Source organism: Proteus sp. PR00224 (assembly GCF_016238105.1).
In the GTDB taxonomy this organism is placed as follows: Bacteria; Pseudomonadota; Gammaproteobacteria; order Enterobacterales; family Enterobacteriaceae; genus Proteus.
In genome coordinates, this window is the sequence record NZ_JAEHQU010000003.1 from 519,042 (window position 1) to 576,712 (window position 57,671).

Here is a 57,671-nt window from a genome sequence, read left to right on the forward strand (position 1 = left end):
ACACCAATAGAAATACGATTTACACCAGCACGTTGGAATCCAGCAAAGCGTTCCGCTTCTACGGTTCCTGGGTTAGCTTCCATGGTGATTTCTGCATTGGAGCTAACAGCAATACGCTCTTTCACTCCATAGAGTAAATCAGCCATTGATTCAGCACTTAATAAGCTAGGTGTACCGCCACCAATAAATATTGTCTGGACTTCACGGGAGCCAACGTGAATAAGATCGGCATCTAAGTCATTGAGTAAATGTTGCACATATTCCTGATGTGGTACTTCTCCCTTTAAGGTGTGTGAGTTGAAATCACAATAAGGGCATTTTTGTACACACCAAGGAATATGAATATACAAACTTAATGGGGGCAACTTAAGCATTCTTAAGGGCATCCAACATTAATTTAAGTGCTTTACCACGATGCGAATGCTGATTTTTTTGCTCTTTAGTTAATTGCGCCGCCGTACAATTTAATTCAGGAACAAAGAAAATAGGATCATAGCCAAATCCACCTTCACCGTGCATTTCTGTGCTTAATACACCATGCCATATACCGTGGAAAATCAGCGGAGTTGGATCGTTCTCATGGCGCATATAAACCAATACACAGTTAAATTGCGCTTGGCGTTTTTCAGCAGGTACATCTTTCATTGCATCAAGCAATTTATCCAGATTTTGCTGATCGTTTGCATCAACACCCGCATAGCGTGCTGAGTAAATACCCGGAGCACCGCCTAAAGCATCTACCGAAATACCTGAGTCATCAGCAATGGCTGGAAGACCTGTCACTTTTGCCGCATGACGTGCTTTGATCAGCGCGTTTTCAACAAAGGTTAAGCCCGTTTCTTCCACTGAATCAACACCTAGCTCTGTTTGGGCAACAATATCTAAACCAAAATCAGAAAGCAAAGAGGCTAGCTCTTTGACCTTCCCTGGATTTCCTGTTGCAAGAACGACTTTTTGCATGAGTATTATCCTTAGTAAAGCGTTACGCTAAGTAGCCATTGTAAAACGTCTACACGTAGATAATTCAAGGCATAAAGTACCAGAATAACAATCATTGCAGAGAAATCTAAGCCACCCATTGCCGGAATTACACGACGAATTGGTGCCATTAAAGGTTCTGTTAATTGAAATAAAAGGTGATCAATTGGATTACGACCTTGGCTTACCCAGCTAAGGATTGCGCGGATAATAATCAACCAGAAAATCATCTTACCTGCTGCTGTGAGTAGTTCAATAAAGGCAAAAGGGAACATTAAAGCGAAAGGAATTGATGTTCCTGATAAGTAAGATGGAATAATAATACCAAGCAGAATGAGTATATAGGCTAATAAGACTGACGCGGTATCAATAGGGCCAATAGAAGGAATAACACTTCTTAATGGACGAACAATTGGCTGTGTGATCTTGACGATAAATTGTGAAAAAGGATTATAAAAATCAGCTCTAACACATTGCATCCAAACACGTAATAGAAGTACGGATGTATAGAGTTGAAGAAGAGTCAGAATGACGAAATTTAAAAAATTCATTAGTTGGCCCTGATGAAATTAAAATTGTTTTTCCATTTCTTGCGCACGTTTAATCGCAGCTTGCATGGCAGAAGCGACGTTTTCAGGTAATTTTCCTTCATAAAACTGCATAAGTGCAGCCGCTGTCGTTCCACCTTTTGATGTTACTTGCTCTCGTAAAGTTGAGAAAGGCAACATATGTTGTTTCTCAGCTAAGGCGGTAGAACCACTTGCGGCTTGTTGCACAATAGCTCTTGCTACTTCAGGAGAAAAACCCAAACGTTCAGCTTCTTGTTGCATTGATTCCATAAACAAGAAGAAATAAGCGGGTGCACTACCAGCAACGGCGATAATATCATTGATGGCAGATTCTTGCTCTACCCAAACAGTTGTTCCGACACTTTTCATTAATTCGTCGGCAAACTGTTTATCTTGAGATGAAAGTGAATTGTGCGCAAACATACCACTTAAGCCTTTACCTACCAGTGCTGGAGTATTTGGCATAATGCGAACAAGCTGTAATTGAGTCGCAAAATAGTCGTTATAACGTGTGGCAGGGATGCCAGCAGCGATAGTAAGGACTAACTTTTTGCTCATATCGATATTTTGTAAGGGCTTACAAACTTCTTCCATCATTTGTGGTTTTACTGCCAGCACAATAACATCCGCTTTTTGAACGGCATCAATATTGTCATTAGTACTATGAATGCCAAACTCTTTTTCTAAAGGTTCACGGCGAACGGCAGAAGGTGAGCTGACGGTTATCTTATGTGCTGGATATCCACCTTGAACCAATCCTACAATAATGGCCTGAGCCATATTTCCAGCGCCAATAAAAGCGATGTTACGATGTTCCATATAAACCTCTATTTCTACTTAGCCGCGTAATCTCTTGCGCCAAAAATTGCTGTACCAATACGAACGAGTGTTGAACCGCAAGCAATAGCTGCTTCCATATCACTCGTCATTCCCATAGATAACGTATCTATATTGGGATATTGAGATTGTAATTGCTTAAATGCGAGATGCATTTTTTCTAGCACTTCAACTTGTTTGTCATACTTGCTTTCAGGTGCTGGAATAGCCATTAATCCACGTAATTTAATGCCTGAAAGAATAGAAATTTGTGCTGCTAACCCATCAAGCTCACTCAGATTAATACCTGATTTACTATTTTCATCACTGATATTTATTTGAATAAGTACATTCAATGGTGGCAATGAGTCAGGACGTTGGTCACTTAATCTTTGAGCGATTTTTAATCTATCAATGGTATGGCACCAATCGAAATTCTCAGCAACAAGGCGTGTTTTATTTGACTGTAAAGGGCCGATAAAGTGCCAAACTAAGGTGTGGTTATTAGCAAAATAATGGATTTTATCAACACCTTCTTGGACATAGTTCTCACCAAATTCAGTTTGTCCACATGCTATTGCTTTTTCGATGTCACTCACAGGTTTGGTTTTACTCACTGCAAGTAGTGTTATTTCTTCTGAAGAACGGCCGCATTTCTGCGCTGCTGTGTCAATGTGAGACCTGACATTGACGAGATTCTGTTTAATAGTATTCATGGCAACTCAGGAGATAATAAGATGAAAATGGAAAATTTAATTGCATATAGTGTAAAGCATAACGCTTCGGATCTGCACCTTTGTTGTGGTGATGTACCTCGATTGCGGATCAATGGAATACTTTATCAACAAAATCAATGTAAACCTATCACTTCCGATAGTCTACTCACGTGGCTCAAGCCTTTTTTAAGTGATGCTCAAAAGCAAACTTTTGAGCATGAAGGGCAGGTTGATACGGCACTTACGCTGTCTTGTGGGCAACGACTTCGTATTAATTTATTTCGCCAACAAAAAGGTGTCTCAGCAGTATTAAGAATAATTGAAACACAAATTCCTTCTTTAGATAAACTTCGAGTACCCAAGTCGGTTTCAACATTATTAGATAATTATTCTCATGGACTTATTTTAGTGACTGGCGCAACAGGAAGTGGAAAATCATCGACATTAGCCGCAATGATCAACCATTTAAATCAATATCAACGTCAGCATATTTTGACATTAGAGGATCCTATTGAATTTATACATGGCAATAAGCAAAGCATTGTACAGCAAAGGGAAATAGGGCGAGATGTTCAACATACTGCAAATGCAATAAAGAGTGCTCTACGCCAAGATCCAGATGTCATTATGTTGGGTGAGTTAAGAGATGCACAAAGTATTCAGTTGGCATTAACGGCAGCAGAAACAGGGCATTTGGTGCTGGCAACATTGCATACTCAAGGAGCAGTACAAACGCTTGAGCGCGTCACTAATGTCTTTACAGGTAATGAGCGACAATGGATTTCATCGCAATTAGCGTGCAGTTTAAGGGCGATAATTTCACAAGAGTTAGTGCCTTCAACTGAAGGTGGGCGTGTGGCGTTATTTGAAATAATGCAGGTTACGCAGGGTATTTCACATCTTATAAGAGAAGGAAAATACCACCAAGTGACAACATTAATGCAAACAGGTAGTGAATACGGAATGCAAACCTTCATGTTAAGTCGGCAGCAACGCCAACATGAAGGTTTAATTCAAGCTGAATGATAACTTATAAGTAAAAATAGGTTGGGATCACGAAGTGGAACCTATTTTTTAGGATCGCTGTTCAAACCAGCTTTCAAGAATAATAACGGCAGATGCTGCATCTACACTGCCTTTATCTAAGGAGCGGTAACCACCACGTTCAAAAAGATGAGCGCGAGCTTCTACGGTGCTAAGGCGTTCATCATGCAACGCAATTTGTACACCAAATCGACCATGAAGGCGATTAGCAAACTTTTTAGCTTGAGTTGTGACTAACTGTTCGGTGCCATCCATATTAAGAGGTAAGCCGACAACCACTAAATCAGGTTGCCACTCTTTTATGATTTTTTCGATTTGAGTCCAATCGGGAATACCATCTTTTGCTTTAAATGAGGCTAAAGGTCTAGCGGTTCCTGTAATTTCTTGACCAATAGCGGCACCAATGCTTTTAGTGCCGAAATCAAAGCCCATTACCGTTCTGTTTGACATTATGCGTGACCCGCTATTGGTGAAATGGTGTGGATATTAATCCCAATTAATTCAGCGGCTTTATGCCAACGTTCAGCAATAGGGGTATCAAAAATAATTTGAGGTGAGGCTTCAACTGTTAGCCAGCTATTTTCTAAAATCTCTTTCTCTAATTGGCCTTGTTCCCAACTGGAATAACCTAGAGAGACTAATGTTTTTTCTGGTTGCCTTGCTGTACCTAGGGTTTCTAATACATCTTTGGAAGTTGTGATCATTGTGCTGTCACTAATTTTGATGCTAGAACTAAAACCTGAAACTGGAGTATGCAAGATAAAACCATGTTCTTCTGCAACTGGGCCTCCTGACATCACAGGTTTTTGTAAGCTAATTGCTTCGTCTCTATCAGTCGAAAAAATTTCCAATTGATCTAATACACCTTCCACAGAGATATCTTCGATAGGTTTATTAATAATTAAGCCCATCGCACCGTTTTCATTATGTTCGCAAACATAGACGACCGAGCGTTCAAATAACGGATCGCTTAATGAAGGCATAGCAATAAGAAAATGGTTAAGTAAATTCATAATAGTAGTACTGTTCCCTGATCATTTTTATTAAAAAAACCTAGCCCTTTTATACATTGTATTTCTTAATGTATACCGCTTATTGATTAATATGTGGGGGCTAGGTTCATACTTTTAAACCCGTTAATCTCTGTGTCTAAAAGTTAGTTTTTCTTGTTTAAGCGCACTTCAATAGCATCCATTAACATGCCTGTAATAGAAATATCAGGATAAGCTGCTTCAATTTCACGGGCACAGGTTGGGCTTGTAACGTTAATCTCAGTCAAACGATCGCCAATAACATCTAGTCCGACAAAAATAAGACCTTTTTGTTTAAGAATAGGTGCAACTTGACGCGCAATTGCCCAATCACTTTCTGTTAATGGACGAGCTTCTCCACGACCACCAGCAGCTAAGTTACCTCGTGTTTCGCCTTTTGCAGGAATTCGAGCTAAGCAATAAGGCACTGGTTCGCCATCAACAACAAGGATACGTTTGTCGCCGTTAACGATTTCAGGTAGGAAATTTTGTGCCATACAGAAACGATGACCATGTTCTGTCAATGTTTCAATAATAACACCTACGTTTGGATCATCTTTTTTCAAGCGGAAGATTGATGCACCACCCATACCATCTAGTGGCTTGAAAATAACATCACCGTGTTTTTCATGGAAAGCTCGTAAATGCTTAGCTTCACGAGTGACTAATGTGTCGGGTGTTAATGTCGGGAACCATGCAGTAAAGAGTTTTTCATTACAGTCACGTAAGCTTTGTGGCTTATTAACTATCAGTGTTCCCATATCTTCAGCACGTTCTAAAATATAGGTTGCGTAGATAAATTCGGTATCAAAAGGCGGATCTTTACGCATTAAAATAGTATCTAATTCACCTAAAGCAATATCCTGCTCTTGGCCAAATTCAAACCATTTTTCTGGGTTCTCTTCTACGCTGAGTAAACGAGTGTGAGCGCGTGCTTCACCTTGGTGTAGGTAAAGATCGTTCATCTCCATATAATGAATTTCCCAGCCACGGCGTTGCGCTTCTAATAGCATGGCAAAGCTGGTGTCTTTTTTGATTTTGATGGATGAAATTGGGTCCATCACAATACCTAATTTAATCATTACTTCTCCTTTATCCCAGATCGCCGAACCGAACCTGCAAAGCGGTGATTGCGGTGAGTGCTGTTGTTTCAGTTCTTAATACACGAGGACCTAATAAAATATCAGTAAAATGGTGCTCTGCTGTCATGGCGATTTCTTCAGGAGAAAGTCCACCCTCAGGGCCAATCAATAAGCGCACTTTTTTAACCGGTAAGGGTAAGGTATTAATACTTTGGTTAGCCCTAGGATGTAAATTGAGTTTTAAACTACCATCATCTTGAGCACACCATTCTTCTAATGACATCACTGGCATTAATTGTGGAATGCTATTTCTGCCACATTGCTCACATGCCGAGATAATAATTTTTTGCCATTGCTGATGCTTTTTCTCTAAACGGCTAGGGTCAAGTTTAACACCACAGCGTTCTGAGATCAGTGGAGTGATCGTATTAACACCTAACTCAACTGATTTTTGAATAGTAAACTCCATTTTCTCGCCTCGTGAAAGCACTTGCCCTAAATGGAGGTCGAGAGGGGATTCTTTATCATCAACAATGCCATCATTAATTTGCACAGTGACTGACTTCTTTGTGCTTTCGATAATTTCAGCATCAAATACTTGATTTGAACCATCAAATAGTGCCAGTTTTTGCCCAGTAGACATTCTTAATACACGCCCAACATGATTAGATGCTTCTTCATCTAATGCTGTTTGAGTACCTGCTGTGAGTGGTTCTGGATGATAAATGCGAGGAATACGCATAACGTGAAACCCTTACGTAAAAGATGGTTAACCGTGATAAATAAAATATGTGATATGCATCATACGCATGACATTATGGCATGCAAGTTATCACTTTGCTTTTATCGTTAGTATAGCGCGGATCTTATTGCGTGTTTTGTCGCAAAATTTCATGTTTTCATTGTTATTATAAAGAAAATTCTCGGTATTAAATGGAGACTCTTATACAGTCGTTTAACAGGGATAACGAGGTATCTAAGGAGTAGATATTTATGCCATTAAGCCGTTGTTGTTTTATAAAAACACCTTTACTCTCTTTTTTGAATGAGTTTCTTGTTTTTATTAAGTTTTGTCTGCCTTTTTTACTATTATTTTTGTTACCTAAAACCCGTCGTAAACAACTTGCTATAAGTTATATTATTATTTGTTTATATTGGTTTTTTTCAATTTATTCGCTTTCTTTATTGATAATACTTTCTGTATTAAGCTTTTATTTATTAATGCTCTCTTTCTTTGATGCTGACTATTTTATTTTGCCTAATACATTGACTTATTGGCTAATATTTTTAGGGCTATCGTGCAATTACACAACCTTTGGGATAGTACCTTTTGATCATGCTTTTTATGGTTTTTTAGGTGGTGCAGGGCTTTTTTATGGCATCTATTTATGGGGATATTTGATCTATCAAAAATGTGTTTTAGGTTTTGGTGATGTGAAACTATTTAGTGCGATAGGTGCATGGTGTGGATTTGAAAAATTACCTTATATTTTATTACTCGGCTCTTTGTTGGGATTAAGTGTGTATTGCGGAGTATTGCTCACAACGAAAGAGTTTTTAAAAAAAGTAGCATTTGGCTCTTGTCTTTCATTTTCAACATTAATGATATTAGGTTTTTATTTTTCGTCTTATAACTCCTTTAATTAGTTGATTTCAATCTGTTCTGGTTAGGCATTTATAACAAAAAATATAATAGTAAAAATCGAAATAAAGAAGGCAGTGTGCGGAAATTAATCAGCACACTGAAAAGAAGATTATAGATTTTCTTTTATAAATTGCTGCCAACGTTTTGTATCACCTAAATATTTTTCAATCGATATCAGGCGATAACCTTGGTTATCTTCAATAAATAAAGTCGGAAAACCACGACCATTAACTTGGTGCATTAATTGTTGTGTTTGGTTTAAATGTTGCTGAACTTGGTTATTGCTGATGTCAGATAATAAGGATGCAAATTGTTCAACATCAAAGCCAAGTTTTTTCACAATAAATAGCAGTGTGTCTTTGTCACTGATATTTAAACCATCAAGATAATAGGCCTCTTGTAATGCTTTTAGTAAATAAACATCACGGTTTCCCATTTTTTCGGCAACAAGAATAGCTGAAATAGGTAGCAGTGAATTTAATACCATCTCCGTATTACCAAGGCAATCACGATACGCATGACTAAAAACTTGGCCAGATAATTGACTAATACGGTCATCAATTGGCGTGACATGCTCTTTCCATGATTGACCACCCGTTACTACTCTTGCGGGTGTAAACAATCCACCACCATGTAGCTTAATGGAATGTGGAAATGCATTGCTTACTGCTTCAATCAAAGGGGCAATGCCGTAGCACCAACCACAAAGAGGATCATAAATATAGTGCAATATTTTAGTACCTTGGGTATTACCTGTATTGCTTGCTACTGAGGCCACTGCATCTCTCCTTTTAGTACTTTTGCACTAAGCTCTAGGCTTGATTTATCTGCTAAATTCTGATGATTTTTTTCCATTGCTGCAATAAATTCATCTGAATTTTTTGTCTTTTCAAGATTTTTCTCAGCTTCAATTAGGTAATTCATTGTGAAGTCAACAGCTTGTAGGTCATATGTTGCTTTTGGTAAATAGTGACCAGGAATAACGGTTTTTGGGGATAGTGATTTTATTTGCTGCAATGCACTAACCCAATGTTGGCGTTCTGCCACAGTTTGGGTATCAGCCAACCAAACATGAATATTTTCAGAAACTAAAACACCACCCATTACTGCATTAAGTTTTGGAACATAAAGATATGTTCTATCTGGAGATTGTCCGTCTAAGCCTTTGACTGAAATGGTTTCACCTTCTAAAGAAAAACTATCACCTTTTAGTACTTCAGGAATGATAATTTTCTGAGGGGCATTTTCTTTAAGCACAGGCCCCCAGTAGGCAAGTTTTCCTGCTTGTGTTTCATTAATGGCTTTAATTGTGGGGGCGGTTGCAATCACTTTGGCATTTGGAAATGCATTAGTAATGACATCTAACCCAAAATAAAAATCAGGATCAGAATGGCTGATATAGATATAAGTCAGGTTTTTTCCAGAGGCTTTTATTTTATCAACCAGCGCTTGTGCATCATTTTTTTGAAATTGTGCATCAATTAATACGGCATCTTTATCGCCATAAATAATTTCAGAAGAGACAGGAAAAACACTCGCTTCTCCTGGGTTATAAATATCTAATGTTAAATCAGTTGCTAGCGCTGATGTTGCGAAGAATGCGGTAGTTGCAAGTGTTAAAGGAAGTAATTTTTTCATCTTTTGTTTTCTCCATAATGTTGTTGCTGACTATAATATGTTGCATAAAACAAGAGAAAAACCCTATTTTAGGCAATTGATTGTTGCGTAAATCGAGTAAATGAAATGGATAAAATAAAAGCATCAGAAGTGTTTGTAACCATTGTGAAGCAGGGAAGCATGATAAAAGCTGCTGATTATCTAGGTATGTCTAGAGCGATGGTGACGCGATATTTAAATGAAATGGAAGAGTGGGCAGGGGTGCGTTTATTGCATAGAACGACACGCAAACAAAGCCTAACATCAGTAGGTGAAATGGTATATGAACAGAGTTTACAGCTATTAGAAATGGCTGAACGTATTCCTGCCAATATTCCGAAAGAACGTCATCAAATCAGCGGGCTTGTTCGTATTACCAGTTCACAATCATTAGCAAATAGCATTTTGTCAGTGGCGATATGCGAGTTTATGCAACGTTATCCTTTAATTGCGGTTGATTTACAAATTACCAATCAAACCGTGAATTTGGTAGAAGAACGAATTGATATTGCATTGCGTATTACGAATCACCTTGAGCCTAATTTAATCGCACGCTCATTAGCGACATGTCTTTCAGTGGTGTGTGCTCATAAAGATTACTTAGCAAAAAAAGGTATACCTCAAACGCCAGATGAGCTTGCGCAGCATCAATGTTTAACTTACCGATTTTTTGGTCGTAGCTTGTGGGAATTTAATTTAGGTGATGAACGTTATTCAGTCCCTGTTGGCGGTAATTTAAGTGCAAATGAATCAGTTGTTTTATTGCAAGCTACGTTAAAAGGAGTCGGCATATCGCTACAACCTTATTATTCAGCCAAACCTTATCTTGAAAGCGGTGAATTAGAACAAGTTTTGGCTAACTATCAAGCTTTGCCGATGGGGATTTATGCAGTTTTAGCGAGTCGGCAAAATATGCCCGCAGCTGTCAGAGTATTGTTGGATTTCTTAGTTGAGTGGTTTTCATCATCACCTTACTGGCTTGCTTTATCGGGTAAAAGCTTGGGTTAATTGCTTAGGGTAATCTGATAATGTCTCTTTCATCACATCAATAAAATAGGAAACAAGTTGTGATGACGGGCGATGTGTTGGAGTAATTAAGCTGATGGTAAAGGGGATAGAAAAGCTTAAAGGACGAAGACAAATAGACTTATCTAAGTAATCAAGTGCGGTAATCGGGTTAACAATTGAAATGCCGATATTTTCACTCACCATTGCACAAATAGAGGCGGCGCTTTGTGTTTCCATCACTAGCTGTCGTGTAATTCCATCTTTAATAAAAACGGTATCAATCAATTGTCGGTAGCTATCATTGGCAGACAAGCTAATAAAACGCTGGCTTTGAAAATCAGCAGGATTTAACAATGGCTTTTTACACAATGGGTGTGATTTTGGCAAAACTGCAACTTCATTGAGTGTGAGTAGCGTTTCTTGTCGCGTTCCTGCTGGCGTTTGAGTGTGTTCAGTTAATCCTAAATCATAATGTTGAGCCGATAACCACTCCTCTAATAATGGGGATTCTTGCGGAACAATGGTTAAGTTAACATCAGGATATGTATCTAGAAATTGTCGGCAAATTGAAGGTAATAATGACTGAGCAAATGCGGGCAAGCAGGTGATATTCAATTCTGCTTGGTTAAAATGGCGAATATTTTCAGCTGCGTTAATTATTCTATCTAAGCCATAATAAGAACGCTGTACTTCCTCAAAAAAGCGTAACCCTTCAGTTGTGGGTTGTAAACGGCCTTTTATTCTATCAAATAATTTAAATGCTAATAGATGCTCAAGACGAGATAACTCTCTACTGACAGTGGGTTGTGATGTTTTCAGTAACTCTGCGGCTTCAGTTAGATTCTGAGTGGTCATCACTGCATGAAAAATTTCAATATGCCGCCAATTAAAAGGAGCTTTCATTGTCTATTCCTATATCACGGATGAATAGAGTGTAGCTTATTTGATATTTTTATTCCCTTGTAAGTTAATAAATAATGAATTTATTCCCCCGTGATTTTTATGAGTAGATAACATGACAACATCAATAACTATGGCTCAATACCAATTAGCACAAACTTATGGAACGCCATTATGGATTTATCAAGGCGATACGATTTCTCAGCGTATTGCTCAGCTTAAATCTTTTGATGTGGTTCGTTTTGCTCAAAAAGCCTGCTCCAATATTCATATATTACGTTTAATGAAAGCACAGGGTGTTAAAGTTGACTCTGTTTCATTAGGAGAGATTGAACGTGCTTTAGTTGCGGGTTATCAAGGAGGTAGAGAAAAAAGTGAGATTGTCTTTACGGCTGATTTACTTGATGAAAAAACCATTGAGCGTGTTGTTGAATTAGATATTCCTGTTAATGCTGGCTCCATTGATATGCTTCGTCAATTAGGTAAACGCAATCAAGGGCATGCGGTTTGGATAAGAATTAATCCTGGATTTGGTCATGGACATAGCCAAAAAACCAATACAGGCGGAGAAAACAGTAAGCATGGTATTTGGTATGAAGATGTGCCTGAAGCGTTAGCCGTGATCCAACAATACAATTTAACGCTAGTTGGTTTTCATATGCATATTGGCTCTGGTGTTGATTATCAACACCTTTCTAGTGTCTGTGATGCAATGGTAGAGCAAGTGCTTACCTCTCAAGTTGATATTCAGGCTATTTCGGCAGGAGGTGGATTGTCAACGCCTTATCAAGAGGGTGATGCGACAGTCGATTTGGATCATTATTTTTCTTTATGGGATAAGGCTCGTCAGCGTATTGCACAACACTTAGGACATTCTGTTGAGTTAGAAATCGAGCCAGGACGTTTTTTAGTGGCTGAGTCAGGGGTATTGATTTCACAAGTGAGAGCCGTTAAATCAATGGGAAGTCGTCATTATGTGCTGGTGGATGCTGGATTTAGTGATTTAATGCGCCCTGCAATGTATGGCAGTTATCATCAAATTTCAGTTTTAGATAGCCATGGTCAAATAAAACCAATGACAGAATTACAAGAGACGATTGTGGCTGGTCCTTTGTGTGAATCTGGAGATGTTTTTACTCAGCAGGAGGGAGGCACTGTTGTTCCTCGTTTATTACCTCAAGCACAGGTAGGTGATTATTTAGTTATTCATGATACTGGAGCTTATGGTGCTTCAATGTCATCAAATTATAATAGCCGACCACTTATTCCTGAAGTGTTGATAACAGAGGGCGTTCCCCAATTAATTCGTCGTCGTCAAACAATAGAAGAGTTATTAGCGTTGGAATTAGATCTCTAATTCATTTTTTTATTAAATATGCTTTCATTGAAAAATAAAAAACACCTCATGACAATTTTAGTGATGAGGTGTTTGTGTTTTATAGGGAAACATCTTCCCCTATATATTTTTAAGCGGCTTTATCTGTTTTGAGATTGTCAGCTTTCTGCTTTTTTGCAGGTACCGCCAATGCATCAAAGTCAAACTCATCAACATTGATACTCCGTAAGCGACTCTGTTCTGCTTTACGTAAGATATCGGCTTCTTCTTGAGTTACTCGTTTATCAGCCAGTGCTTTATCCGCTAATTTATCTAATTGAGTAAAGCTAAATTTCTTCTCATAGAGGCGGCAAATGCGGTCGAAAATAGGCTCAGCAGCTAAGATATCCAGTAGTGCTTCTTCCATTAAACCATGTGGATTATGCTCGCTCGGTGTTAAGTACTGACCTCTACCAATGCGATCACGAGTCTCAGACGGTTGTTGGATAAGTTGTGCTACTTTGCTATCTAATTTATCTGATGGTAATTTTTGAGCTTTACCTAGTGGGAAAATAATTGCACGCATGGTGCCTGCGATAACACGGCTTGGAAAATTGCGTAGCAGTTCATCAATTGCATTTTCAGCTTGGTATAAGCACTCTTTTACGCTCCAATGTACGAGAGGTAAATCCGCGGTATGGCGACCTTCATCTTCATAACGCTTAAGCGCGGCAGAAGCGAGAAAAATATGACTTAATATGTCACCTAAACGTGCTGAAATACGCTCACGACGTTTTAAGCTTCCACCTAAAACTCCCATTGAAACATCAGACAATAGCGCCATATTGGCACTTAGGCGGTTAATTTGTTGATAATAACGACGGGTTTCATCATTAGTAGGAGAATTACTTAATCGACCATTAGTGATACCCAACCACAAACTACGTAAAGTATTACTTGCCACATGACCAATATGACCAAATAAAGCGCGGTCAAAATCATGTAGGTTATTGTCTCGTGCTGCTGCAATTTCATCTAATACATAAGGATGACAACGGATAGCACCTTGACCATAAATGATCATGCTACGAGTTAAAATATTGGCACCTTCAACAGTGATGGCAATTGGAGAGCCTTGATAAGAACGTGCGACAAAGTTTGATGGTCCAAGGCAGATCCCTTTACCACCCACGATATCCATTGCATCGATAACGCCACGTTGCGCTCGGTGAGTACAGTGATATTTGACGATAGCTGATAATACGGCGGGTTTTTCTCCTAGCATAATACCCGTAGTAATTAAGGTCGCTGCAGAATCTAAAAGATAGGCGTTACCAGCCAGACGTGCTAATGGCTCTTCAATACCTTCCATTTTGCCAATTGGAATTTTGAACTGACGACGGATACGAGAATAAGCACCAGCTGCCATTGCCACACTTTTTAATCCACCAGTAGAATTTGAAGGCAGAGTAATCCCTCGACCTACAGAGAGACATTCCACCAGCATTCTCCAACCTTGACCTGCCATTTTTGGCCCACCGATGATGTAATCGATAGGAACAAAAACATCTTTACCACGAGTTGGCCCATTCATAAATGGTACGTTCAATGGGAAATGACGATGACCGATTTCAACACCTTTGACATTAGTTGGAATTAACGCGCAGGTAATGCCTGGGTTCTCGTCATTACTTAATAGATGGTCAGGATCGCGTAATTTAAATGCTAATCCTAATACGGTCGCGATAGGAGCAAGAGTGATATAGCGTTTATTCCATGTTAAACGAAGGCCAAGCACTTGCTCTCCTTGCCATTCACCCATACAGACAACACCACTATCAGGAATAGCTCCTGCATCGGAACCCGCTTCAGGGCTTGTTAAGGCGAAACAAGGAATCTCATCCCCTTTGGCTAAGCCTGGTAAATAGCGTTTTTTCTGTTCATCAGTACCGTAGTGTTGCAGTAGCTCACCAGGACCTAAAGAGTTAGGTACACCAACGGTGATGGCTAAAATACCAGACACTCCTGACAGCTTTTGCAATACGCGTGATTGAGCGTAGGCTGAAAACTCTAACCCGCCGTACTCTTTTTTAATGATCATCGCAAAGAAGCGATTATCTTTAAGGTATTGCCAGATTTCAGGAGGTAAATCAGCTAATTCATGAGTGATTTCAAAGTCATTTGTCATGCGACAAACTTCTTCGACTGGGCCATCAAGGAAAGCTTGCTCTTCAGCTGTTAGCTGTGGTTTAGGGTAATTATGAAGTTGTTTCCAGTCGGGAGCACCACGGAACAACTCACCTTCCCACCATGTTGTACCTGCATCAATAGCTTCTTGTTCTGTTTTAGACATAGAAGGCATGACTTTTTGAAATGCTTTAAGTGCAGGTACTGAGATATAGGCTCTACGAATAGAAGGAATAGTAAAGGGTAATAAAACCAATGCAACGGGAAGGAGTAACCAGTAACTCCAAATATTGGCGACACCCATGACTAATGTATAAGCAATAAGCGCGAGGCTACTTACCGCGATACTGAATTTGCGATAACTAAGTAAGCCAATAAGAACGATAAAAAGTACGATACTGAGTAGTGTCATAATAAACTCCTGTATTTAGCAAGAGATCAGAGGTCAGACCTGTTGTTTGTTATTTAGATCTAATCTAGTCACTAACTTTTATCAATATATTTACATTCTAATTACAATATAGCTCACAAATTATTCGTAAATGAGAGAAGTTAGCATTTGTCTATAATAGGCATCTTCTTTCATGACATTTAATCCGTTACACTGAGAAACAGAAAATTTCGATTACCCTTTCTGGAGTAAAAATCCTATGTACCAAGATCTTATCCGTGGTGAATTAACAGAAGCAGCAGATACGCTATCTCGCTTTCTTCAAGATGACGCAAATATTGAAGCTATCCAAAAAGCTGCGGTGTTATTAGCAGATTCTTTTAAAGCAGGCGGTAAAGTATTATCTTGCGGTAATGGTGGCTCTCATTGTGATGCAATGCATTTTGCAGAAGAGCTAACTGGACGCTATCGTGAAAATCGCCCTGGTTATCCTGCCATTGCTATTTCAGATGTAAGCCATATCTCATGTGTAAGTAATGATTTTGGCTATGAATATATCTTTTCTCGCTATGTTGAAGCTGTGGGTAAAGAAGGTGACGTTCTGCTGGGTATTTCAACCTCAGGCAATTCAGGCAATATCATCAAAGCAATTAGTGCTGCGCGTGAGAAAGGCATGAAAGTCATTACGCTAACGGGTAAAGATGGCGGAAAAATGGACGGTACAGCAGATATTGAAATTCGTGTGCCTCATTTCGGTTACGCTGATCGTATTCAAGAAATTCATATTAAAGTTATCCATATTCTGATCCAATTAATTGAAAAAGAAATGGAAAAATAATTTGTTGATATTGCTATAAATTAGCAAGAAACATCGGCAAGAAGGAGTGAGCGATGTGTGAGTTGTTAGGTATGAGTGCAAATGTACCGACAGATATTAATTTCAGTCTAAGTGGATTAATTCCAAGAGGTGGTAAGACAGGACCTCATAAAGATGGTTGGGGAATTACTTTCTACGAAGGGTTGGGATGTCGTACATTTAAAGATCCTCAAGCTAGTGCAATTTCACCAGTCGCTCGCTTTGTTCAAGAATACCCGATTAAATCAGAGGCTGTGATCGCTCATATTCGTCAAGCGAATCGAGGTAATGTCTCTTTAGAAAATACCCATCCTTTTACTCGTGAATTATGGGGAAAAAACTGGACTTATGCACATAATGGTCAACTAAAAGGTTATCAATCTCTTGATACGGGGCGTTTTAGAGCCATAGGGCAGACGGATAGTGAAAAAGCTTTTTGCTGGATCTTAAATCAGCTCGAAAATCGTTATAAAAGAACCCCTGTGAATTGGCCTGCTGTATTTCGTTTTATCGCTGTTTTAGCCTCTCAATTAAAGCAAAAAGGGGTTTTTAATATGCTGTTGTCAGATGGTCGATTTGTAATGGCATATTGTTCAACTAATTTACATTGGATCACGCGTAAAGCACCTTTCGGCAAAGCCAAATTACTTGATCAAGATGTAGAAATCGATTTCCAGCAACACACACAATCAGATGATGTGGTTTCTGTTATTTCAACATTACCATTGACTGGAAATGAATCTTGGCAGCGTATTCCCGCTGGTGAGTTTGTCTTATTTGATCGTGGTGTGCGTATCCTGTAACCATTTGCTTTCACTATTTTGCGATAAGTTAAGGACAGGGTTTACACTATTAGGTGAAGTCAAAGTGCTATTAACGAAATAACGTCCATTTTGAACGGTAACAGATGGGATTTGTTTGTGTTCTTCAACATATTGGTAGGCTGGCATAAGCTGTTGCCAGAAATCCATATCTTTTGAATACTGATGTTTCTTCATATTTTCAGTGGTCATTTTAAATGGAAAAATATGAATATTAATCGTAGATTGACCACCTTGTAGCGCCAATTCAGCATACTGATAAATTTCATCCATTACAGAATCTGTCATTGCATAGCAACCAACCGATTTACAAGCCCCGTGGATCATTAAAAAATCGCCAGTGTATCCTTTTGATTTATCATATTGATTAGGAAATCCTAGGTTGATAGCTCGGTAAAATCGACTGTTCGGATTTAATTGTGAGAAATTAACCTGATAAAAACCCTCGGGGCTTTTTAAATCACCTTGAAACTTTTTAGGTCCAAGGCCTCCAGAATAGCTACAAATGGGGTAAGTACGTACTTTTTCTAATTGCCCATCTAATTTTTCCGTATAAAGTTCAAGTAAGCTTTCTTCTTTGAAAATCTGAATATAGATAGGCTGACCTGTACTTTTTTTAACAGGTTTCATTAGAAAACTTGAATTATTTTCAGCGTTAACAAATAAAGAAATTAACATTAATGTTAAAAAACTGATTAGTTGTTTTGCGTGACTGGTCATGGTTTTATCAGAAAAATAGCTTAAAATTTGTTGATAAAGTAGATCGTAGATTGCTATGAAGCAATAAATTTGTAAATTAAAATCTGATATGGTTTCTTTTCTTTTACAAAATATTCTGTATGAAATTTAAGCGCTCGTCGAAAAAGATGATATTTTAATTCGGTTTATACGAGTTATTAACGTTTCAGTCAAAATAATATTCCCATTTGCTTGAGCTAAATCACTCGAATAGTCAGACAGGTTTAGGCTGAGATGATAAAATTCAGTTCGGCAGAATAAGAGAAATAGTTAACAATTATCGGAGATAAATAACTTAGGGTTCAAAAACACCTTAAGATGTTTTTATTACAGAGTCGCTACATTTTCGGGGTGAATTTGTAGCTTAGGGTTTAACTGATAAACTTGTGCAAATCTTATGATTAAAATTAAAAAAGGACTCGACCTCCCAATTGCAGGAGCACCTGCCCAAGTGATAGAAGACGGACCCGCGATTCGACGCGTAGCATTGCTAGGTGAAGAATATGTCGGTATGCGTCCTTCTATGATGGTTTCGGAAGGTGAGCATGTAAAAAAAGGGCAAATTCTTTTTGAAGATAAAAAGAATGCCGGTGTCATTTTCACCAGCCCAGCTTGTGGTAAAGTCGTTGCAATTAACCGCGGCGAACGTCGTGTGTTCCAATCTATCGTTATCGAAATTGATGGCGACGAAGAAATCACCTTTAACCGTTATGATAGCTCAACGCTCTCAGACCTGACCCGTGAACAAGTTGAAACTAACCTCGTTAATTCGGGAATGTGGACTACATTAAGGACTCGTCCTTATAGCCGTACTCCGCGTTTAGGCACAACACCTGTCGCCATTTTTGTCTCTGCAATGGATACAAATCCGCTTGCAGCAGATCCTATGGTTATTATTGAGCAAAATGAGAAGGCATTTAATGATGGTCTTGTTGTTTTAACTCGTTTAACCGAAGGCAAAGTCTATGTTTGTCATGGTGAAAAATCACCTACAAAATTAAATGATGGACAAATTAGCTATAACCAATTTGCAGGCCCACATCCAGCAGGATTAGTTGGTACGCATATCCATTTCTTAGAACCTGTGAGTGCTAAGAAAATGGTTTGGCATTTAAATTACCAAGATGTCATTGCTATTGGTTATTTGTTTACAACAGGTTCTTTATATACAGAGCGTGTTGTTGCATTAGCTGGCCCTCAAGTAAAAGCACCTCGTTTAGTGCGTACTCGTTTAGGGGCTGATCTCTATGAGTTAACTAAAGATCAATTAGTTGATGGTGAAAACCGCATTATTTCTGGCTCTGTATTATGGGGATGGAAATCTGATGAGGCTCATCACCATTTAGGTCGTTTCCATAACCAAGTTTCTGTATTACGCGAAGGCCGTGATAAAGAGTTATTTGGTTGGGGTATGCCGGGTAGCGATAAATTTTCTATCACTCGTACAACTATCGGTCACTTCTTAAAAAATAAACGCTTTGCATTTACAACCACAATGAATGGTGGCGAACGTTCAATGGTACCAATTGGTAACTATGAGCGTGTGATGCCGTTAGACATTATGGCAACGCATTTATTACGTGATTTAGTTGTAGGTGATACTGACAGTTCTCAAGCATTAGGTTGTTTGGAATTGGATGAAGAAGATTTGGGATTATGTACTTATGTTTGCCCAAGCAAATATGAGTATGGCCCAGCACTGCGCCAAGTATTGACCAAAATTGAGCAGGAAGGGTAACTCATGGGTTTGAAAAATTTATTTGAAAAAGTAGAGCACCATTTTGAGCCCGGTGGCAAATTAGCAAAATGGTACGTACTTTATGAAGCCGTTACCACGGTATTTTATACGCCAGGTACTGTCACGCGTAATGGTGGGCATGTTCGTGACACTATTGACCTAAAACGCATGATGATCTTAGTTTGGTTGGCTGTTTTCCCAGCAATGTTTTGGGGAATGTATAACGTCGGTCATCAAGCGATCCCAGCACTTAATCAGTTATATAGCGGTGCTGAATTACAGCAAATTATTGCTTCAGATTGGCACTATCGCCTCGCTGAATTTCTCGGCGCATCATTAACAACAGATGCTGGATGGGCAAGTAAGATGCTACTTGGTGCAACTTACTTTTTACCTATTTATCTTGTTGTTTTTGCGGTTGGTGGATTTTGGGAAGTTCTTTTTGCCTTTATTCGTGGTCATGAAATTAACGAAGGCTTCTTTGTTACATCAATCTTATTTGCCTTGATCGTACCGCCAACATTACCACTTTGGCAGGCTGCATTAGGTATTACGTTTGGTGTTGTTATCGCGAAAGAAATCTTTGGTGGTACAGGGCGTAACTTCTTAAACCCTGCATTAGCAGGTCGCGCATTCCTGTTCTTTGCCTATCCTGCTCAAATCTCAGGTGATCTGGTTTGGACTGCGGCTGATGGCTTCTCTGGTGCGACACCATTATCGCAATGGTCTGTATCGGGTGAAAGTGCATTATTAAATACCGTCACTCAACAACCAATCTCTTGGATGGATGCTTTCCTTGGATATATTCCAGGGTCGATCGGTGAAGTTTCAACACTGATGATTTTAATCGGCGGAGCTGTCATTCTTTTTGCTCGCATTGCTTCATGGCGTATTGTTGCTGGGGTAATGGTGGGCATGATTGCAATGTCATACCTGTTTAATTTTATCGGTTCAGATACTAATCCTCTCTTCTCAATGCCTTGGCACTGGCACTTAGTATTAGGTGGTTTTGCTTTCGGTATGATGTTTATGGCAACAGATCCAGTATCCGCATCGTTTACCGATAAAGGTAAATGGGCTTACGGTATTTTGATTGGCGTAATGGCTGTGCTTATTCGTGTCGTCAATCCGGCTTACCCAGAAGGTATGATGCTGGCAATCTTATTCGCAAACTTATTTGCACCACTGTTTGATTACGTGGTTGTTCAGGCGAATATTAAGCGGAGACAAGCTCGTGGCTAAAGAGAAAAACAAAGATAGCGTCGCAAGAACGTTCCTCGTTGTATTTATTCTATGTCTGGTGTGTTCCGTGGTAGTAGCAGGAGCCGCTGTTGGACTGAAGTCTAAACAAGAAGAACAAAAACTTCTTGATAAACAACGTAATATTCTTGATGTTGCGGGTCTGCTCGTACCTAAAATGAGTGCGACAGATGTACTGAAGGTGTATGACACTCGTATTAAAGCAAAAATTGTTAATTTCCAGACAGGTGAACTGACTGATAGTAAAGGCAGTTTTGATTTAAGTGCGGCTTTACGCAGTGATGACACTTCAATTGCATTATCGCCACAAGAAGATATCGCCAAAATTCGCCGTCGTGCTAATACAGCAGAAGTCTACTTTGTGCTTGATGAACAAGGCAAAACCACAGAAGTTGTTCTACCTGTTTATGGTTCTGGCTTATGGTCTGTGATGTATGCTTTCGTTGCGGTTGATATTGATGGTGTGACTTCTAAAGGCATTACCTATTATGCTCATGGTGAAACACCAGGCTTAGGTGGTGAAGTAGACAATCCACAATGGAAAGCACAATGGAAGGGTAAGCGCTTAATTAACGAACAAGGTACTCCTGCAATTAAGATAGTACGTAGTGGTACAACTGATAGCCCTTATGGTATTGATGGACTTTCTGGCGCGACACTGACCTCAAATGGTATCCAGCATATGTTCGATTTCTGGTTAGGTGAAAAAGGTTTCGGCCCATTCCTGAAAAAAGTTCGTGAAGGAGAGATCAATGGCTGATACAAAAGAAATTAAACGAGTTTTACTTGGGCCATTGTTAGATAACAACCCGATTGCCTTACAGGTATTAGGTGTGTGTTCTGCATTGGCTGTAACAACAAAACTTGAAACCGCATTAGTGATGACAATTGCGGTAACTTTGGTTACTGCATTTTCAAGCTTCTTTATTTCACTCATTCGTAATTACATACCAAGTAGTGTTCGTATTATTGTTCAAATGGCGATTATTGCTTCATTAGTTATCGTTGTTGACCAAATACTACAAGCTTATGCGTATGAAATTTCTAAGCAACTTTCTGTTTTCGTTGGTCTTATCATTACTAACTGTATTGTAATGGGACGTGCTGAAGCTTATGCGATGAAAGCACCTCCTGTTGAAAGCTTTATGGATGGTATTGGTAACGGCTTAGGATACGGCGTTATCTTGATCCTTGTTGGTTTTTTACGTGAACTTTTTGGTTCTGGTAAATTATTCGGCATTACAGTGATGGAGTCTGTCCAAAATGGTGGCTGGTATCAGCCAAACGGTTTATTCCTGTTAGCACCAAGTGCGTTCTTTATTATTGGCTTGCTAATTTGGGGATTACGTACATTAAAACCTGCACAGGTTGAAGAGGACTAATCGCCATGGAACATTATATAAGCCTGTTTGTTCGTGCTGTTTTTATTGAGAATATGGCGCTCGCATTCTTCTTAGGGATGTGTACATTCCTCGCCGTTTCTAAAAACGTAAAAACAGCTTTTGGATTAGGTATCGCTGTTACCGTTGTTCTAGGTCTTTCTGTACCGTTGAATAACTTGGTTTACAACTATGTGTTACGTGATAATGCATTAATGGAAGGTGTTGATTTAAGTTTCTTAAACTTTATCACTTTCATTGGTGTGATTGCGGCACTGGTACAAATCCTAGAAATGATTTTAGACCGTTATTTCCCTGCGCTGTATAACGCACTAGGGATCTTCTTGCCACTTATTACCGTTAACTGTGCCATTTTCGGTGGCGTGTCATTTATGGCACAACGTGACTATAACTTCAGTGAATCTATTGTTTATGGTTTCGGCTCTGGGATTGGTTGGATGTTAGCCATCGTATTACTGGCTTCTATCCGTGAGAAAATGAAGTACGCGGATGTACCGGCAGGTATGAAAGGGTTAGGCGTTACTTTTGTCACCACAGGGTTGATGGCATTAGGTTTCATGTCCTTCTCTGGTGTTCAGCTATAAAGGGTGAGAAGAACTCATGGATATAATTATTCTAGGTGTCGTGATGTTTACCCTGATTGTATTGGTATTAACAGCGTTGATTTTGTTCGCAAAATCAAAACTGGTCAATACAGGGGATATTTCAGTTGAGGTCAATGGAGACCCAGACAAAAGTTTTGATGCACCAGCAGGTGATAAATTACTTAACGTACTATCAAACGAAGGTATTTTTATTTCATCAGCTTGCGGTGGCGGTGGCTCTTGTGGTCAGTGCCGCGTTAAAGTGCTGGAAGGTGGCGGTGATATTTTACCGACAGAACTTTCACATATTAATAAGCGTGAAGCTAAAGAAGGTTGTCGTTTAGCGTGTCAGGTAAACGTAAAAAACAACCTGAAATTAGAATTACCGGAAGAAATCTTTGGTGTTAAAAAGTGGGAATGTGAAGTTATCTCAAATGATAATAAAGCCACTTTTATTAAAGAATTAGTGTTAAAAATCCCTGAAGGTGAGGTTGTACCTTTCCGTGCAGGTGGATTTATTCAAATCGAATGTCCTCCTCATACGGTACGTTATGAAGATTTTGATGTACCAGAAGAGTATCGTGAAGATTGGGATAAATTTAATTTGTTCCGCTATGTTTCTGATGTTAAAGAAACCACTGTACGTGCTTATTCAATGGCGAACTATCCAGAAGAGCATGGCATCATCATGTTAAACGTGCGTATTGCAACACCTCCGCCACGTAATCCTGATGTGCCACCAGGAATTATGTCATCATATATTTGGTCATTAAAACCAGGTGATAAGGTGACGATTTCAGGGCCATTTGGTGAATTCTTTGCTAAGAAAACTGATGCTGAAATGATCTTTATTGGTGGTGGTGCAGGTATGGCACCAATGCGCTCACACATTTTTGATCAATTAAAACGCTTACATTCTAAACGTAAAATCAGCTTCTGGTATGGTGCGCGTTCTGTTCGTGAAATGTTCTACACAGAAGATTTCGACATGCTCGCGAGAGAGAACGAAAACTTCACATGGAATGTCGCGCTTTCAGATGCATTGCCTGAAGATAATTGGACTGGCTATACTGGATTTATTCACAATGTGTTGTTTGAAAACTACCTCAAAAATCATCCAGCACCAGAAGACTGTGAATTCTATATGTGTGGACCGCCAGTGATGAATGCAGCAGTTATTAAAATGCTCAAAGACTTAGGCGTTGAAGATGAAAACATTATGCTGGATGACTTTGGGGGTTGATCCTAACTTCCGATAAAGCATAAATGAATGAAATGACAAGCGCCCACTTATGTGGGCGCTCATGATCAGAAGAGAGAGTTATGTTAAAAAGAAAGATGATAAATTGGATAGTGATGCTGTCTGCATTAGTTCTATTATCTGCATGTGGTGAAAAGCAGCAGGTATTAGAAGGTGAAACCATGGGAACTTATTACTCGATTAAATATGTTCCTGACAGTAATTCACCTCCACAAAACGTCTTACAAACAGAGATTGATCGTATCCTTGAAGAAGTTAACGATCAAATGTCAACATATCGTCCTCATTCTGAACTCAGTCGTTTCAATCAAAGCCGTGAAATTAATACCCCATTTCCTGTTTCACCCGCGACAGCTAAAGTAGTCAGTGAAGCTATCCGTATTAATAAAATAACAGATGGTGCTTTAGATGTGACCGTTGGACCGTTAGTTAATTTATGGGGATTTGGCCCAGAAGGCCGATTTACGCATCAACCTTCTGAAGATGAATTAGAAAAACGTAAACAGTGGATTGGAATTGATTACCTTGCTGTTGAAGGTAATACATTAATTAAGAAGATCCCTGAGCTTTATGTCGATCTATCTTCGATTGCTAAAGGCTATGGCGTTGATGCTGTGGCTGAATATTTAATTTCACAGAATATTACTAACTATATGGTTGATATTGGTGGTGAAGTAAGAACCCAAGGCGTGAATGGTAATGACAAGCTTTGGCGTATAGCGATTGAAAAACCAGCAAATGACGGCACAAAACAGAGTGTTCAGTTAATTATTGAACCAGGTGATAACTCAATAGCCACTTCTGGTGATTATCGTAACTATTTTGAAGAGAATGGTGTCCGTTTTTCTCATACTATTGACCCAACCACAGGTCATCCTATTAAACATAACCTTGTTTCTATTACTGTGATTGTGCCAACTTGCATGAGCGCAGATGGTCTTTCGACAGGATTGAATGTTTTAGGGCCTGAAAAAGGGTTAGCAGTAGCAAACGAGCTAAATATTCCTGTCTTTATGATAGTGAAAACTGAAAATGGGTTTGAAGAGCGTTATAGTAAAGCATTCGCCCCGTTCTTGAAAAAGTAGAATTTAAGGAGAGAAGGTTATGTTAAAAATATTTCTATTTGCCTTCATCTTATTCTTGATTGCTTTCTTTGGTATGGCGTTAGGCTATATTGTAAAACGTAAAAGCCTTCAAGGTAGCTGTGGCGGTTTAGGTGCTATGGGCATAGAAAAAGAGTGTGATTGCCCCGAACCTTGTGATGCACGTAAAAAACGTATGGCAAAAGATGCAGCAAGAGAAGAATTGCTTAATAAAAATAGAATTCTTTAAGTAAGATATAAAAATAAAAAAAGAGTGGTGTATATATTTACATCACTCTTTTTTATTTTCTTCTTTCTGAAGAAGCGAAGCTAAAAGCTAGGGGCTTACTCTTTTCTAAATGCTTTCATCTTTGCGGGTGAATCGACCATAACTGCATCAGCACCTAATTCTGTGGCTTGAATAAAATCTTTCTCTGTATTGATCCCAAAAAGAACAATATGAGCATTGCCACCAGCACGAAAACAAGACATAGCGTCTTTATCCCAACTTAGAACCGATGCTGAGCGTGCTTCACCTAATGTGTATTTCTCAACAACTTCTACTTTGCGGTGAAGCTCAAGCCCATACCAACGAGTAATATCTAAATTTTCAGGTAGTAGGCAAATATGGCTCATTGTGATATTGGCTAAAATATCACGAGTAATATCACGACTTTCAAAACGTTGTACATTAGTTGATAAGGCGTCAAGAAATGCAGTATTTGTAGAATAAACGCGAGTTCTATCCAGTGCGTTATGATTATGAAGTACGGTGGTTAATGCTTCAGCTTGGATTGCAGGATCAGCATCTGGTGATTTTAAATCAAGATAAAACTGTGTTGTAGGGAATTGAGTTAATATCTCATCCAATGTCGGAATGGTGACACCTTTATTTCGATAAGGAAATTGTTGTGCTTCACCAAATTTATAGCCAGCATCCCATTGTTTAAGTTGCTGTGCCGTAAAGTCAGAAACACTACCTTGCCCATTTGTTAAGCTTTTTAAATCACTAGGACGATAAAGGACAGGAATATTATCTTTCGATAATTGAATAGTGATCCAAATTGCATCAGCTTGATTAGAGAGGGCTGTTTTTATAGCAATTTCAGTATTTTCAGGGGCATCAGCTGTGCCACCACGATGTGCGATAATTTTAGGAGATGCCATAAGAATTACAGAATAAAAAAAGAGAGAAATAGCGATAAATAATTTGATCATGAAAAATTATTTCCTTGTTTTATATATAGTTACAAAACAATATTTAAAATTAATGTAATTAATCAGCGAGCTAAAACAATCTATCACCACTTTGTGACAATTCTATAAATAAACAGACTAATTCAGATTTTTATGAGAAATACACCTCAATAGAGGGAGATGAGAAGGAATAAAAATTGTAGTTAATATTTATTTACTGTATATTTAAACAGTAAATGAGGCGAGGTGATTGTATGCGTAAAATTATTCATGTTGATATGGATTGTTTTTATGCTGCGATTGAAATGCGAGATAATCCAGCACTAAAAGAGATCCCAATTGCGGTTGGAGGCAATGCTTCTAGCCGAGGTGTGATCTGCACGGCGAATTATCCTGCTCGTCGTTTTGGCGTCCGTAGTGCTATGTCAACGGCGACAGCGTTGAAGTTATGTCCTCACTTAAAAGTTTTACCCGGCAGAATGCCTCTCTATAAAGAGACATCAGCAAAGATCCGCCAAATTTTTTCTCGTTATACCCACCTTATTGAACCTCTTTCACTCGATGAAGCTTATCTTGATGTATCTGACAGTAAGCATTGTCATGGTTCTGCAACGTTGATCGCTCAAGAAATTCGCCAACAAATTTTTGATGAGTTAAATCTTACTGCATCCGCAGGCATTGCACCGATTAAATTTCTCGCCAAAATTGCCTCTGATATCAACAAACCAAATGGGCAATTTGTTATTACACCAGAGCAAGTCGATGATTTTATTTTAAAATTACCGCTTAACAAAATACCAGGTGTAGGTAAGGTGACATTTGCTCGCTTGCAAGAAATGGGCTTAGAAACGTGTGCTGATATTCGCCGTACTGATGTCATTTCTTTAGTAAAAGTATTTGGGAAATTTGGTCAAAATTTATGGGAACGCAGTCATGGCATCGATGAGCGTGAAATTAACCCTGATAGACTTAGAAAATCAGTCGGAGTTGAACGTACTTTTGCTTCAGATATTAATTCTTGGGATGATTGCTTGGCATTACTTGACGGATTATATAGCGAATTAGAACGGCGACTAACAAAAGTGAAACCCGATTTAAGGATAGCAAGGCAAGGCGTTAAACTAAAATTTGATGATTTTCAATTAACGACACAAGAGCATACTCATCCTATTTTAGAAAAAGCCGATTTAATAAATATTGCCTACCAAGCATGGCATGAGCGCCGAAATGGCAGAGGTGTGCGATTAATCGGATTTCATGTCACCTTACAAGATCCGCAAATAGAACGACAACTTCTTTTAGCACTGTAAGAATTAAAAAAACCATAGCCGATCAACAGACAGGCTATGGCTAACGTAGTTAATTTATGTAGTTAATCTATATAGTCTTACCAGCGATAATTCATTGTTGCTGTCATTGTTCTGCCGATCCCATAAAAACATGCAGTATCACCAGCACAAGATGCAACATAGTGTTTATTCGCAATATTATTCATATTAAGCTGAATTTCAGCACCTTTTAAAGAAGGTGATAGCTCACCTAATGAATAGCCAATCATGGCATCATAAAGCGTAACTGCGGGCACACTGACTGTATTTTTGGTATCACCTTGAGATACGCCAACATATCGCACGCCAAAGCCTGCTTTAGAGCCATTAAATAGCCCTGATGTTTCATCATATTGACCCCAAAATGATGCCATGTGCTTAGGAACTCTAGGGAGTTCTTTTCCCTGTGTTCCCGCAATAATGGTTTTTCTTACTTCAGTATCGGTATAAGCATAACTGCTGATAAATGAAATATTTTCAGTTAATTGGCTATTAATTTGCGCTTCAACACCACGACTTCTAATTTCACCCACTGGTTCAAAATACGCTTTTTCAGCATTGTAGTTGGTTACATTGCGTTGCTGTAATTGATAAACAGAGAGTGTTGCCAATGTTTGTTCATTTGGTGTGAGGTATTTAATTCCAGCTTCTAATTGACGACCTTCGCTAGGCTCAAAAGGGGCACTTCCTGGTGCGCGGCGAGTTTGTAAATTAGGTTCAAACGAGGTGCTATAACTAATATAAGGAGAAATACCATTATCAAAAGAATATAAAAGCCCTGCGCGACCCGTTAACTTATGATCATCTTGTTGAACATAGCTTTTAGCTAAGAAATCATGAGTCCGAACTTGAGCCCAATCTTGGCGTAAGCCTGCAAGTAAGATCCAATTTTTCCATTGGATCTGATCTTGTAGATACAACCCGATTTGATCACGTTTTTGTCGCTGATCGGTTGCGGGTTTTTGTAAGCTCATATCAATTGGATAGTGATAATTAGGATCACGCCAATCAAGATCGTACTCGGGGCCCATTGCACGAAGTAAATTATCTTGATCTTTACTCCACTGATAATCAATACCAGCAATCACAGTATGATTAAGTTTTGCAGTAGCAAAGTCAGCTTGTAAGCGAGTATCTATTCCTAAAGTATCTGTTTCTCGCAGCTCTTGTTGAGCTCGGCGCTCAAGAATATAAGGGTTATCTTTTCTTAAAGAACCAAAAACAAGATATTTATATTTTTGATTAATATGGCTGTATCGAGCATTTTGTACAATTTTTAGTGTGTCATTAAATTCGTGTTCGAATTCATAACCTATACCATATTGCTGGCGCCATGACTTATGGTAATCGGGATTGTTGACATCAAAATCAAAGGGAATAGTACCTTCTGGCGTACTTTTTACTGTACCGTAAGCGGGTAAAAAATTACGATAACCGGCTTCAGGCTCTTGCTGAATAAAGCTTAATAATGTTAAACGTGTTTGTTCATTCGGTAAAAAGGTAATGGCAGGAGCGAGCGCAAAACGCTCTTCTTTATAATTTTTTATTTGGGTATGTTGTGTTTTAGCAATACCATTTAGGCGATAAAGAACTCGATTATCATCACTCAATGTACCCGAAAAATCAAAAGCGGTTTCTGCTAATTTATCATTACCTGCACGTACTTGAATGTGACGAATAAGGGATGCAGTTGGTCTTTTACTTGTCATTGCAACAAGGCCACCTGGGTTTACTTGGCCATAAAGAACAGATGCAGGTCCTCTAACAACTTCAACACGCTCTAATAACCATGGATCAATTGCGCCAGTTGACGATGAAGCTCCCATTCCATAACTTAATCCATCAAGAAAGCGTGGTGCATAACTGTATCCACGAATAAAAACCTCATCATTACGATTAGAACTTCCACGATATTCTGTGAAAACTCCAGGTGTATAACGTAACGACTGAGAAACTGAGCTGACATCTTGAGCGTCCATTTGATCACGGGTGATCACGCTAATGGATTGTGGTGTTTTTTCAATTTCAGTCGGTGTTTTATTTGTTGATAATGTTTTTGTTGCCACAAAACCTGAAACAGGCGCTTGTGGATCTTGTGATGAAGTTGCTGTCACAACTATTTTTTCAGGCGTATTTTGATTAACTGTTGCATGAATTTGAACAGATAACAGACTTAGCGGTAAGGCGAGTAAGACGCTAACAGCATAATTTTTATTAGACACAATCGATCCCTTTGAATTTTTTATTTTTAACTTTAACTGCGGAGCAGTGAAAATATCACTCATTAAACATTAATGCTAATGATAATAATTAGCATTCTATAAGTTATGATATTTAAGGGAAATTCATTGAGAATGAGAGAGAAATGATTTTTTTGCAGAGACTTCAGTAACAAAAAACCCGCCAATAAGCGGGTTTCATTATTAACGTTAAAGCGAGATTATTTAGCAGGGATTGCTTTTAAAATCGCGGTTAATAATTGCCAGTATTGACCGACGCTCTTAATGTGAACGCGTTCGTCTGGTGAGTGAGCACCACGGATTGTTGGCCCAATAGAAACCATATCCATATCTGGGTAAGGTTTTTTGAACAGACCACACTCAAGACCTGCGTGGATAACCATGATATTTGGTACTTTATCAAACAGTTGTTGGTAAGTGTCACGAACTAAATGCATAACAGGAGAGTCTGCATCTGGTTTCCAACCAGGGTAACCGCCTTTCGTTTCAATATCGGCTTTAGCCAGTTTTGCTAATGCTGTCAGCATGCTAACAACATAGGTTTTACCACTATCGATTAGAGAACGAATTAAGCACAGAATTTCTACTTTATCATCAACAATGCTAACAACACCGACGTTTAGTGAAGTTTCAACAACACCTTCAACATCGTCACTCATACGAATAACGCCGTTTGGCATTGCATTAAGTAAGTTAATGACACGAGATTGGCAATCTGCGGTGAACGCTTTTTTATCTGTTGTTGTATCAATTAATTCAACTTTTAGATTCTTCTCTGCGATCGCTAATTCGCTTTTTAGCAATTCTTCAAAGCGTACTTTTAATGCTTCTAATTCTTTGACTTTATCCGCTGGAATTGCAAAAACAATGTTTGCTTCACGAGGAATCGCATTACGCAGTGTACCACCGTGGAAATCAATTAATTTCAGTGATAATTCTTCTGCATGACCCGCTAAAAAACGTGCCAATAATTTATTTGCGTTACCTAAGCCTAAATGGATATCACCACCAGAATGGCCGCCATTTAATCCTTTTAGAACCAGTTGTTTAACAACGTGACCTGCTGGGATTGCATCATAAGAAAGGCTTACTGTGGTTTTAACATCAATACCACCCGCACAACCCATGTAGATTTCACCTTCTTCTTCTGAGTCTGTGTTGATAAGAATATCAGCTTGTAACCAACCCGGTTGTAAACCAAAAGCACCGTCCATACCTGTTTCTTCAGTCATGGTTAACAGCACTTCTAATGGGCCGTGTTTAACAGTGTCATCAGCTAAAACAGCTAATGCAGATGCCATACCAACACCATTATCTGCACCTAATGTGGTGCCTTTCGCTTTGATCCATTCGCCATCAATGTAAGGTTGAATTGGATCTTTAGTAAAGTCGTGAACGGTGTCGTTGTTTTTTTGTGGCACCATATCTAAGTGTGCTTGTAAAACAACAGTTTTACGATCTTCCATGCCTTTGGTTGCTGGTTTACGAATTAAAATATTGCCAACGGCATCGCGCTCTGCAAAAAGTCCTTTTTCACTTGCCCAAGAAAGAATGTGGGAAGCTAAGGCTTCTTCATGATGTGATGGATGTGGAATCGAACAAATTTTTGCAAAAATATCCCATAGTGGTTGTGGGGATAGAGTAGATAGTTCAGACACGATGGATCTCCTCTAACAGCATCTGTGTTATTGATAGCCTACCGCTTTTTTAAGGGTTAGCTTTATTATTCTGAGCGTTATACGCCAATATAGTTGAGAATATCACTTTCTTCTGATGAATGCGTCATTCTATTCACATCTCTATCTAAGAAATTAGATCTCTATTTTGCATTCATTTTTTATATGGTTCATTTTTTAATCGAAAAAAGACATTACAGAAAAAAATTAGGATAATCTCACCTGTTTTCACGTTTTTTCTGGTTTTTAGGTGCTCAAATCACTATAATCTCGCGCAACCTTTTTTTCCGCAAAAAAGCTTCTCTCGAAATTTCAGTAGCTAGGATCACAATATTATGAGCGAAAAATATGTTGTAACGTGGGATATGTTGCAAATACATGCCCGTCAATTGGCGCAACGTTTACTACCAGTCGAACAATGGACAGGCATTATTGCTGTCAGCCGTGGGGGATTAGTCCCTGCTGCATTACTTGCTCGTGAATTAGGTATCCGTCATGTGGATACAGTCTGTATTTCTAGCTATGACCACGATCATCAGCGTGACCTCAAAATCTTAAAAAAAGCAGAAGGTGATGGTGAAGGCTTTATCGTTGTTGACGATTTAGTCGATACTGGTGGTACTGCTAAAGTTATCCGTGAGATGTATCCAAAAGCGCATTTTGTCACTATTTTTGCAAAACCAGAAGGCCGTCCTTTAGTGGATGATTTTGTGGTTGATATTCCGCAAAATACATGGATTGAACAGCCTTGGGATATGGGTGTTGCCTTTATTCCACCTGTTTGCGATCAAAAATAAGTTGATAGCATTCGCTTTGCTGTTTTAATTGAGATCCTCGCTTAGGCGGGGATTTTTGTTTTTAAGCTCTTTTCTCTTTTCTCTTTTCTCTTTTCTCTTCCTCTTTATGATGTCTTCGTGCGATTGCTTGTCGTGATACACATTGTTCCCGTCGATTTCATGCTATGATAAAGCCAGACTTTTAAGCCCCTTTACACGATATCCACTGATTTGAAGAGCGATATGACAGAGAACAAAAACCTTTCTGAAACACTGTTTAAGCCTCGTGCAAAACACGCAGAAACGTCAACATTAATACAGTACACACACCCAAAATCAAATATAGCGACAAACTCTGTATTAAATGGAACAAGCCAGCTAAATTGGTATCGAACAATTCAACGTTTACAATGGATTTGGCGAGGTATTTCTCCTATTGAAATAGAAGAGGTATTAAGCCGAATTGCGGTGCCTGATGCACCTCGTAGTGATGAAAAATTTATCGATACTGTTGTTGGGTATCGTAAAGGTGGCTGGTCATTTGAATGGTCACATCAAGCGATGATCTGGCAACAAAAAGCATTATGTGAAGAGTCTGGTGATGCCGCAGCAGATTGTTGGTTACAAGCCGCGCATCTTTATAGTATTGCTGCATATCCCTTTATTAATGGTGATTTTTTAGCGGATCAAGCAGTTATTTTGTCGATGAAAGCTTTTGAGAATGCGACAAAATTCTCCTCTTTTGAAGTCAAAAAACTGACATTTAAATTAGAGGGAAAAGGGACGACAACGGGTTTTCTGCATTTACCCAAAGATTGTAGAGGCCCTTATCCTACCGTGTTATTTTGTGGCGGATTAGACGGTTTACAAAGCGATTATGTCAGCTTCTTCCGTAATTACCTTTCCCCTAAAGGTATTGCAATGCTAACACTGGATATGCCCGCAATTGGTTATTCAGTAAAACAAAAACTAACGGAAGATACATGCCAATTACAAGGTGAAGTTTTAAAACAACTTTCTGAAGTACCTTGGATTGATCATACTCGTGTTGGTGTGATGGGCTTTCGCTTTGGCGGTAATATTGCCGTGCGCTTAGCTTATATCTACCCAAAATTGATTAAAGGTGTTGTTGCCTTAGGCCCTTTGATCCACGCTTTCTTTACCCAAGCTGAATTGCAGAAAAAAATTCCTGTGATGTATCTTGATGTGTTAGCAAGTCGTTTAGGGTTATGGAATATTGATGAGAATAATCTTCGATTATCATTGAGCAGTTACTCCCTGAAAAACCAAGGCCTGATTGGGCGGCGTATGCCTGTTCCTATGATGGGGGTTTATTGGAAAGGTGATGAAATGAGCCCTAAAGAGGATTCGCAATTAATTGCACGCTCTTCTATGGATGGTGACATTCTTGCTATTAATGATAAGCCGCTTTACGAAGGTTTAGAGCTCGCGTTACAAAAAAGCGCAGATTGGATCTATGATAAATTAATATAATTAATTTTGAACAATAACTTGCTAATTATATTAGATTATATAACAGTAGAGTTTCTAAGGAGACTGAATTTATGACTTCATCTTTGAACCCTACCCGAGGTAAGTTATTAAAGCGTTTTGCTCAAATCGGCCCATATATCCGAGAGCAACAATGCCAAGAGAGCCAGTTCTTTTTTGACTGTTTAGCCGTTTGTGTAAATAAAAAAGTCGCGCCGGAAAAACGAGAGTTTTGGGGCTGGTGGATGGAATTAGAACGCAATAATGAACAGCTCATTTATCATTATCAAATTGGGCTATTCGATAAAAATGGTGATTGGCTCCATCAGAACATCAGTAAGAATGATGTTGTTGAGTCAATTAATGAAACACTTATTCGTTTTCATGAATTTCTTCAACTCGCGGTGAGTGAATTAGAGATGACACTCATTCCAGATGAAAAAATGAACAAATTTCCGCTTCCCATTCAGCCCTAATTTTGTGTTAGGGCAACTTTTCATAGATTTTGCGTTATGTCAGTTGGCATAACGCTTCTCTCCTGATAAAACTGTGTATTATCTTTTTAAATAATCAACAAGAATGGTAAATGTTATGAGTAGCAGCCAAACGCTGGTTGTTAAATTAGGGACAAGTGTACTTACTGGTGGTTCACGACGTCTGGATCAGTCTCATATTGTTGAGCTGGTTCGCCAATGTGCTAAACAACACGAAAAAGGGCATCGGATTATAATTGTCACTTCAGGTGCAATTGCAGCAGGGCGTGAATATTTGAATTATCCTGATTTGCCTGCAACTATTGCTTCAAAACAGTTGCTTGCCGCTGTGGGGCAAAGTGCTTTAATTCAAGTATGGAAACAGTTATTTGCCATCTATGGTATTCATATTGGTCAAATGCTATTAACGCGTGCTGATATTGAAGATAGAGAACGATTCTTAAATGCACGCGATACCTTACATGCACTGTTAGATAACCATATTATCCCCGTTATCAATGAAAATGATGCTGTTGCTACCGCGGAAATTAAAGTGGGTGATAACGATAATTTATCGGCATTAGCGGCTATTTTAGGCGGTGCAGATAAACTGTTATTACTAACGGATATTGAAGGGCTTTACACCGCTGATCCTCGTAGTAATCCAGATGCTAAATTGATCCCTGAAGTTTTTGATATCAATGATGAGTTACGCCAAATGGCAGGTGATAGCGTATCAGGTTTAGGTACGGGTGGTATGGCAACAAAACTACAAGCCGCAACCGTTGCAGGGCGTGCGGGTATTGATGTTGTCATCGCGGCAGGCGTACAACCTGAAGTTATCGCTAAAGTTATCAATAATGAACCTGTTGGAACGTTATTTCATGGCTTACAAAGTCCATTAGAAGCGCGTAAGCGGTGGATCTTTGGTGCGCCAATAGCTGGTGTGATAGTGGTTGATGAAGGAGCTGAAAACGCAATTAAAGAAAAAGGTAGCTCCCTTTTACCAAAAGGTATCAAAGAAATTAAAGGCGATTTCTCTCGTGGATGTGTTATCCGCATTCAAAGTTTACAAGGTAAAGATCTCGCTCATGGTGTTGCACACTATAATAGTGATGCACTGCGTCTAATTGCAGGACACCATTCACAAGAAATTAGTCAAATTTTAGGTTATGAGTATGGCAGTGTTGCCGTACATCGTGATGATATGATTGTTAGCTAAGGAGCCTTCTGATGTTAGAACAAATGGGTAAATCGGCAAGAGAGGCATCTTGGCATTTAGCTCAACTATCAACAGAGCAAAAAAATCAGGCATTACTAGTTATGGCTGATTTATTAGAACAACAAGAAGCTTCAATTCTTGCAGCAAATGAAAAAGATATGCAAGCGGCTCGTGAAGCCAATATTAATGCCGCTATGCTTGATCGTTTATTACTAAATTCTGCACGTTTAAAAGCCATTGCAGATGATGTACGACAAGTGTGTCGCTTAGAAGATCCTGTGGGTCAAGTTATTGATGGCCGTATGCTAGATAGCGGTTTACGTTTAGAGCGTCGCCGTGTGCCGTTGGGGGTTGTAGGTGTTATTTATGAAGCTCGCCCTAATGTCACAATTGATGTCGCCTCTTTATGTTTGAAAACAGGTAATGCGGCTATTCTTCGTGGTGGAAAAGAAACTCATCATACTAACCAAGCGGTTGTTGCTGTTATTCAGCAAGCATTAGAAAAATGTGGTATTCCTGCTGGTGCTATTCAGGCGATTGATAAGCCTGATCGTGAGTTAGTCGCTAAAATGCTAAAAATGGATGAGTATATTGATATGCTTATTCCACGAGGTGGTGCAGGGTTGCATAAACTTTGCCGTGAACAATCAACCATTCCAGTTATTACTGGTGGTATCGGCGTTTGCCATACTTTTGTTGATGAAAGTGCGGATTTAGGAAAAGCATTAACAGTTATCGTAAATGCGAAAGTACAACGTCCAAGCGCGTGTAACTCTTTAGAAACGCTCTTAGTACACGAAAAGATTGCAGATCTATTTTTACCACAGCTAAGTGATGCTATGGCAGCTCAAAAGGTGACTTTGCATTCAAGTGAGAAGGCATTAGCAGGGTTAAAAAAAGGCGGAGCTACTGTTGTTGATGTGAAAGATGCTGATTATTGCGATGAATGGTTATCACTTGATTTAAATGTAGAAGTAGTGAGTGGGTTAACTGAGGCTATTAGCCATATTCGCCGTTATGGTACTGCACACTCTGATGCTATTTTAACGCAATCTATCTCTAATGCTGATCGCTTTGTTCGCCAAGTTGATTCTGCTGCTGTGTATGTTAATGCAAGTACACGTTTTACTGATGGTGGACAATTCGGTTTAGGTGCCGAGGTTGCTGTTAGTACACAGAAATTACATGCTAGAGGGCCAATGGGATTAGATGCCTTAACGACCTATAAATGGATTGGTTACGGTGATAATACAATTCGTAGCTAAGTGTTAAGATGATTAAATAAGCCATACTTTTCTAAAGTGTGGCTTTATTTTTTTGTTACATCAGGTATGATATTTCATACTTTACAGTATGTAAATTTTTAATTACACCCCTAAAAGGGAACACACTATGGAGATAGTGCATTTTATGGATAGTACAATTTACCTTATCGGACCTAGAGGTGCAGGAAAAACAACAGTAGGTAAAGCACTTTCCCTCACTTTAGATTATAGATTTATTGATACGGATGATTGGATAACTCAAAAATATCAACAAACTATATCTTCAATGGTTCAAGAGAAAGGTTGGGATTTTTTTCGTCAAACTGAATCAGAAGCATTAGTCCAAGTTAGTCAGCCTAACCAAGTTATCTCAACGGGTGGTGGTATGATTTTAGCAGATCAAAATCGTGCTTATATGAAATCTTCAGGTGTTACTATTTATTTACGGGCATCTCTTGAAACTTTAGTTAAGCGTTTGTCCCAAGATCCAAATGAAGCACAAAGACCAAGTTTGACAGGTAAAACGTTAGTTTCAGAAATGAATGACGTTTTGGCTAAACGTGAACCTTTATATTTGCAATGTGCTGATATCATTGTTGATGCGGGATTACCTATAAATGAGATTATTGAGGCAATTCTCGCAAAACTCACGAAATAATTAAGAAGTCGTCTGATATAAAGGATAAAACAGGGAACATCTATTTTATTTTCATCACATCCTATTTATAGTAAGGCTAATTATAGCAAAATGAGATATGGATATGATGTTGATAGCGTTTTTTAAAACACTATTTAAATTCTTATTTAGAATAAGAATTGAAGGACTTGTTAATCAGTTTTCACAATATGAAAAATGTATAATTACACCAAATCACACTTCTTTTATTGACGGTATATTATTACGTTTATTCCTGCCTATTAATCCTGTATTTGCTGTTTATACCTCTGTTGCTTCTGCAAAAACGACAAGATGGTTAGGTCGTTATGCCGATATCGTACCTTTAGATCCCGCTAACCCAATGGCCGTGCGTCAGTTAGTTAAAGAAGTGGATAAAGGCCGCCCAGTTGTGATTTTCCCAGAAGGAAGGATCACTGTAACAAATGGTTTAATGAAAATTTATGAAGGTGCTGCTTTTATTGCCGCAAAATCAGGCGCTAAAGTTGTTCCTGTTAGAATTGAAGGGGCTGAATTCAGCTATTTTTCACGAGTACGTAAAAGCTTACGAGTAAAGTCTCAATTCTTTCCTAAAATCACCATCAAGGTGCTTCCTGCTGTTGATTTGCCGATGCCAAAAGCTGAAAAATCTTCTGAGCGTCGCCGATTAGCGGGTGAAGCCATGCGTGACATCATGATGGAAGCCATCATGCAAACACGTCCTAATATCACGCTGTATGAAGCATTTTTACAGGCAATGTCTCAATATGGTCGATTTAGCCCGCTAATTTCTGATATCAACCTAAAAGAAGATTCTTATCAAGGATTACTGAAAAAAACGTTAGGGATCAGTCGATTGATTGAGCGCTACACTGAACCTAAAGAGCGTATAGGCTTATTGCTTCCAAATACAACAGTAACTGCGGCTGCACTATTAGGTGCAACAATGCGTCAACGTGTTGTGGCAATGCTAAACTACACGGCAGGTAGTTTAGGTGTACAAAATGCGATGAAAGCCGCATCAATCAAAACCATCTTTACATCACGCCAGTTTCTAGAAAAAGGGAATTTATTACATATTCCTGAGCAAACCCCTGAAGCTAATTGGATTTATCTTGAGGATCTAAAAGATACTGTCACCAGCGAAGATAAACGTTGGGTAATTAAACATCTTATTACGCCTAAAAAAGCGATGTTACCGCAAGATGCACATGATGCAGCCGTTATTCTATTTACATCAGGCTCTGAAGGTACGCCTAAAGGTGTTGTTCACAGCCATTCAAGTTTATTGGCTAACGTTGATCAAATTCGTGCTATTGCTGATTTTTCCCCGAAAGACAAATTTATGTCAGCATTGCCGTTATTCCATGCATTTGGTTTAACTGCTTGCTTGCTAACTCCAATTTGCTTGGGCGCACGCGTTTTTCTTTATCCAAGCCCGTTACACTATCGAGTTGTACCTGAATTAGTCTATGACCAAAACTGTACGGTGTTATTTGGTACATCAACCTTTTTAGGAAACTACGGAAAGTTTGCCCATCCTTATGATTTTGCCAGAGTTAGATATGTGGTTGCTGGGGCTGAAAAGCTCTCTGAATCAACGCGTGTTTTATGGCAAGAGAAATTCGGTATTCGTATTTTAGAAGGTTATGGCGTAACAGAATGCGCACCTGTTGTGTCAATCAACGTACCTATGAGTGCCAAAGCTCATACAGTAGGGCGCTTATTGCCGGGTATGGAAGGGCGTTTAATTCCAATGAGTGGTATTACCGAAGGCGGTAGATTACAACTTCGTGGTCCTAACGTAATGATGGGATACTTACGTGTAGAATCACCTGAAAAATTGGAAGTCCCTGTCGCAACCAATGCTGACGGTATTGACGAAGAAGGTTGGTACGACACTGGTGATATTGTTGCTATTGATAGTGAAGGTTTTTGTACTATTAAAGGGCGTGTAAAACGTTTTGCAAAAATTGCGGGTGAAATGGTTTCTCTTGAAGGTGTTGAGCAACTTGCACGTAAAGCCTCTAAAGGTGAACACGCTGTTGTGACAATAAGTGATAAACGTAGAGGCGAATCATTAGTTCTGTTTACAACCGATAAGCAATTAGATCGTAGTACGCTATCAGCATTGGCAAAATCGGAAGGTGTTGCTGAAATTGCTGTACCAAAGGATATTCGTTTTATCAAAGAAATTCCTGTTTTAGGAAGTGGGAAAACGGATTTTGTCTCATTGAAAAAACTTGCTGAACAGGAAAATAACTAATGTCAGAGAATATTAGTCAGCCCCCCTTAATGAGTAGAGGAATGAAAGCGGTATTGATATCGCAATTTCTTTCTGCTTTTGCTGACAATGCATTATTGTTTGCGATCCTCGCTCAGTTTAAATCGGCGCTTTACCCTGAGTGGAGCCAACCTGTTTTACAAATGGTATTTGTGCTGGCTTTTATTCTTTTAGCACCTTTTGTTGGGCAGTTTGCTGATCGTAATCCTAAGGGTAGGGTAATGCTCAGTGGGAACCTTTTAAAATTCGTAGGTGCATTTCTTATCTGTGTCGGCTCAGATCCTTTCCTTGGTTATGCTCTAGTGGGAATTGGTGCTGCTGTTTATTCTCCTGCTAAATATGGCATTTTAGGCGAACTTACCGATGGTGAACGCTTAGTAAAAGCTAATGGTTTAATGGAAGCATCAACGATTGCTGCTATTTTATTAGGTTCAGTGATTGGTGGTTTGCTCTCAGATTGGAGCATTGTGCTTGCATTAGGTGTTTGCGCTGCAATGTATGCTTTAGCGGTATTTGTTAACTTTAGTATACCCAAATTATCAGCGGCTCAAATCGGGCGAGGTTGGAACATTAAAAAAATGTTCACACAGTTTCTTGAGGCAACGCGTACCTTATGGGCTGATAAAGAAAGTCGTTTTTCTTTAGTGGGAACCAGCATGTTTTGGGGCGCAGGGGTTACATTGCGTTTTTTACTTGTTCAGTGGGTACCTATTGCTCTAGGTATGACTGATAATACGACACCGACTATATTAAATGCGATGGTTGCCATTGGTATTGTAGTCGGTGCGGGGCTTGCCGCTAAATTTGTAACACTGAAAACAGTACGCCGCTGTATGCCTGCCGGTATTTTAATTGGTCTTGGTGTTGTTTACTTTTCATTGCAAACCTCAATTATTCCATCTTACCTAATTCTTATCATCATCGGTGTTTTTGGTGGTTTCTTTGTCGTGCCATTGAATGCGCTATTACAAGACAAAGGAAAGCACAGTGTAGGTGCTGGTAATGCTATTGCTGTACAAAACCTAGGTGAAAATACGGCAATGCTATTAATGCTTGGATTATTCTCACTGGTGACGAGCATTGGTGTCTCTGTCGTTGCTATCGGAATTGGGTTTGGTGCTATTTTTGCCATAGCAATTGGTGGTCTATGGTTATGGGATTGCACCAGAAAGAAATCTTAAACAGTGAGATTTAGAATAGAGGTTAGATGAACCTTAATGATAAATTACGATGAAATGACCCGCCTAAGTATTGAGGTGGGTAAAGCGTTACTTGAAAAGAAGAGCACGATAACAACCGCTGAATCTTGCACTGGCGGATGGATTGCGAAAGTTATCACTGATATTGCAGGAAGTTCTGAATATTATCACCGTGGCTTTGTAACATATAGCAATGAAGCAAAGCATGAAATGATAGGCGTTGATGAACAAACTTTGCTTAAATACGGCGCGGTGAGCGAGGAAGTCGTTCTTCAAATGGCTAAAGGAGCACTGATAGCCGCTAATGCAGATTTTGCAGTGTCTGTTAGCGGTATTGCTGGCCCTGGTGGTGGTAGCGAAGAAAAACCCGTTGGTTTAGTTTGGTTTGGCTTTGCAATGAAAACACCAACAGGTATTCAAACTACGGCAAAACACTGTATATTCAGTGGTTCACGAGAGCAGGTAAGAGCGGTATCTGTTATTTTTTCTTTAAAATCAATCCTTAAAGAAATTATTAATAATTAACTTGATACTGTATGATTATACAGTATAATGAATTTCAACAAGCAAAATCATATACGTTTTAATGGTAGTGACCCATATTTATGCTTCACTGCCCAGAGGGAGATAACATGGCTATTGATGAAAACAAACAAAAAGCATTGGCCGCAGCACTTGGTCAAATTGAAAAGCAATTTGGTAAAGGGTCTATCATGCGTCTGGGCGAAGATCGTTCCATGAACGTTGAAACCATCTCTACAGGTTCTTTATCATTAGACGTTGCTTTAGGTGCTGGTGGTTTACCACGCGGCCGTATTGTTGAAATCTATGGCCCAGAATCTTCTGGTAAAACAACGTTAACTCTACAAGTTATCGCTGCTGCTCAACGTGAAGGCAAAATTTGTGCATTCATCGATGCTGAACACGCTTTAGATCCTATCTACGCTAAAAAACTAGGTGTAGATATTGATAACCTGCTATGTTCTCAGCCTGATACAGGTGAACAAGCCTTAGAAATTTGTGATGCGTTATCTCGTTCTGGTGCTGTTGATGTTATCGTTGTTGACTCCGTTGCTGCCTTAACGCCAAAAGCAGAAATTGAAGGTGAAATCGGTGATTCGCACGTTGGTTTAGCAGCTCGTATGATGAGCCAAGCCATGCGTAAATTAGCGGGTAACCTGAAAAACTCCAACACATTGCTTATTTTCATCAACCAAATTCGTATGAAAATCGGTGTTATGTTTGGTAACCCAGAAACTACAACAGGTGGTAATGCACTTAAATTCTACGCATCTGTTCGCTTAGATATTCGTCGTATCGGTTCTGTTAAAAACGGTGATGAAGTTGTTGGTAGTGAAACACGCGTTAAAGTGGTGAAAAACAAAATTGCAGCGCCATTTAAACAAGCTGAATTCCAAATTATGTATGGTGAAGGTATCAATACCTTTGGCGAATTGATTGATTTAGGTGTTAAACATAAATTGGTAGAGAAAGCTGGCGCATGGTACAGCTACAATGGTGAGAAAATTGGTCAAGGTAAAGCCAATGCAACAACTTACCTGAAAGAACACCCTGAAATGTATGATGAGTTAAACACTAAATTACGTGAAATGTTATTAAATCATGCAGGCGAATTTACTAGCGCAGCTGATTTTACTAACGATAGTGATAATGCAGCAGATATTGAAGAAACAGAAGAATAATTTTTTCCAATGTCTAAATTGAATGTGTATTAAAACATATTACGATTATCGTAGTTGTAAACCACTAGTCAATTAATGTGATTTAACTCACTTAAAAAAGGAAGCTCTAAAACGGCTTCCTTTTTGCTGTATGTCGTATTTTTTGTTCAAAAGAGAGTTAAAATTAGTCTTATTTTGCTTTCTTCCCCTAAAAAATAGCCTTTAACACTACTTTATTTAATATAACGATATTTTTTACTAACCTATTTTTTACAGTTGTATGAAATTTTATATAGTGAAATTTTGGTGATATATCCTTGCTAATAAATAATGAAAATAAGAATCATTACGATAGTCTGGTTGCACCAGATAATAAATAATTGAGATATAAAGATAAATATATTCAATATATTTGGATCTAATTTAAATTGTATTTAAAGGTTTGTTGAGATGTAAGGTGAATTTTATACTGATAAGCGCTTTTATTTTAGTAAGTTATCGTGCTCTTAATATCTTATTTAAGTAATAACGCTTATGTGTTTATTACTAATTGCTATGAGAAAAAGAGATTATTCAGAGAGCATAAACGTATAGAGAGTAATCCCATAAAAAATCAGTAATAACAAATACTTTTTAATAATTACAAAATGAAAATACTTTAAGTTACTAACATTTCCCAAGATAATTGCTCTTAAATAGAGAAAAGTCCCATTCTCAGATAACAATCCCACTTTCAGAAAAAAACTAGACGATTTACAATGTCAACACGAATAAGTTTATCGGGGGTTTTACTTCTGACAGAAGAAATTCTATCTTATCCCTACTTATGTATTCGTTGGCTAAGTAGAGGTAACAATAAACCTCCTCTAACTAGATTTCTAATTTCTGTTTTTCCAGCTTGATTTCGGGATAATTATGAGCAAAAGCACCGCTGAGATCCGTCAGGCGTTTCTCGACTTTTTTCATACTAAAGGACATCAAATAGTACCTAGCAGTTCTTTGGTTCCAAATAACGATCCAACATTGCTGTTTACAAACGCAGGGATGAACCAATTCAAAGATGTATTTCTTGGATTGGATAATAGACCTTATTCCCGAGCGACAACCGCGCAACGCTGTGTGCGCGCTGGTGGTAAACATAACGATTTAGAAAATGTGGGTTATACCGCTCGTCACCATACCTTTTTTGAAATGCTAGGTAATTTCAGTTTTGGTGACTATTTCAAACATGATGCAATCAATTTTGCTTGGGAATTATTAACAAGCAAAGAGTGGTTCAATTTACCTAAAGAAAGACTTTGGGTAACGGTATATGCCACAGATGATGAAGCTTATGATATTTGGAATAAAGAAATTGGTATTCCAGCAGAAAGAATAATCCGTATTGGTGATAACAAAGGGGCACCATTTGCATCAGATAACTTCTGGCAAATGGGTGACACAGGCCCTTGTGGACCTTGTACTGAAATATTTTATGACCATGGTGACCACATTTGGGGCGGACCTCCAGGCTCACCAGAAGAAGACGGCGATCGCTATATTGAGATCTGGAACATCGTTTTCATGCAATTTAACCGTCAATCAGATGGCACAATGGATCCATTGCCAAAACCATCGGTTGATACAGGAATGGGATTAGAGCGTATTACCGCTGTTTTACAGCATGTAAACTCTAACTATGACATTGATTTATTCCGTTCTTTAATTAAATCAGTTGCACAAGTGACTAATGCAACAGATTTAGAAAATAAATCATTACGTGTTATTGCCGATCATATTCGTTCTTGTTCATTCCTTATTTGCGATGGCGTTATCCCTTCTAATGAAGGCCGTGGCTATGTTCTGCGTCGTATTATTCGTCGTGCAGTACGTCATGGTTATATGCTTGGCGCTAAAGATACCTTCTTCTATAAGTTAGTAGCTCCATTAATTGAAGTTATGGCAGAAGCGGGTGAAGAATTAAAACGCCAACAAGATATCGTTGAAAAAGTATTAAAAACGGAAGAAGAGCAGTTTGCTCGCACGTTAGAACGTGGTCTGCAATTATTAGATGAAGAGCTTGCTCAATTAACAGATGACGTTCTTCCAGGTGAAACCGCTTTCCGTCTTTATGATACTTATGGTTTCCCTCTTGATTTAACTGCCGATGTTTGTCGTGAAAGAAATATCAAAGTTGATGAAAAAGGCTTTGAAGTCGCGATGGAAGAGCAACGTAAACGCGCTCGTGAATCCAGCGGTTTCGGTACTGACTATAATAGTTTAATCAAAGTGGATAGTCGCAGTGAGTTCTCTGGTTATGAGCATGATGAACAGCAGGGCACAATTACCGCTATTTTCCATAACGGACAATCAGTCACTGAATTAAAAGCAGGTGAAGAAGGTATTATCTTCTTAAATAAAACCGCATTTTATGCAGAGTCTGGTGGTCAAGTTGGTGATAAAGGTGTTCTAACAGGTAAAGATAGCCTGTTTGAAGTCACAGATACGCAAAAATACGGTAAAGCTATTGGTCATATTGGTAAAGTTAACGTAGGGTCGTTTATTGTTAACCATAAAATCAATGCAGCCATTGATACTGCTCGCCGTGATGCTATTCGTTTAAATCACTCTGCGACGCACTTATTACACGCAGCATTGCGTCAAGTTCTGGGTACGCATGTTACGCAAAAAGGTTCTTTAGTTAACGATAAATATCTGCGTTTTGACTTTTCTCATTTTGAAGCTGTTAAACCAGAACAATTACGGGAAGTTGAAGATATTGTAAATGCGCAAATCCGTCTTAACTCACCAGTTGTCACTGAGTTAATGGATCTTGAAGATGCGAAAGAAAAAGGTGCGATGGCACTCTTTGGTGAAAAATACGACGAACGAGTTCGTGTTTTAACTATGGGTGACTTCTCTACTGAGCTTTGCGGTGGTACTCACGCTTCTAGAACGGGTGATATTGGTTTATTCCGCATTGTCAGTGAGTCAGGTACTGCGGCTGGTATTCGTCGTATTGAGGCGATTACGGGTATTGCAGCAATTGAGAGTATTCATGAACAATCAGATCTCATCTCTCTTGTTGCACAAGTTCTAAAAAGTGATGGTACAAACTTGGTCGAAAGAATCAAAACAGTCCAAGAAAAACATCGTTTATTAGAAAAAGAACTCCAACAACTAAAAGATCAGCAAGCTGCCCAAGAGAGTTCCTCTTTAGGTAGCCAAGCTAAAAACGTGAAAGGTATCAAACTTTTAGTTCGTGAGCTTAATGGTGTTGAGCCGAAAATGTTAAGAACAATGGTTGATGATTTAAAAAATCAATTAGGTTCTGCAATTATTGTGCTTTCTACTATTTCTGATGGTAAAGTGAGCTTAATTGTTGGGGTCACTAAAGATTTAACTGCTAAAGTTAAAGCGGGTGAGCTAATTAGTTTTGTAGCACAGCAAATTGGCGGTAAAGGTGGCGGTCGCCCTGATATGGCTCAAGCTGGTGGTACTGACGTTGAAGCCTTACCTGCTGCTTTGGCAAGTGTTGACGAGTGGGTTGAATCGCATCTGTAAGCGATAGCAACCTGAAAAAAGGCGCTATCCCTGTTTGTATCGGGATAACGCCTTATAGAGATATTGATAATCCGTTAAATAATCAATCACTAAATTTATATTTTGTTATGAAGTATGAGTTACTTGTGATAAATAATGATTATACGAATTGACAATGTATGATGGATAATGGCCGGGAAATTCTAGAGACCCGACTCTTGTAAATTTTCAAGGAGCAAAGAATGCTTATTCTAACTCGTCGAGTTGGTGAAACGCTTATGATAGGCGATGATGTGACCGTAACCGTTTTAGGGGTTAAAGGTAATCAGGTACGGATTGGCGTAAACGCACCCAAAGAAGTATCAGTCCATCGTGAAGAGATCTATCAACGAATTCAGGCCGAGAAAACTCAGCCTACTGATAACTACTAAATCAATTCCCATTTTTTAGTCAGTTACAATTCATTCGTAAGCGTCCACACTTTTGCCGGGTTTGGGCGCTTTTCTCTTTATAAGACTTTTGATTCCTATCTTTGTTCCTATCTTCGTTCTCCTTGAACTGTATTTATTATTGCACTATCCGTTTATTCTGATTGACAGAATTGAAAGTCTTTTTACCTCTAATCATTCGCTTCACAATTATTTGATGTGTGAATGAATTTATTTACTAAGAGAATAAAATACTTGAATGATTTTTCATCAGCGATATCATTGTGTTTAGAACTTTTTTAGCCAATCTTGATGATAAACGCATCAGTTTGTTTGTGAAGTGTTCAAACAAACGTATATTCGTAAAAAGTTGAGAAAAATTGTTTGACTTCTTAGGCTGAGAAAGTAATATGTGCGCCACACAGAGACGAGATGTTCAGTAAGAACTTCTTCGAGTGGTTCTAAATATGGTGAGATGGCCGAGAGGCTGAAGGCGCTCCCCTGCTAAGGGAGTATGCGGTCAAAAGCTGCATCGAGGGTTCGAATCCCTCTCTCACCGCCATTTAGATTTGCATCCTTAGCTCAGCTGGATAGAGTACTCGGCTACGAACCGAGCGGTCGGAGGTTCGAATCCTCCAGGATGCACCATATTCCAACCCCATGATTAATGTATGGGGTTTTTATTTTGGTGCAAATGGTGAATAATTTGCATTAAAAGCGTAAAGTATTAAAACGGCGCATCCTTAGCTCAGCTGGATAGAGTACTCGGCTACGAACCGAGCGGTCGGAGGTTCGAATCCTCCAGGATGCACCATCTCATTACTCAGATTGCTAATTGCAATATGAGCAGCTAGAAAAGTAACTACGATGCATCCTTAGCTCAGCTGGATAGAGTACTCGGCTACGAACCGAGCGGTCGGAGGTTCGAATCCTCCAGGATGCACCATCTTTTATTAGATCTCTTTAGTTTATTATTTCTAGCAAAAACGTCAGACCCGCATCCTTAGCTCAGCTGGATAGAGTACTCGGCTACGAACCGAGCGGTCGGAGGTTCGAATCCTCCAGGATGCACCATCTTAAAAGCCTCGCTTATTGCGGGGCTTTTTGCTTTCTACCATTCTATTATTTTTCATAATATAACGTCTTTGTTTAGCACCAACTAACAATGCTAACATCATCTAATCAGCGACAATTTAGTGACTTTGCGATAAAGTAACTCCTATCTATTTACTAACATCAATCAACGCGGGAGGTCACCTTTGATCCCGGACGTATCAAAAGCGCTTTCTTGGTTGGAAGCACACCCTAAAGTTTTATGTGGCATCCACCGTGGTATAGAGCGTGAAACTTTAAGAGTTACGCCAGAAGGCAATTTAGCATCAACAGAGCATCCTATTTCATTAGGTAAATCATTAACTCATAAATGGATCACAACTGATTTTGCTGAGTCTCTATTAGAGTTTATTACACCTGTTGATGACAACATTGCACATACCTTGCATTTTTTAGGTGATTTACACCGCTATACAGCTCGTCACTTAGATAATGAACGTATGTGGCCTATGAGTATGCCTTGCTTTATTGAAGCCGAAGATAAGATTACCTTGGCTCAATTTGGTACCTCTAATGTTGGGCGTTTTAAAACACTCTATCGTGAAGGGCTTAAAAATCGTTATGGCGCGTTAATGCAAACTATTTCAGGTGTGCATTACAACTTCTCACTGCCTATCGAATTTTGGCAAGCATGGGCAAATGTAAAAGATGAAGAGAGTGGGAAAGAGGCGATTTCTGATGGTTACTTACGTCTTATTCGTAACTATTATCGCTTTGGCTGGATCATTCCATTCTTCTTTGGTGCATCACCGGCAATTTGTGGATCTTTCTTAAAAGGAAGAGAAACAAATCTACCATTTGAAAGCACTCCTAAAGGGGCGAAGTATTTACCTTATGCAACTTCATTACGTTTAAGTGATTTAGGGTATACCAATAAATCTCAAAGCGATTTAGATATCACCTTTAATCATCTTGAAACGTATGTCAAAGGGCTGAAAAAAGCGATTCATAAGCCTTCTGAAGAGTTTGCTAAATTAGGTGTTAAGAAAAACGGTGAATATATTCAGTTAAACACCAATGTGTTGCAGATTGAAAATGAACTCTATGCGCCTATTCGTCCTAAACGCGTGGTTAAAGGGGATGAATCACCTTCTGATGCGTTATTACGTGGTGGTATTGAATATATCGAAGTTCGTTCACTTGATATCAATCCATTTACGCCAATTGGCGTTGACGAAACTCAAATTCGCTTCCTTGATTTATTCCTGATCTGGTGTGTATTAGCTGATGCTCCAGAGATGAGCGCCTCTGAATTAGCGTGCTGCCGTTCAAATTGGAATAACGTTATTCTAGAAGGACGTAAGCCAGGTCAAGTTATTGGAATGGGTTGTGGTGAAAGAAAAGAGCCATTAGCGCAAGTGGGTAAAGCCTTATTTGCTGATTTAGAACGTGTTGCTAATGTTCTTGATTGCTGTTCAGGCACTAAATATATGGAAGTTTGCGTTAAGTTAGAAGAAATGTTTGATAATCCTGAATTAACTTTCTCTGGCAGACTTTTAGATAAAATTAAAACGCAAGGCATTGGTGGTTTCGGCTTGTCTTTAGCTGAAGAATATTACCAAGAATTAATTAAAACACCTTATGAAACGTTAACCGATGAAGCTTTTGATCATGAGAGAATTTCATCCATAAAACGTCAAGAAGAGTTAGAAAAGAGTGATACCATTTCTTTTGATGAGTATTTGAAGATCCATGCGGGGACAAACACCGATAACGTGGCTTCCTAAACTTAGATAGAAAAAAGCCACACTAAGATTTGTGTGGCTAAAAAATTCTATAGAGAAATAGGGATGATAACAATTTGCGCGTATTCATTACTAAGACCAGGCTACTTGCAGAAAGTTTCATTTTTTCTTAAAAATATTTAAATTTTTCTTAGGAGGTTTTTTATGCCTTTATTGGATAGCTTTACTGTTGACCATACACGTATGTCAGCACCTGCTGTACGCGTTGCTAAAACAATGAAAACGCCATCAGGTGATACCATCACGGTATTTGATTTACGTTTTACTGTGCCAAATAAAAAAGCCATGCCTGAGAAAGGAATTCATACTCTAGAGCATCTGTTCGCTGGATTTATGCGTAACCATCTTAATGGTGATGGTGTTGAGATAATTGATATTTCCCCAATGGGATGCCGTACAGGCTTCTACATGAGCTTAATTGGACAACCTGAAGAGCAACGTGTAGCTAATGCATGGAAAGCGGCAATGGAAGATGTTTTGAAAGTAAAAGATCAAAACCATATCCCAGAACTGAATGTGTACCAATGTGGTACCTATGAAATGCACTCACTGACAGAAGCACAAGATATTGCACGAGATATTTTATCTCATAGTATTGGCATTAATCATAACGATGAATTAGCACTACCTGAAGAGACTTTAAAAGAGCTACATATTTAAGTCACTGCCACTTCATAAAATTAGGGGACAATAGATCAAGAAATTCGCATCCTGATTTATTGTCTCTTTTTTATTTTTATCTCCTTTATTATTTTTCTTTTCTCTACTCCATTGTTTTATTTTCTTATCTTCTTATATTGTTAGCACAGTAATGGATTAAATTTATGCTTAATACACGGAGTACACTTTTGTTATGGAAAATCGCAAATTCTCATCACCTAAATTAGTGTTAGAGTTTTTTGTTCGAGAATTTTATTTTGTAGGTAAAGGCACATTGCGTACCCAATTTCCTAAAGATGCCTTTTTCTATCAAGGACGTTCTAAAGCACTTGAATATCGTTACTTTGAACGAGTCCACAAAAAGTATGTTAAACGCTCTCAGTGTGAACCAGAGCTTATTATCAAGCCTGATTTATTATTGCTATCGTCTGAACTCAATACTGAATTATTTGCCAAAATCATTAAACCACAAACAAATACCATAATAAAAATAAGTGGTGATTATCTTTATAAAGAAAAAGAAGAAGAGCAATATCATTGGTATTTTCAACAAGATAAAATTAAAACAAACAGTTATAGTGGCGATAATTCACAGTTAAAATATGAAAATATTTGTAGCTTAGCACCTCATCATTTTAATATTGAAGCGATAAACGGTGAGGAGGCGCTTATTACTAATTTTCCACGCAAGTCCCTTTCTCTTACTTTGAATAAAGGAGAAACTGCGTGTTTTATTTGTCGGCGTGAAGAGTATGGTGCTGATTATTCTTATCAGCCTGCATTAAACTTAGTTATGTGGGTCAAAAATCATGGTTTCTATTCTGATTATCAACAATTAAAACCTGCAAAATTAATACAAGAGCAAGCGATAGAACCTTTCTATATGAAACCCGCCAGAGAGTTTGATTTTCGTAATAGCAAATTACGATTTGAGCTAGGATAAACAGTAGGAAATAAGCGCCTTAGAAGGCGCTTATTTTGTATGCATTAATGATGTGGGATTGAAAGGTGGCGAATTAATGCCTTTTTAATGACGTTATCTTGAACTTCAAGTATTTCAAATTCGTAGTCACTCACTTTTATTTTATTACCTACAACAGGTAAGTCTCCCAACTCTTCAATAATGACGCCGTTGATCGTTCGAGCTTCATCTTCAGGTAAATGCCAACCAAAAGCTTTATTGATATCTCGAATGTTTGTTGTACCATCGACTAATAATGAACCGTCTTTTTGAGGAATAACTTCTTCAGCTAAAGATGGGGACATCGAGGTAGTAAAGTCACCAACAATCTCTTCAAGAATATCTTCAACAGTGACTAAACCTTGAATCTCACCATATTCATCAACCACAACACCCGCTTTTTCATTATTACGCTGGAAGTTGACGAGTTGTAGGTTTAATGGTGTGCTTTCTGGAATAAAGTAGATTTTATCGGCCGCTTTCATCAGAATTTGCTTAGTAAATTCTTTTTTCTCTGTCATTAAGCGATAAGCTTCTCGTACTCGTAACATACCAATTGCATCGTCGAGAGTGTCACGATAAAGCACAATTCGACCGTGTGGAGAATGAGTTAATTGTCTTACGATAGATTTCCATTCGTCATTGACGTCGATACCAAAAATCTCATTTCTTGGTACCATAATATCGCCAATCGTCACTTTTTCTAAATCTAAAATCGACAGCAACATGTTCTGATTTCTTTGCGAAAGCTTTGATTTAGATTCATTAACGATAGTTCTCAATTCTTCTTTTGAGACTGCATTTCCCTGTATTATTGGGGATTTGATACCAAAAATACGCATGAGTATTAATGTGATTTTATTAAAAAACCAAACAATAGGCAGCATCATTTTTTGCAAAGGAGAAAGAATAACACTACTTGGATAAGCAACGCGCTCTGGATAAAGTGCCGCGATTGATTTTGGAAGCACTTCAGCAAAAATAAGGATAATAAAGGTCAGCACACCCGTGGCTATTGCTACACCTGCATCACCATATAAACGCATACCAACAATGGTAGCTAGTGCAGACGCAACAATATTAATCAGATTATTGCCAATCAATACTAAACTAATCAATCTGTCAGGACGTTGTAATAATTTTTCCACACGTTTTGCAGAGCGATTTCCTTGTTTTGCAGCATGACGAAGACGATAGCGATTAATCGTCATCATACTGGTTTCAGTCCCAGAAAAATAAGCTGAGGCAATAATCATACATACAAGTATGATAATGAGCGTAGTTGTCGACACATGCTCCAAAATTGAGATCCTTTTGCTACCCTAAAATAGAAAATTAATTAAGCACTAACTCTTGTAATAAACGATTACCGAAAAAAGCTAATGTCAAAATAATAGCGCCAATCAAATTAAAGATAATGACTTTCTTTCCTCTCCATCCTTCTCGGAAATGTCCCCATAATAAAATGATGTAAACAAACCAAGCAATGATAGAGAAAATAGATTTATGGATATTTTCTTTACCAAAAATATTATCCATATACACCAAACCTGTACATAAGGTCAGTGTCAGCAATACGACACCTACTTGTGTGATATGAAACATTTTACGCTCAATTGACATTAATGGTGGCATTTGAGGTGAGAATTTTAGTTTCTTATTTTTTAGTTGATAGTCGAGCCAACTAAGTTGTAAAGCATATAGAGCGGCAATTAACAGTGTGGCATAGCTTAATAAAGCCAGCCCAATATGAATAAAGAGTGATGTGCTACTTTCAAGATGTGTAACAAATTCACCCGGCATCAGCGCTGCAATAACAAGATTGACTATTGCGAAACAATAAACAATAGGCAGCAAGAACCATGCACGGCCACGAGAAGCCACAATCGTCATGATAACGCAGACCATCAGGCTCACAATTGCACCTAGATTGGTGAGTGAAAGATTTTGTCCGCTGTGGGGGCGGAAAATTAAAAATTTTAATGAAATGGCATGTGCAATAAGTGCAATTACCGCAAATAGTAGAGCTAATCCGCGGTATCCATTCTGCTCTTTTCGTAACAGACCGGGCAAAAACAGCACCAGACTGAGTAAATAAGCGCAGACAGCGACGATAGAGATTGATATAACGGGCATAGTTTCGCTTACATATATTGTTTGAATAACTTCCTAGTATAGCGCTAGGAGCATACGGCTCCAACTATTGAAGTCATTAAGCTTAAATCTCTATGCAGAGATCCGCGAGTCATCGTGATATAATCGGTGGCATACATGACCGATAAGCCCAACTTTAACACTGAGCTAAGATAATGTTTGAGAATTTAAGTGACAGACTATCGCGCACATTGCGCAATATAAGCGGTCGAGGAAGACTGACCGAAGAAAACATCAAAGAGACACTGCGTGAAGTACGTATGGCTTTATTAGAAGCTGACGTTGCCTTACCTGTGGTTCGTGATTTTATTGCGCGCGTCAAAGAGAGCGCAGTAGGGCATGAAGTTAACAAAAGCCTGACACCGGGTCAGGAGTTTGTGAAGATTGTTCAAAATGAACTCGTCAATGCGATGGGGGAAGTGAATACTGACCTTGATCTATCAGCGCAACCGCCAGCTGTTGTGTTAATGGCAGGTTTGCAAGGTGCCGGTAAAACAACCAGTGTCGCAAAACTAGGTAAATTCTTAAAAGAGAAAAAGAAGAAAAAAGTTCTTGTTGTTTCTGCTGACGTTTATCGCCCAGCAGCGATTAAACAGCTTGAAACGTTAGCCGAAACGGTTGGCATTGATTTCTTCCCTTCAACTGTTCAAGAAAATCCAGTCACAATTGCAAGTAATGCATTAAAACATGCACAACTTCAATTCTATGATGTATTGCTGGTGGATACGGCAGGTCGTTTACACGTAGATGAAGGCATGATGGAAGAGATCCAACTTCTCCATAAAGCCATTAATCCAGTTGAAACCCTGTTTGTTGTTGACGCCATGACGGGTCAAGATGCGGCAAATACAGCAAAAGCATTCAATGAAGCATTGCCATTAACAGGGGTTGTATTAACCAAAGTTGATGGTGATGCGCGTGGTGGTGCAGCATTATCCATTCGCCATATCACGGGTAAGCCAATTAAATTCCTCGGTGTTGGGGAAAAAACAGAAGCCTTAGAACCTTTCCACCCAGATCGTATTGCCTCTCGTATTTTAGGCATGGGTGATGTTCTGTCTTTAATTGAAGACATTGAAAGCAAAGTTGATAGAGCACAAGCTGAAAAGCTAGCGACAAAGCTTAAAAAAGGTGATGGCTTTGATCTAAATGATTTTTTAGATCAATTAAAGCAGATGAAAAACATGGGCGGCATGGCGAGTATGTTAAGCAAAATGCCGGGTATGTCTCAGGTGCCAGATGCAGTAAAATCACAAATGGATGATTCAATTTTAGTGAAAATGGAAGCGATTATTAATTCCATGACTAAAAAAGAACGCCAAAAACCAGAAATCATCAAAGGTTCTAGAAAACGCCGTATTGCAGCGGGTTCAGGAACACAAGTGCAAGACGTCAACCGTTTATTAAAACAGTTCGATGATATGCAACGTATGATGAAAAAAATGAAAAAAGGTGGCATGGCTAAGATGATGCGTAGCATGAAAGGTATGATGCCACCTGGATTCCCAGGCCGATAAAATCAAAAAGCCTGAAAAAAAACGTGCTTTGGATTGCTTTTTTCGCCAAAGTGAGTAAACTTTTCGGGCTTTTTATATGACAACCGGACTCCGTTCCTCGATGGCGTCTGGTTGTTTTATTAACTAATGAGGATGTTATGGTAACAATTCGTTTAGCTCGTGGCGGCGCAAAAAAGCGTCCGTTTTACCAAGTAGTAGTAACCGATAGCCGCAATGCACGTGATGGTCGTTTCATTGAGCGTGTAGGCTTTTATAACCCACTGGCAACCGGTAATGCAGAAGAATTACGTTTAGACGTAGACCGTGTTGAACACTGGGTTGCTCAAGGCGCAACAGTTTCAGAACGTGTTGCTGGCCTGATCAAATCAGCGAAGAAAAGCGCTTAATCTGTCGCGGTGGTAACAATGAGCGAACAAAAAACCTTAAAAGAACCTATAGAACCTATTGTAATGGGTAAATTAGGTTCACCTTACGGGATCCGTGGTTGGCTCAGAGTTTTTTCCTCCACCGAACACGCCGAAAACATTTTTGAATATCAACCGTGGTTTATTCAACGTCATGGACAGTGGGAAACTATTGAAATTGAAAGTTGGAAACATCACAACCAAGATATTATCGTCAAGCTAAAAGGTATTGATGACAGAGATGCGGCTAATATCCTGACTAATTTTGAAATTGTTGTGAATGCTTCGCAACTTCCAGAGCTTGAAGGTGAATATTACTGGAAAGATCTGATGGGGTGCCATGTAGAAACTGACAAAGGCTACGATCTGGGTGTCGTTACTGACATGATGGAAACGGGCTCAAATGATGTCATGGTCATTAAAGCTAATCTGAAAGATGCGTTCGGTGCCGGGGAACGGCTAATCCCGTTTCTTGATGGGCAGGTTATCAAGAAAGTCGATCTCTCAGCGAAAAAAATTATCGTTGATTGGGATCCTGGTTTTTAGATTATTCCGGTTAACGGTTCTCAATAGTGGGACACAAAAATGTGGATTGGGGTAATTAGCCTATTTCCAGAAATGTTCCGCTCTATAACCGAGTACGGGGTGACTGGTCGGGCAGTGAAGCATGGTCTGCTCAATGTAGAATGTTGGAATCCCCGAGATTTTACATACGACAGACACAATACCGTTGATGATCGTCCTTATGGCGGTGGTCCTGGTATGTTGATGATGGTACAACCTTTAAGGGAAGCCATTCATCAAGCGAAAGCTGCGGCAGGTGATGGAGCAAAGGTGATTTATTTATCACCTCAGGGACGCAAACTCGATCAACAAGGAGTTTGTGAACTGGCAACAAATGAGAAGTTAATTCTGGTTTGTGGTCGGTATGAAGGTATAGATGAGCGTGTCATTCAGACTGAAATCGATGAAGAGTGGTCTGTAGGTGATTACGTATTAAGTGGTGGGGAATTACCTGCCATGATAATGATAGATGCAGTAGCGCGCTTTGTACCGGGTGTTCTCGGACATGCAGCCTCTGCGAAAGAAGATTCTTTTGCTGAAGGTTTACTGGATCATCCTCACTATACTCGCCCAGAGGTTTTAGATGGTATGGAAGTTCCGGCAGTTTTACTGTCAGGCAACCATGCTCATATTAATCGCTGGCGCATGAAACAATCACTGGGTCGAACCTGGCTAAGAAGACCTGAGCTTCTGGAAAGCCTAGCTCTGACTGACGAGCAAAGAGTGCTGTTAACAGAGTTCCAACAGGAACATCTGTCAGGAACAGCAGAGTAAGTCTGACACAAGATGTCATTAATATCAGTTTACCTAGGGTAAGAGAGTTATTATGAGCAATATTATTAAACAAATCGAACAAGAACAGATGAAGCAAGATGTTCCTTCATTCCGTCCTGGTGACACTTTAGAAGTTAAAGTATGGGTTGTTGAAGGTTCTAAAAAACGTCTGCAGGCATTCGAGGGCGTGGTTATCGCTATTCGTAACCGCGGTCTGCACTCTGCATTCACTGTTCGTAAAATTTCTAATGGCGAAGGTGTTGAGCGTGTATTCCAAACTCACTCTCCAGTCGTAGATAGCATCACTGTGAAACGTCGTGGTGCGGTTCGTCAAGCTAAACTGTACTACCTGCGTGAGCGTTCAGGTAAGGCTGCTCGTATTAAAGAGCGTCTTAACGCTAAATAATACGCTTTCGCACATCCGAAAGTTATTGTTAAAAGGTCAGCATTTGCTGACCTTTTTTATATCACCCCATGTTGAAAATACTGCTTGTTAGTTTTTACCTCTTTTACCTCTATATCCCTATCTTATCTATTCTTCATATGTCGAGATTCATTAAAAGACAATCTGTAAATATATTTTTACAAAATGGTATTTTAATTCAATCTTCATCACATTATTTATGCTCTCTCTCTTTATTGTAACTAATTGTTATTTATTGTTTATTTGTATCAAAAACATTAATCGTAAAGATATGATTACATTGCTGTCAAAATTATTAAAAATATGGATTGATTTCTTTACATTGCGTGTTATCTTATCTTTCAGACACACAAAAATCACAATGACAGATATAAAAAAGGTAAAGATTATGATCATGCAAAAAGACGCACTCAATAATGTGAATATCAGCGAAGAGCTGGTTTTAATTACTCCAGAAGAGTTAAAACAAAAATACCCATTGAGTCGCAATGATCTGCATGCCATTGCTCAGTCACGTCAAACAATTTCTGAAATTGTCCAACGTCGTGATCCTCGCTTACTCGTGGTATGTGGGCCTTGTTCCATTCATGATGTCGATGTTGCGTTAGATTACGCAAAACGCCTGAAAGTCTTAGCGTCTGAATTAAGTGATAGTCTGTATATTGTGATGCGTGTCTACTTTGAAAAACCTCGTACAACTGTTGGTTGGAAAGGTTTAATCAGCGATCCATTTATGGATGGTAGCTTTGAGATGGAAAAAGGGTTACATATTGCCCGTAAGCTATTGACTGAGCTTGTACAATTAGGTTTGCCTCTAGCGACTGAAGCGTTAGATCCTA

Annotated in this window: 55 protein-coding genes and 5 tRNA genes (2 of these 60 cut by a window edge); 41 read left to right on the plus strand and 19 right to left on the minus strand. The window is 38.9% G+C overall.

Annotated elements, in window-relative coordinates; translation table 11 throughout:
* The 5 genes in view from hemW to JEP71_RS08285 are tightly spaced (at most 18 nt apart) and all read right to left on the minus strand, a layout consistent with a single transcriptional unit that may run on beyond the window.
* Nucleotides 1-374, minus strand: partial view of a radical SAM family heme chaperone HemW gene (hemW, locus tag JEP71_RS08265; protein ID WP_198626074.1) — the start only. 757 nt of this gene lie to the left of the window's left edge; the window shows 374 of its 1,131 coding nt (coding positions 1-374); the start codon lies at nt 372-374; its stop codon lies beyond the left edge, outside the window.
* Nucleotides 367-960: an XTP/dITP diphosphatase gene (locus JEP71_RS08270; protein ID WP_160230042.1), complete on the minus strand. Its 594-nt coding sequence runs from the start codon at nt 958-960 to the stop codon at nt 367-369. Before JEP71_RS08270 ends, hemW begins: the two co-directional genes overlap by 8 nt.
* Before the next feature lie 11 nt (nt 961-971).
* Complete coding sequence (locus JEP71_RS08275) at nt 972-1,529, minus strand: YggT family protein (protein ID WP_196534281.1); 558 nt, start codon at nt 1,527-1,529, stop codon at nt 972-974.
* A gap of 18 nt (nt 1,530-1,547) precedes the next feature.
* The gene (gene proC, locus JEP71_RS08280; RefSeq protein ID WP_198626075.1) at nt 1,548-2,366 is read right to left on the minus strand and encodes a pyrroline-5-carboxylate reductase; all 819 of its coding nucleotides are present in this window, start codon (nt 2,364-2,366) and stop codon (nt 1,548-1,550) included.
* A gap of 14 nt (nt 2,367-2,380) precedes the next feature.
* A complete protein-coding gene (locus tag JEP71_RS08285; protein WP_196534280.1) occupies nt 2,381-3,079 on the minus strand; it encodes a YggS family pyridoxal phosphate-dependent enzyme in 699 nt (232 codons plus the stop codon).
* A 21-nt stretch (nt 3,080-3,100) separates the two neighbouring features.
* Between JEP71_RS08285 and JEP71_RS08290 the strand changes: the two genes are divergently transcribed.
* Nucleotides 3,101-4,105: a type IV pilus twitching motility protein PilT gene (locus tag JEP71_RS08290; RefSeq protein ID WP_198626076.1), complete on the plus strand. Its 1,005-nt coding sequence runs from the start codon at nt 3,101-3,103 to the stop codon at nt 4,103-4,105.
* A gap of 48 nt (nt 4,106-4,153) precedes the next feature.
* On the opposite strand, the gene ruvX is transcribed toward JEP71_RS08290, so the two are convergent.
* From ruvX to rsmE, 4 genes are all read right to left on the minus strand, one after another.
* Nucleotides 4,154-4,573: a Holliday junction resolvase RuvX gene (ruvX, locus tag JEP71_RS08295; RefSeq protein WP_198626077.1), complete on the minus strand. Its 420-nt coding sequence runs from the start codon at nt 4,571-4,573 to the stop codon at nt 4,154-4,156.
* Nucleotides 4,573-5,136, minus strand: coding sequence for a YqgE/AlgH family protein (locus JEP71_RS08300; RefSeq protein ID WP_023581015.1), 564 nt, complete (start codon nt 5,134-5,136; stop codon nt 4,573-4,575). Before JEP71_RS08300 ends, ruvX begins: the two co-directional genes overlap by 1 nt.
* Before the next feature lie 143 nt (nt 5,137-5,279).
* The gene (gene gshB / locus JEP71_RS08305; protein WP_109373905.1) at nt 5,280-6,236 is read right to left on the minus strand and encodes a glutathione synthase; all 957 of its coding nucleotides are present in this window, start codon (nt 6,234-6,236) and stop codon (nt 5,280-5,282) included.
* Nucleotides 6,237-6,246: 10 nt separating this feature from the next.
* Nucleotides 6,247-6,978 carry a 16S rRNA (uracil(1498)-N(3))-methyltransferase gene (gene rsmE, locus JEP71_RS08310; RefSeq protein WP_196534276.1) on the minus strand — a complete coding sequence of 244 codons (732 nt, stop codon included), beginning with the start codon at nt 6,976-6,978 and terminating at the stop codon, nt 6,247-6,249.
* A 251-nt stretch (nt 6,979-7,229) separates the two neighbouring features.
* On the opposite strand from rsmE, the gene JEP71_RS08315 reads away from it, so the two are divergent.
* On the plus strand, nt 7,230-7,883 hold the full coding sequence (locus JEP71_RS08315) for a prepilin peptidase (RefSeq protein WP_198620990.1): 654 nt from the start codon (nt 7,230-7,232) through the stop codon (nt 7,881-7,883).
* 107 nt (nt 7,884-7,990) lie between these two features.
* Here the strand turns inward: JEP71_RS08315 and JEP71_RS08320 are convergent, their stop codons facing one another.
* Together JEP71_RS08320 and JEP71_RS08325 are read right to left on the minus strand one after the other, a co-directional pair.
* Nucleotides 7,991-8,659: a DsbA family protein gene (locus JEP71_RS08320; RefSeq protein WP_198620989.1), complete on the minus strand. Its 669-nt coding sequence runs from the start codon at nt 8,657-8,659 to the stop codon at nt 7,991-7,993.
* Nucleotides 8,647-9,519: an MBL fold metallo-hydrolase gene (locus JEP71_RS08325; RefSeq protein ID WP_198626078.1), complete on the minus strand. Its 873-nt coding sequence runs from the start codon at nt 9,517-9,519 to the stop codon at nt 8,647-8,649. Before JEP71_RS08325 ends, JEP71_RS08320 begins: the two co-directional genes overlap by 13 nt.
* A gap of 105 nt (nt 9,520-9,624) precedes the next feature.
* Here JEP71_RS08325 and JEP71_RS08330 point away from each other — a divergent pair, with 105 nt between their 5' ends.
* A complete protein-coding gene (locus JEP71_RS08330; protein WP_198620987.1) occupies nt 9,625-10,545 on the plus strand; it encodes a LysR family transcriptional regulator in 921 nt (306 codons plus the stop codon).
* On the opposite strand, the gene JEP71_RS08335 is transcribed toward JEP71_RS08330, so the two are convergent.
* Complete coding sequence (locus tag JEP71_RS08335) at nt 10,522-11,448, minus strand: LysR family transcriptional regulator (protein WP_198620986.1); 927 nt, start codon at nt 11,446-11,448, stop codon at nt 10,522-10,524. The two genes, JEP71_RS08330 and JEP71_RS08335, sit on opposite strands and share 24 nt — an antisense overlap.
* Nucleotides 11,449-11,560: 112 nt before the next feature.
* Here JEP71_RS08335 and lysA point away from each other — a divergent pair, with 112 nt between their 5' ends.
* Complete coding sequence (gene lysA, locus JEP71_RS08340) at nt 11,561-12,802, plus strand: diaminopimelate decarboxylase (protein ID WP_198626079.1); 1,242 nt, start codon at nt 11,561-11,563, stop codon at nt 12,800-12,802.
* Nucleotides 12,803-12,911: 109 nt separating this feature from the next.
* On the opposite strand, the gene fadE is transcribed toward lysA, so the two are convergent.
* Nucleotides 12,912-15,359, minus strand: a complete 2,448-nt coding sequence (gene fadE / locus JEP71_RS08345) for an acyl-CoA dehydrogenase FadE (protein ID WP_198620984.1) — start codon at nt 15,357-15,359, stop codon at nt 12,912-12,914.
* Between the two features lie 238 nt (nt 15,360-15,597).
* Here fadE and lpcA point away from each other — a divergent pair, with 238 nt between their 5' ends.
* Nucleotides 15,598-16,176 carry a D-sedoheptulose 7-phosphate isomerase gene (lpcA, locus tag JEP71_RS08350; protein ID WP_006534804.1) on the plus strand — a complete coding sequence of 193 codons (579 nt, stop codon included), beginning with the start codon at nt 15,598-15,600 and terminating at the stop codon, nt 16,174-16,176.
* Nucleotides 16,177-16,229: 53 nt separating this feature from the next.
* Nucleotides 16,230-16,997, plus strand: coding sequence for a class II glutamine amidotransferase (locus JEP71_RS08355; RefSeq protein WP_100158656.1), 768 nt, complete (start codon nt 16,230-16,232; stop codon nt 16,995-16,997).
* Here the strand turns inward: JEP71_RS08355 and JEP71_RS08360 are convergent.
* A complete protein-coding gene (locus tag JEP71_RS08360; RefSeq protein ID WP_198626080.1) occupies nt 16,968-17,735 on the minus strand; it encodes a L,D-transpeptidase family protein in 768 nt (255 codons plus the stop codon). The genes JEP71_RS08355 and JEP71_RS08360 overlap by 30 nt on opposite strands.
* Nucleotides 17,736-18,150: 415 nt before the next feature.
* Here JEP71_RS08360 and JEP71_RS08365 point away from each other — a divergent pair, with 415 nt between their 5' ends.
* The 8 genes from JEP71_RS08365 to nqrM all read left to right on the plus strand — a co-directional run bounded on the left by JEP71_RS08365 (nt 18,151) and on the right by nqrM (nt 25,328).
* On the plus strand, nt 18,151-19,491 hold the full coding sequence (locus JEP71_RS08365) for a Na(+)-translocating NADH-quinone reductase subunit A (protein ID WP_198626081.1): 1,341 nt from the start codon (nt 18,151-18,153) through the stop codon (nt 19,489-19,491).
* A 3-nt stretch (nt 19,492-19,494) separates the two neighbouring features.
* A complete protein-coding gene (locus tag JEP71_RS08370) occupies nt 19,495-20,733 on the plus strand; it encodes an NADH:ubiquinone reductase (Na(+)-transporting) subunit B (protein WP_023581003.1) in 1,239 nt (412 codons plus the stop codon).
* The gene (locus JEP71_RS08375) at nt 20,726-21,511 is read left to right on the plus strand and encodes a Na(+)-translocating NADH-quinone reductase subunit C (protein ID WP_109373918.1); all 786 of its coding nucleotides are present in this window, start codon (nt 20,726-20,728) and stop codon (nt 21,509-21,511) included. The genes JEP71_RS08370 and JEP71_RS08375 overlap by 8 nt, the downstream gene beginning before the upstream one ends.
* Nucleotides 21,504-22,133 (plus strand): NADH:ubiquinone reductase (Na(+)-transporting) subunit D, encoded by a 630-nt coding sequence (locus JEP71_RS08380; protein ID WP_088493503.1) that lies wholly within the window; start codon nt 21,504-21,506, stop codon nt 22,131-22,133. The genes JEP71_RS08375 and JEP71_RS08380 overlap by 8 nt, the downstream gene beginning before the upstream one ends.
* Before the next feature lie 5 nt (nt 22,134-22,138).
* Nucleotides 22,139-22,735, plus strand: a complete 597-nt coding sequence (nqrE, locus tag JEP71_RS08385) for an NADH:ubiquinone reductase (Na(+)-transporting) subunit E (RefSeq protein ID WP_006534792.1) — start codon at nt 22,139-22,141, stop codon at nt 22,733-22,735.
* A gap of 16 nt (nt 22,736-22,751) precedes the next feature.
* Complete coding sequence (gene nqrF / locus JEP71_RS08390; protein ID WP_109373919.1) at nt 22,752-23,978, plus strand: NADH:ubiquinone reductase (Na(+)-transporting) subunit F; 1,227 nt, start codon at nt 22,752-22,754, stop codon at nt 23,976-23,978.
* Between the two features lie 80 nt (nt 23,979-24,058).
* A complete protein-coding gene (locus tag JEP71_RS08395) occupies nt 24,059-25,081 on the plus strand; it encodes an FAD:protein FMN transferase (protein ID WP_109373920.1) in 1,023 nt (340 codons plus the stop codon).
* Nucleotides 25,082-25,100: 19 nt separating this feature from the next.
* Nucleotides 25,101-25,328 (plus strand): (Na+)-NQR maturation NqrM, encoded by a 228-nt coding sequence (gene nqrM / locus JEP71_RS08400; RefSeq protein ID WP_023580998.1) that lies wholly within the window; start codon nt 25,101-25,103, stop codon nt 25,326-25,328.
* Between the two features lie 95 nt (nt 25,329-25,423).
* Here nqrM and JEP71_RS08405 read toward each other — a convergent pair whose 3' ends face one another.
* Complete coding sequence (locus JEP71_RS08405; protein WP_198626082.1) at nt 25,424-26,296, minus strand: glycerophosphodiester phosphodiesterase family protein; 873 nt, start codon at nt 26,294-26,296, stop codon at nt 25,424-25,426.
* 233 nt (nt 26,297-26,529) lie between these two features.
* Here JEP71_RS08405 and dinB point away from each other — a divergent pair, with 233 nt between their 5' ends.
* Entirely contained in the window at nt 26,530-27,585 is a 1,056-nt protein-coding gene (dinB, locus tag JEP71_RS08410) for a DNA polymerase IV (RefSeq protein ID WP_160230048.1), read from the plus strand.
* Nucleotides 27,586-27,662: 77 nt separating this feature from the next.
* Here the strand turns inward: dinB and JEP71_RS08415 are convergent, their stop codons facing one another.
* Together JEP71_RS08415 and pepD are read right to left on the minus strand one after the other, a co-directional pair.
* Nucleotides 27,663-29,825, minus strand: coding sequence for a TonB-dependent siderophore receptor (locus JEP71_RS08415; RefSeq protein WP_198626083.1), 2,163 nt, complete (start codon nt 29,823-29,825; stop codon nt 27,663-27,665).
* Between the two features lie 218 nt (nt 29,826-30,043).
* Nucleotides 30,044-31,501, minus strand: a complete 1,458-nt coding sequence (gene pepD, locus JEP71_RS08420; protein ID WP_196534262.1) for a beta-Ala-His dipeptidase — start codon at nt 31,499-31,501, stop codon at nt 30,044-30,046.
* Between the two features lie 353 nt (nt 31,502-31,854).
* Here pepD and gpt point away from each other — a divergent pair, with 353 nt between their 5' ends.
* The 20 genes from gpt to JEP71_RS08520 all read left to right on the plus strand — a co-directional run bounded on the left by gpt (nt 31,855) and on the right by JEP71_RS08520 (nt 50,977).
* Complete coding sequence (gene gpt, locus JEP71_RS08425; protein WP_006534780.1) at nt 31,855-32,316, plus strand: xanthine phosphoribosyltransferase; 462 nt, start codon at nt 31,855-31,857, stop codon at nt 32,314-32,316.
* Nucleotides 32,317-32,538: 222 nt separating this feature from the next.
* A complete protein-coding gene (gene frsA, locus JEP71_RS08430) occupies nt 32,539-33,789 on the plus strand; it encodes an esterase FrsA (protein WP_198620979.1) in 1,251 nt (416 codons plus the stop codon).
* 71 nt (nt 33,790-33,860) lie between these two features.
* Entirely contained in the window at nt 33,861-34,262 is a 402-nt protein-coding gene (gene crl / locus JEP71_RS08435; protein WP_075672399.1) for a sigma factor-binding protein Crl, read from the plus strand.
* A 115-nt stretch (nt 34,263-34,377) separates the two neighbouring features.
* A complete protein-coding gene (proB, locus tag JEP71_RS08440) occupies nt 34,378-35,481 on the plus strand; it encodes a glutamate 5-kinase (protein ID WP_109373927.1) in 1,104 nt (367 codons plus the stop codon).
* Nucleotides 35,482-35,492: 11 nt separating this feature from the next.
* Nucleotides 35,493-36,746, plus strand: coding sequence for a glutamate-5-semialdehyde dehydrogenase (locus JEP71_RS08445; protein ID WP_196534260.1), 1,254 nt, complete (start codon nt 35,493-35,495; stop codon nt 36,744-36,746).
* A gap of 145 nt (nt 36,747-36,891) precedes the next feature.
* Nucleotides 36,892-37,404 carry a shikimate kinase AroL gene (gene aroL, locus JEP71_RS08450; RefSeq protein ID WP_198620978.1) on the plus strand — a complete coding sequence of 171 codons (513 nt, stop codon included), beginning with the start codon at nt 36,892-36,894 and terminating at the stop codon, nt 37,402-37,404.
* 103 nt (nt 37,405-37,507) lie between these two features.
* Nucleotides 37,508-39,667, plus strand: coding sequence for a bifunctional acyl-ACP--phospholipid O-acyltransferase/long-chain-fatty-acid--ACP ligase (gene aas, locus JEP71_RS08455; protein WP_198626084.1), 2,160 nt, complete (start codon nt 37,508-37,510; stop codon nt 39,665-39,667).
* Nucleotides 39,667-40,866 (plus strand): lysophospholipid transporter LplT, encoded by a 1,200-nt coding sequence (gene lplT / locus JEP71_RS08460; protein ID WP_198626085.1) that lies wholly within the window; start codon nt 39,667-39,669, stop codon nt 40,864-40,866. Before aas ends, lplT begins: the two co-directional genes overlap by 1 nt.
* A 36-nt stretch (nt 40,867-40,902) precedes the next feature.
* A complete protein-coding gene (gene pncC, locus JEP71_RS08465) occupies nt 40,903-41,409 on the plus strand; it encodes a nicotinamide-nucleotide amidase (protein WP_198620975.1) in 507 nt (168 codons plus the stop codon).
* Between the two features lie 107 nt (nt 41,410-41,516).
* Complete coding sequence (gene recA / locus JEP71_RS08470) at nt 41,517-42,587, plus strand: recombinase RecA (RefSeq protein WP_099075159.1); 1,071 nt, start codon at nt 41,517-41,519, stop codon at nt 42,585-42,587.
* 894 nt (nt 42,588-43,481) lie between these two features.
* A complete protein-coding gene (alaS, locus tag JEP71_RS08475; RefSeq protein ID WP_196534255.1) occupies nt 43,482-46,109 on the plus strand; it encodes an alanine--tRNA ligase in 2,628 nt (875 codons plus the stop codon).
* 221 nt (nt 46,110-46,330) lie between these two features.
* Nucleotides 46,331-46,519: a carbon storage regulator CsrA gene (gene csrA / locus JEP71_RS08480; RefSeq protein WP_004244778.1), complete on the plus strand. Its 189-nt coding sequence runs from the start codon at nt 46,331-46,333 to the stop codon at nt 46,517-46,519.
* Nucleotides 46,520-46,985: 466 nt separating this feature from the next.
* A tRNA-Ser gene (locus tag JEP71_RS08485) sits at nt 46,986-47,078 on the plus strand.
* 9 nt (nt 47,079-47,087) lie between these two features.
* A tRNA-Arg gene (locus JEP71_RS08490) sits at nt 47,088-47,164 on the plus strand.
* 89 nt (nt 47,165-47,253) lie between these two features.
* Nucleotides 47,254-47,330: transfer RNA gene (locus tag JEP71_RS08495), tRNA-Arg, on the plus strand.
* Nucleotides 47,331-47,385: 55 nt separating this feature from the next.
* A tRNA-Arg gene (locus tag JEP71_RS08500) sits at nt 47,386-47,462 on the plus strand.
* Between the two features lie 51 nt (nt 47,463-47,513).
* Nucleotides 47,514-47,590 (plus strand) — tRNA-Arg (locus tag JEP71_RS08505).
* Nucleotides 47,591-47,775: 185 nt separating this feature from the next.
* The gene (gshA, locus tag JEP71_RS08510; protein WP_109374403.1) at nt 47,776-49,356 is read left to right on the plus strand and encodes a glutamate--cysteine ligase; all 1,581 of its coding nucleotides are present in this window, start codon (nt 47,776-47,778) and stop codon (nt 49,354-49,356) included.
* 162 nt (nt 49,357-49,518) lie between these two features.
* Nucleotides 49,519-50,034, plus strand: a complete 516-nt coding sequence (gene luxS / locus JEP71_RS08515; protein ID WP_109374402.1) for an S-ribosylhomocysteine lyase — start codon at nt 49,519-49,521, stop codon at nt 50,032-50,034.
* A gap of 193 nt (nt 50,035-50,227) precedes the next feature.
* Entirely contained in the window at nt 50,228-50,977 is a 750-nt protein-coding gene (locus tag JEP71_RS08520; protein ID WP_198626086.1) for a hypothetical protein, read from the plus strand.
* 44 nt (nt 50,978-51,021) lie between these two features.
* Here the strand turns inward: JEP71_RS08520 and JEP71_RS08525 are convergent, their stop codons facing one another.
* Both JEP71_RS08525 and JEP71_RS08530 read right to left on the minus strand, forming a co-directional pair.
* On the minus strand, nt 51,022-52,296 hold the full coding sequence (locus tag JEP71_RS08525) for an HlyC/CorC family transporter (RefSeq protein ID WP_196534253.1): 1,275 nt from the start codon (nt 52,294-52,296) through the stop codon (nt 51,022-51,024).
* Nucleotides 52,297-52,330: 34 nt separating this feature from the next.
* Entirely contained in the window at nt 52,331-53,131 is an 801-nt protein-coding gene (locus tag JEP71_RS08530; RefSeq protein ID WP_069367097.1) for a cytochrome C assembly family protein, read from the minus strand.
* 173 nt (nt 53,132-53,304) lie between these two features.
* Here JEP71_RS08530 and ffh point away from each other — a divergent pair, with 173 nt between their 5' ends.
* From ffh to JEP71_RS08560, 6 genes are all read left to right on the plus strand, one after another.
* The gene (ffh, locus tag JEP71_RS08535; protein WP_023580979.1) at nt 53,305-54,666 is read left to right on the plus strand and encodes a signal recognition particle protein; all 1,362 of its coding nucleotides are present in this window, start codon (nt 53,305-53,307) and stop codon (nt 54,664-54,666) included.
* Between the two features lie 137 nt (nt 54,667-54,803).
* A complete protein-coding gene (gene rpsP / locus JEP71_RS08540) occupies nt 54,804-55,052 on the plus strand; it encodes a 30S ribosomal protein S16 (protein WP_004244772.1) in 249 nt (82 codons plus the stop codon).
* Nucleotides 55,053-55,070: 18 nt separating this feature from the next.
* Nucleotides 55,071-55,616: a ribosome maturation factor RimM gene (gene rimM, locus JEP71_RS08545; protein WP_109374398.1), complete on the plus strand. Its 546-nt coding sequence runs from the start codon at nt 55,071-55,073 to the stop codon at nt 55,614-55,616.
* Nucleotides 55,617-55,655: 39 nt separating this feature from the next.
* Nucleotides 55,656-56,408, plus strand: coding sequence for a tRNA (guanosine(37)-N1)-methyltransferase TrmD (gene trmD, locus JEP71_RS08550; RefSeq protein WP_109374397.1), 753 nt, complete (start codon nt 55,656-55,658; stop codon nt 56,406-56,408).
* 52 nt (nt 56,409-56,460) lie between these two features.
* Nucleotides 56,461-56,814 (plus strand): 50S ribosomal protein L19, encoded by a 354-nt coding sequence (rplS, locus tag JEP71_RS08555; RefSeq protein WP_023580978.1) that lies wholly within the window; start codon nt 56,461-56,463, stop codon nt 56,812-56,814.
* A 406-nt stretch (nt 56,815-57,220) separates the two neighbouring features.
* Nucleotides 57,221-57,671 carry the beginning of a 3-deoxy-7-phosphoheptulonate synthase gene (locus JEP71_RS08560; RefSeq protein WP_100158633.1) on the plus strand. The gene runs 644 nt beyond the window's last position, so the window shows 451 of its 1,095 coding nt (coding positions 1-451); the start codon lies at nt 57,221-57,223; its stop codon lies off the right edge, out of view.

Coding starts and splice junctions, on each gene's coding strand:
- JEP71_RS08270 (WP_160230042.1), bottom strand. CDS start 960: ATGCAAAAAGTCGTTCTTGCAACAGGAAATCCAGGGAAGGTCAAAGAG.
- JEP71_RS08275 (WP_196534281.1), bottom strand. CDS start 1,529: ATGAATTTTTTAAATTTCGTCATTCTGACTCTTCTTCAACTCTATACA.
- proC (WP_198626075.1), bottom strand. CDS start 2,366: ATGGAACATCGTAACATCGCTTTTATTGGCGCTGGAAATATGGCTCAG.
- JEP71_RS08285 (WP_196534280.1), bottom strand. CDS start 3,079: ATGAATACTATTAAACAGAATCTCGTCAATGTCAGGTCTCACATTGAC.
- JEP71_RS08290 (WP_198626076.1), top strand. CDS start 3,101: ATGAAAATGGAAAATTTAATTGCATATAGTGTAAAGCATAACGCTTCG.
- ruvX (WP_198626077.1), bottom strand. CDS start 4,573: ATGTCAAACAGAACGGTAATGGGCTTTGATTTCGGCACTAAAAGCATT.
- JEP71_RS08300 (WP_023581015.1), bottom strand. CDS start 5,136: ATGAATTTACTTAACCATTTTCTTATTGCTATGCCTTCATTAAGCGAT.
- gshB (WP_109373905.1), bottom strand. CDS start 6,236: ATGATTAAATTAGGTATTGTGATGGACCCAATTTCATCCATCAAAATC.
- rsmE (WP_196534276.1), bottom strand. CDS start 6,978: ATGCGTATTCCTCGCATTTATCATCCAGAACCACTCACAGCAGGTACT.
- JEP71_RS08315 (WP_198620990.1), top strand. CDS start 7,230: ATGCCATTAAGCCGTTGTTGTTTTATAAAAACACCTTTACTCTCTTTT.
- JEP71_RS08325 (WP_198626078.1), bottom strand. CDS start 9,519: ATGAAAAAATTACTTCCTTTAACACTTGCAACTACCGCATTCTTCGCA.
- JEP71_RS08330 (WP_198620987.1), top strand. CDS start 9,625: ATGGATAAAATAAAAGCATCAGAAGTGTTTGTAACCATTGTGAAGCAG.
- JEP71_RS08335 (WP_198620986.1), bottom strand. CDS start 11,448: ATGAAAGCTCCTTTTAATTGGCGGCATATTGAAATTTTTCATGCAGTG.
- lysA (WP_198626079.1), top strand. CDS start 11,561: ATGACAACATCAATAACTATGGCTCAATACCAATTAGCACAAACTTAT.
- fadE (WP_198620984.1), bottom strand. CDS start 15,359: ATGACACTACTCAGTATCGTACTTTTTATCGTTCTTATTGGCTTACTT.
- lpcA (WP_006534804.1), top strand. CDS start 15,598: ATGTACCAAGATCTTATCCGTGGTGAATTAACAGAAGCAGCAGATACG.
- JEP71_RS08355 (WP_100158656.1), top strand. CDS start 16,230: ATGTGTGAGTTGTTAGGTATGAGTGCAAATGTACCGACAGATATTAAT.
- JEP71_RS08360 (WP_198626080.1), bottom strand. CDS start 17,735: ATGACCAGTCACGCAAAACAACTAATCAGTTTTTTAACATTAATGTTA.
- JEP71_RS08365 (WP_198626081.1), top strand. CDS start 18,151: ATGATTAAAATTAAAAAAGGACTCGACCTCCCAATTGCAGGAGCACCT.
- JEP71_RS08370 (WP_023581003.1), top strand. CDS start 19,495: ATGGGTTTGAAAAATTTATTTGAAAAAGTAGAGCACCATTTTGAGCCC.
- JEP71_RS08380 (WP_088493503.1), top strand. CDS start 21,504: ATGGCTGATACAAAAGAAATTAAACGAGTTTTACTTGGGCCATTGTTA.
- nqrE (WP_006534792.1), top strand. CDS start 22,139: ATGGAACATTATATAAGCCTGTTTGTTCGTGCTGTTTTTATTGAGAAT.
- nqrF (WP_109373919.1), top strand. CDS start 22,752: ATGGATATAATTATTCTAGGTGTCGTGATGTTTACCCTGATTGTATTG.
- JEP71_RS08395 (WP_109373920.1), top strand. CDS start 24,059: ATGTTAAAAAGAAAGATGATAAATTGGATAGTGATGCTGTCTGCATTA.
- nqrM (WP_023580998.1), top strand. CDS start 25,101: ATGTTAAAAATATTTCTATTTGCCTTCATCTTATTCTTGATTGCTTTC.
- JEP71_RS08405 (WP_198626082.1), bottom strand. CDS start 26,296: ATGATCAAATTATTTATCGCTATTTCTCTCTTTTTTTATTCTGTAATT.
- dinB (WP_160230048.1), top strand. CDS start 26,530: ATGCGTAAAATTATTCATGTTGATATGGATTGTTTTTATGCTGCGATT.
- gpt (WP_006534780.1), top strand. CDS start 31,855: ATGAGCGAAAAATATGTTGTAACGTGGGATATGTTGCAAATACATGCC.
- frsA (WP_198620979.1), top strand. CDS start 32,539: ATGACAGAGAACAAAAACCTTTCTGAAACACTGTTTAAGCCTCGTGCA.
- crl (WP_075672399.1), top strand. CDS start 33,861: ATGACTTCATCTTTGAACCCTACCCGAGGTAAGTTATTAAAGCGTTTT.
- proB (WP_109373927.1), top strand. CDS start 34,378: ATGAGTAGCAGCCAAACGCTGGTTGTTAAATTAGGGACAAGTGTACTT.
- JEP71_RS08445 (WP_196534260.1), top strand. CDS start 35,493: ATGTTAGAACAAATGGGTAAATCGGCAAGAGAGGCATCTTGGCATTTA.
- aroL (WP_198620978.1), top strand. CDS start 36,892: ATGGATAGTACAATTTACCTTATCGGACCTAGAGGTGCAGGAAAAACA.
- aas (WP_198626084.1), top strand. CDS start 37,508: ATGATGTTGATAGCGTTTTTTAAAACACTATTTAAATTCTTATTTAGA.
- lplT (WP_198626085.1), top strand. CDS start 39,667: ATGTCAGAGAATATTAGTCAGCCCCCCTTAATGAGTAGAGGAATGAAA.
- pncC (WP_198620975.1), top strand. CDS start 40,903: ATGATAAATTACGATGAAATGACCCGCCTAAGTATTGAGGTGGGTAAA.
- recA (WP_099075159.1), top strand. CDS start 41,517: ATGGCTATTGATGAAAACAAACAAAAAGCATTGGCCGCAGCACTTGGT.
- alaS (WP_196534255.1), top strand. CDS start 43,482: ATGAGCAAAAGCACCGCTGAGATCCGTCAGGCGTTTCTCGACTTTTTT.
- csrA (WP_004244778.1), top strand. CDS start 46,331: ATGCTTATTCTAACTCGTCGAGTTGGTGAAACGCTTATGATAGGCGAT.
- luxS (WP_109374402.1), top strand. CDS start 49,519: ATGCCTTTATTGGATAGCTTTACTGTTGACCATACACGTATGTCAGCA.
- JEP71_RS08520 (WP_198626086.1), top strand. CDS start 50,228: ATGGAAAATCGCAAATTCTCATCACCTAAATTAGTGTTAGAGTTTTTT.
- JEP71_RS08530 (WP_069367097.1), bottom strand. CDS start 53,131: ATGCCCGTTATATCAATCTCTATCGTCGCTGTCTGCGCTTATTTACTC.
- ffh (WP_023580979.1), top strand. CDS start 53,305: ATGTTTGAGAATTTAAGTGACAGACTATCGCGCACATTGCGCAATATA.
- rpsP (WP_004244772.1), top strand. CDS start 54,804: ATGGTAACAATTCGTTTAGCTCGTGGCGGCGCAAAAAAGCGTCCGTTT.
- rimM (WP_109374398.1), top strand. CDS start 55,071: ATGAGCGAACAAAAAACCTTAAAAGAACCTATAGAACCTATTGTAATG.
- trmD (WP_109374397.1), top strand. CDS start 55,656: ATGTGGATTGGGGTAATTAGCCTATTTCCAGAAATGTTCCGCTCTATA.
- rplS (WP_023580978.1), top strand. CDS start 56,461: ATGAGCAATATTATTAAACAAATCGAACAAGAACAGATGAAGCAAGAT.